This window comes from Bradyrhizobium sp. S69 (assembly GCF_009766005.1).
Classification (GTDB): domain Bacteria; phylum Pseudomonadota; class Alphaproteobacteria; order Rhizobiales; family Xanthobacteraceae; genus Bradyrhizobium.
Map to the genome: position 1 here is coordinate 1 of NZ_LMUK01000041.1, position 56,686 is coordinate 56,686.

At 63.6% G+C, this 56,686-nt stretch carries 54 protein-coding genes (1 of these 54 cut by a window edge); 27 read left to right on the forward strand and 27 right to left on the reverse strand.

The annotated features are described in order from the left end of the window. Nucleotides 1–104 precede the first annotated feature (104 nt). Nucleotides 105–650, reverse strand: a complete 546-nt coding sequence (locus GSQ88_RS17395) for an adenine phosphoribosyltransferase (RefSeq protein WP_159008978.1) — start codon at nt 648–650, stop codon at nt 105–107. 33 nt (nt 651–683) lie between these two features. Next, a complete protein-coding gene (locus GSQ88_RS17400; protein ID WP_159008979.1) occupies nt 684–2,849 on the reverse strand; it encodes an anthranilate synthase component I in 2,166 nt (721 codons plus the stop codon). A 383-nt stretch (nt 2,850–3,232) separates the two neighbouring features. On the opposite strand from GSQ88_RS17400, the gene GSQ88_RS17405 reads away from it, so the two are divergent. Further along, nucleotides 3,233–4,246 (forward strand): VOC family protein, encoded by a 1,014-nt coding sequence (locus GSQ88_RS17405; RefSeq protein WP_159008980.1) that lies wholly within the window; start codon nt 3,233–3,235, stop codon nt 4,244–4,246. Nucleotides 4,247–4,463: 217 nt separating this feature from the next. Here GSQ88_RS17405 and GSQ88_RS17410 read toward each other — a convergent pair whose 3' ends face one another. From GSQ88_RS17410 to petA, 3 genes are all read right to left on the reverse strand, one after another. Then, complete coding sequence (locus GSQ88_RS17410) at nt 4,464–5,138, reverse strand: dienelactone hydrolase family protein (RefSeq protein ID WP_159008981.1); 675 nt, start codon at nt 5,136–5,138, stop codon at nt 4,464–4,466. 334 nt (nt 5,139–5,472) lie between these two features. Then, nucleotides 5,473–7,539 carry a cytochrome c1 gene (locus GSQ88_RS17415; RefSeq protein ID WP_159008982.1) on the reverse strand — a complete coding sequence of 689 codons (2,067 nt, stop codon included), beginning with the start codon at nt 7,537–7,539 and terminating at the stop codon, nt 5,473–5,475. Between the two features lie 69 nt (nt 7,540–7,608). After that, entirely contained in the window at nt 7,609–8,136 is a 528-nt protein-coding gene (gene petA, locus GSQ88_RS17420; protein ID WP_159008983.1) for a ubiquinol-cytochrome c reductase iron-sulfur subunit, read from the reverse strand. Nucleotides 8,137–8,425: 289 nt separating this feature from the next. Between petA and GSQ88_RS17425 the strand changes: the two genes are divergently transcribed. The 6 genes from GSQ88_RS17425 (at nt 8,426) to GSQ88_RS17450 (ending at nt 12,933) form a co-directional block, all read left to right on the forward strand. Then, nucleotides 8,426–8,896, forward strand: coding sequence for a tRNA (cytidine(34)-2'-O)-methyltransferase (locus GSQ88_RS17425; RefSeq protein ID WP_159008984.1), 471 nt, complete (start codon nt 8,426–8,428; stop codon nt 8,894–8,896). Next, nucleotides 8,893–9,525: a 7-carboxy-7-deazaguanine synthase gene (queE, locus tag GSQ88_RS17430; protein ID WP_159008985.1), complete on the forward strand. Its 633-nt coding sequence runs from the start codon at nt 8,893–8,895 to the stop codon at nt 9,523–9,525. The genes GSQ88_RS17425 and queE overlap by 4 nt, the downstream gene beginning before the upstream one ends. Nucleotides 9,526–9,655: 130 nt before the next feature. After that, nucleotides 9,656–10,021 carry a 6-pyruvoyl trahydropterin synthase family protein gene (locus tag GSQ88_RS17435; RefSeq protein ID WP_159008986.1) on the forward strand — a complete coding sequence of 122 codons (366 nt, stop codon included), beginning with the start codon at nt 9,656–9,658 and terminating at the stop codon, nt 10,019–10,021. A 120-nt stretch (nt 10,022–10,141) separates the two neighbouring features. Further along, on the forward strand, nt 10,142–11,029 hold the full coding sequence (gene hemF / locus GSQ88_RS17440) for an oxygen-dependent coproporphyrinogen oxidase (RefSeq protein WP_159008987.1): 888 nt from the start codon (nt 10,142–10,144) through the stop codon (nt 11,027–11,029). After that, on the forward strand, nt 11,020–11,769 hold the full coding sequence (locus GSQ88_RS17445; RefSeq protein WP_159008988.1) for an HAD family hydrolase: 750 nt from the start codon (nt 11,020–11,022) through the stop codon (nt 11,767–11,769). The genes hemF and GSQ88_RS17445 overlap by 10 nt, the downstream gene beginning before the upstream one ends. 111 nt (nt 11,770–11,880) lie before the next feature. Then, entirely contained in the window at nt 11,881–12,933 is a 1,053-nt protein-coding gene (locus tag GSQ88_RS17450) for a hypothetical protein (RefSeq protein WP_159008989.1), read from the forward strand. Between the two features lie 14 nt (nt 12,934–12,947). Here GSQ88_RS17450 and GSQ88_RS17455 read toward each other — a convergent pair whose 3' ends face one another. The 5 genes from GSQ88_RS17455 to GSQ88_RS17475 are packed head-to-tail and all read right to left on the reverse strand — an operon-like array spanning nt 12,948 to nt 16,486. Next, nucleotides 12,948–13,715 (reverse strand): sulfite exporter TauE/SafE family protein, encoded by a 768-nt coding sequence (locus tag GSQ88_RS17455; protein ID WP_159008990.1) that lies wholly within the window; start codon nt 13,713–13,715, stop codon nt 12,948–12,950. Then, nucleotides 13,712–14,968, reverse strand: a complete 1,257-nt coding sequence (locus GSQ88_RS17460; RefSeq protein WP_159008991.1) for a CCA tRNA nucleotidyltransferase — start codon at nt 14,966–14,968, stop codon at nt 13,712–13,714. Before GSQ88_RS17460 ends, GSQ88_RS17455 begins: the two co-directional genes overlap by 4 nt. Then, nucleotides 14,965–15,228, reverse strand: coding sequence for a DUF6111 family protein (locus GSQ88_RS17465; RefSeq protein ID WP_159008992.1), 264 nt, complete (start codon nt 15,226–15,228; stop codon nt 14,965–14,967). The genes GSQ88_RS17460 and GSQ88_RS17465 overlap by 4 nt, the downstream gene beginning before the upstream one ends. Beyond that, entirely contained in the window at nt 15,225–15,884 is a 660-nt protein-coding gene (locus tag GSQ88_RS17470; protein WP_174248042.1) for a CoA pyrophosphatase, read from the reverse strand. The genes GSQ88_RS17465 and GSQ88_RS17470 overlap by 4 nt, the downstream gene beginning before the upstream one ends. An 8-nt stretch (nt 15,885–15,892) precedes the next feature. After that, nucleotides 15,893–16,486 (reverse strand): DUF1285 domain-containing protein, encoded by a 594-nt coding sequence (locus GSQ88_RS17475; RefSeq protein WP_246784885.1) that lies wholly within the window; start codon nt 16,484–16,486, stop codon nt 15,893–15,895. Between the two features lie 325 nt (nt 16,487–16,811). On the opposite strand from GSQ88_RS17475, the gene GSQ88_RS17480 reads away from it, so the two are divergent. From GSQ88_RS17480 to GSQ88_RS17505, 6 genes are all read left to right on the forward strand, one after another. After that, nucleotides 16,812–17,816, forward strand: a complete 1,005-nt coding sequence (locus tag GSQ88_RS17480) for an AAA family ATPase (RefSeq protein WP_159008995.1) — start codon at nt 16,812–16,814, stop codon at nt 17,814–17,816. Then, nucleotides 17,816–18,760, forward strand: coding sequence for a DUF58 domain-containing protein (locus GSQ88_RS17485; protein WP_159008996.1), 945 nt, complete (start codon nt 17,816–17,818; stop codon nt 18,758–18,760). The genes GSQ88_RS17480 and GSQ88_RS17485 overlap by 1 nt, the downstream gene beginning before the upstream one ends. Beyond that, nucleotides 18,760–21,570 carry a DUF4159 domain-containing protein gene (locus GSQ88_RS17490; protein WP_159009472.1) on the forward strand — a complete coding sequence of 937 codons (2,811 nt, stop codon included), beginning with the start codon at nt 18,760–18,762 and terminating at the stop codon, nt 21,568–21,570. Before GSQ88_RS17485 ends, GSQ88_RS17490 begins: the two co-directional genes overlap by 1 nt. A gap of 169 nt (nt 21,571–21,739) precedes the next feature. Next, nucleotides 21,740–23,803 (forward strand): hypothetical protein, encoded by a 2,064-nt coding sequence (locus tag GSQ88_RS17495; protein ID WP_159009473.1) that lies wholly within the window; start codon nt 21,740–21,742, stop codon nt 23,801–23,803. Nucleotides 23,804–23,973: 170 nt separating this feature from the next. Further along, nucleotides 23,974–24,417: a DUF2946 family protein gene (locus tag GSQ88_RS17500; protein WP_159008997.1), complete on the forward strand. Its 444-nt coding sequence runs from the start codon at nt 23,974–23,976 to the stop codon at nt 24,415–24,417. Nucleotides 24,418–24,530: 113 nt separating this feature from the next. Next, complete coding sequence (locus GSQ88_RS17505; RefSeq protein WP_246784849.1) at nt 24,531–26,873, forward strand: TonB-dependent receptor; 2,343 nt, start codon at nt 24,531–24,533, stop codon at nt 26,871–26,873. Nucleotides 26,874–26,934: 61 nt separating this feature from the next. Here GSQ88_RS17505 and GSQ88_RS17510 read toward each other — a convergent pair whose 3' ends face one another. From GSQ88_RS17510 to GSQ88_RS17520, 3 genes are read right to left on the reverse strand one after another with little or no spacing between them, the layout of a single operon-like run. Beyond that, nucleotides 26,935–27,447 (reverse strand): GNAT family N-acetyltransferase, encoded by a 513-nt coding sequence (locus tag GSQ88_RS17510; RefSeq protein ID WP_159008998.1) that lies wholly within the window; start codon nt 27,445–27,447, stop codon nt 26,935–26,937. A gap of 18 nt (nt 27,448–27,465) precedes the next feature. Then, entirely contained in the window at nt 27,466–28,662 is a 1,197-nt protein-coding gene (locus tag GSQ88_RS17515; RefSeq protein ID WP_159008999.1) for a hypothetical protein, read from the reverse strand. A gap of 40 nt (nt 28,663–28,702) precedes the next feature. Then, on the reverse strand, nt 28,703–29,188 hold the full coding sequence (locus GSQ88_RS17520; protein ID WP_159009000.1) for an NUDIX domain-containing protein: 486 nt from the start codon (nt 29,186–29,188) through the stop codon (nt 28,703–28,705). Nucleotides 29,189–29,355: 167 nt separating this feature from the next. On the opposite strand from GSQ88_RS17520, the gene GSQ88_RS17525 reads away from it, so the two are divergent. Together GSQ88_RS17525 and GSQ88_RS17530 are read left to right on the forward strand one after the other, a co-directional pair. Continuing rightward, nucleotides 29,356–30,243, forward strand: coding sequence for a metallophosphoesterase family protein (locus GSQ88_RS17525; RefSeq protein WP_159009001.1), 888 nt, complete (start codon nt 29,356–29,358; stop codon nt 30,241–30,243). A gap of 184 nt (nt 30,244–30,427) precedes the next feature. After that, nucleotides 30,428–31,261, forward strand: coding sequence for a sulfite exporter TauE/SafE family protein (locus tag GSQ88_RS17530; protein ID WP_502706740.1), 834 nt, complete (start codon nt 30,428–30,430; stop codon nt 31,259–31,261). Nucleotides 31,262–31,294: 33 nt separating this feature from the next. Here the strand turns inward: GSQ88_RS17530 and GSQ88_RS17535 are convergent, their stop codons facing one another. From GSQ88_RS17535 to GSQ88_RS17545, 3 genes are all read right to left on the reverse strand, one after another. Beyond that, nucleotides 31,295–31,855, reverse strand: coding sequence for a hypothetical protein (locus GSQ88_RS17535; protein ID WP_159009003.1), 561 nt, complete (start codon nt 31,853–31,855; stop codon nt 31,295–31,297). Nucleotides 31,856–32,112: 257 nt separating this feature from the next. Further along, nucleotides 32,113–32,322, reverse strand: coding sequence for a DUF4170 domain-containing protein (locus GSQ88_RS17540; RefSeq protein ID WP_159009004.1), 210 nt, complete (start codon nt 32,320–32,322; stop codon nt 32,113–32,115). Between the two features lie 21 nt (nt 32,323–32,343). Continuing rightward, entirely contained in the window at nt 32,344–33,981 is a 1,638-nt protein-coding gene (locus GSQ88_RS17545) for an isocitrate lyase (protein WP_159009005.1), read from the reverse strand. 233 nt (nt 33,982–34,214) lie between these two features. Between GSQ88_RS17545 and GSQ88_RS17550 the strand changes: the two genes are divergently transcribed. From GSQ88_RS17550 to GSQ88_RS17565, 4 genes are all read left to right on the forward strand, one after another. Continuing rightward, nucleotides 34,215–35,660, forward strand: a complete 1,446-nt coding sequence (locus GSQ88_RS17550; RefSeq protein ID WP_159009006.1) for a helix-turn-helix domain-containing protein — start codon at nt 34,215–34,217, stop codon at nt 35,658–35,660. Nucleotides 35,661–36,559: 899 nt separating this feature from the next. Continuing rightward, entirely contained in the window at nt 36,560–37,213 is a 654-nt protein-coding gene (locus tag GSQ88_RS17555; RefSeq protein WP_159009007.1) for a TetR/AcrR family transcriptional regulator, read from the forward strand. Beyond that, nucleotides 37,210–39,900, forward strand: coding sequence for a molybdopterin-dependent oxidoreductase (locus tag GSQ88_RS17560; RefSeq protein ID WP_159009008.1), 2,691 nt, complete (start codon nt 37,210–37,212; stop codon nt 39,898–39,900). The genes GSQ88_RS17555 and GSQ88_RS17560 overlap by 4 nt, the downstream gene beginning before the upstream one ends. After that, a complete protein-coding gene (locus GSQ88_RS17565) occupies nt 39,897–40,820 on the forward strand; it encodes an FAD binding domain-containing protein (protein ID WP_159009009.1) in 924 nt (307 codons plus the stop codon). The genes GSQ88_RS17560 and GSQ88_RS17565 overlap by 4 nt, the downstream gene beginning before the upstream one ends. A 9-nt stretch (nt 40,821–40,829) precedes the next feature. On the opposite strand, the gene GSQ88_RS17570 is transcribed toward GSQ88_RS17565, so the two are convergent. Together GSQ88_RS17570 and GSQ88_RS17575 are read right to left on the reverse strand one after the other, a co-directional pair. Beyond that, entirely contained in the window at nt 40,830–41,111 is a 282-nt protein-coding gene (locus tag GSQ88_RS17570; RefSeq protein ID WP_159009010.1) for a hypothetical protein, read from the reverse strand. Nucleotides 41,112–41,183: 72 nt separating this feature from the next. Beyond that, a complete protein-coding gene (locus GSQ88_RS17575) occupies nt 41,184–41,387 on the reverse strand; it encodes a hypothetical protein (RefSeq protein ID WP_159009011.1) in 204 nt (67 codons plus the stop codon). 50 nt (nt 41,388–41,437) lie between these two features. On the opposite strand from GSQ88_RS17575, the gene GSQ88_RS17580 reads away from it, so the two are divergent. The 8 genes from GSQ88_RS17580 (at nt 41,438) to GSQ88_RS17615 (ending at nt 48,481) form a co-directional block, all read left to right on the forward strand. After that, the gene (locus GSQ88_RS17580) at nt 41,438–41,788 is read left to right on the forward strand and encodes a hypothetical protein (RefSeq protein WP_159009012.1); all 351 of its coding nucleotides are present in this window, start codon (nt 41,438–41,440) and stop codon (nt 41,786–41,788) included. A gap of 36 nt (nt 41,789–41,824) precedes the next feature. After that, nucleotides 41,825–42,595, forward strand: a complete 771-nt coding sequence (locus tag GSQ88_RS17585; RefSeq protein WP_159009013.1) for a glucose 1-dehydrogenase — start codon at nt 41,825–41,827, stop codon at nt 42,593–42,595. A 218-nt stretch (nt 42,596–42,813) separates the two neighbouring features. Further along, a complete protein-coding gene (locus tag GSQ88_RS17590; RefSeq protein ID WP_159009014.1) occupies nt 42,814–43,692 on the forward strand; it encodes a S1C family serine protease in 879 nt (292 codons plus the stop codon). Next, nucleotides 43,689–44,051 (forward strand): response regulator transcription factor, encoded by a 363-nt coding sequence (locus tag GSQ88_RS17595; protein WP_159009015.1) that lies wholly within the window; start codon nt 43,689–43,691, stop codon nt 44,049–44,051. The genes GSQ88_RS17590 and GSQ88_RS17595 overlap by 4 nt, the downstream gene beginning before the upstream one ends. A 167-nt stretch (nt 44,052–44,218) precedes the next feature. After that, on the forward strand, nt 44,219–45,523 hold the full coding sequence (locus tag GSQ88_RS17600; RefSeq protein ID WP_159009016.1) for a lytic murein transglycosylase: 1,305 nt from the start codon (nt 44,219–44,221) through the stop codon (nt 45,521–45,523). A gap of 166 nt (nt 45,524–45,689) precedes the next feature. Continuing rightward, nucleotides 45,690–46,190: a DUF1993 domain-containing protein gene (locus GSQ88_RS17605; protein WP_159009017.1), complete on the forward strand. Its 501-nt coding sequence runs from the start codon at nt 45,690–45,692 to the stop codon at nt 46,188–46,190. Between the two features lie 233 nt (nt 46,191–46,423). Beyond that, nucleotides 46,424–47,527 (forward strand): alkene reductase, encoded by a 1,104-nt coding sequence (locus GSQ88_RS17610; protein ID WP_159009018.1) that lies wholly within the window; start codon nt 46,424–46,426, stop codon nt 47,525–47,527. A 138-nt stretch (nt 47,528–47,665) separates the two neighbouring features. Next, the gene (locus GSQ88_RS17615; protein ID WP_159009019.1) at nt 47,666–48,481 is read left to right on the forward strand and encodes a tetratricopeptide repeat protein; all 816 of its coding nucleotides are present in this window, start codon (nt 47,666–47,668) and stop codon (nt 48,479–48,481) included. On the opposite strand, the gene GSQ88_RS17620 is transcribed toward GSQ88_RS17615, so the two are convergent. The 9 genes from GSQ88_RS17620 to glpD all read right to left on the reverse strand — a co-directional run. Then, nucleotides 48,467–49,183 carry a hypothetical protein gene (locus GSQ88_RS17620; RefSeq protein WP_159009020.1) on the reverse strand — a complete coding sequence of 239 codons (717 nt, stop codon included), beginning with the start codon at nt 49,181–49,183 and terminating at the stop codon, nt 48,467–48,469. The genes GSQ88_RS17615 and GSQ88_RS17620 overlap by 15 nt on opposite strands. A gap of 80 nt (nt 49,184–49,263) precedes the next feature. Beyond that, on the reverse strand, nt 49,264–49,410 hold the full coding sequence (locus GSQ88_RS17625; RefSeq protein WP_159009021.1) for a hypothetical protein: 147 nt from the start codon (nt 49,408–49,410) through the stop codon (nt 49,264–49,266). 16 nt (nt 49,411–49,426) lie between these two features. Continuing rightward, nucleotides 49,427–51,166 (reverse strand): ABC transporter substrate-binding protein, encoded by a 1,740-nt coding sequence (locus tag GSQ88_RS17630; RefSeq protein ID WP_246784850.1) that lies wholly within the window; start codon nt 51,164–51,166, stop codon nt 49,427–49,429. 124 nt (nt 51,167–51,290) lie between these two features. Beyond that, the gene (locus GSQ88_RS17635) at nt 51,291–51,620 is read right to left on the reverse strand and encodes a DUF2160 domain-containing protein (RefSeq protein WP_159009023.1); all 330 of its coding nucleotides are present in this window, start codon (nt 51,618–51,620) and stop codon (nt 51,291–51,293) included. Between the two features lie 180 nt (nt 51,621–51,800). Then, a complete protein-coding gene (locus GSQ88_RS17640; RefSeq protein WP_159009024.1) occupies nt 51,801–52,607 on the reverse strand; it encodes a carbohydrate ABC transporter permease in 807 nt (268 codons plus the stop codon). Further along, nucleotides 52,607–53,509, reverse strand: coding sequence for a carbohydrate ABC transporter permease (locus GSQ88_RS17645; RefSeq protein WP_159009025.1), 903 nt, complete (start codon nt 53,507–53,509; stop codon nt 52,607–52,609). Before GSQ88_RS17645 ends, GSQ88_RS17640 begins: the two co-directional genes overlap by 1 nt. Next, entirely contained in the window at nt 53,509–54,591 is a 1,083-nt protein-coding gene (locus GSQ88_RS17650) for an ABC transporter ATP-binding protein (protein WP_159009026.1), read from the reverse strand. The genes GSQ88_RS17645 and GSQ88_RS17650 overlap by 1 nt, the downstream gene beginning before the upstream one ends. Before the next feature lie 12 nt (nt 54,592–54,603). Then, on the reverse strand, nt 54,604–55,743 hold the full coding sequence (locus GSQ88_RS17655; protein ID WP_159009027.1) for an ABC transporter ATP-binding protein: 1,140 nt from the start codon (nt 55,741–55,743) through the stop codon (nt 54,604–54,606). After that, a protein-coding gene (glpD, locus tag GSQ88_RS17660; RefSeq protein WP_174248043.1) for a glycerol-3-phosphate dehydrogenase crosses the window boundary here: on the reverse strand, nt 55,740–56,686 show its 3' portion. Its footprint extends 610 nt past the window's final position; 947 of the gene's 1,557 nt are visible here — the last part of the coding sequence; its start codon lies beyond the right edge, outside the window; the stop codon is at nt 55,740–55,742. Before glpD ends, GSQ88_RS17655 begins: the two co-directional genes overlap by 4 nt.

Below are 56,686 nucleotides of genomic sequence, written 5' to 3' on the forward strand. Positions count from 1 at the left end.
GACATATGGATGCAAGCGATCCGATCAGACCCTGAAAAAAACTCTTGTGGCACGGGGGCCGTCCACATATGGGTCCCGGCGCAAGGCCGGGACGACAAACTCCCTCAATGCCCGTCGAAGGACATCAGCGTTCGCACCGGCACATCCATCGCGCGCAGTTTCGCGGCGCCGCCGAGTTCCGGCAGATCGATGATGAAGCAGGCGGCGACCACATTGGCGCCGATCTGGCGCAGCAGCTTCACCGCGCCCTCGGCGGTGCCGCCGGTGGCGATGAGATCGTCGACCAGAATGACGCGCTCGCCGGGCAGGATGGCGTCGGCGTGCATCTCCATCTCGTCGAGACCGTATTCCAGCGAATAGGCGATCCGCACCGTGGTGTGCGGCAGCTTGCCCTTCTTGCGGATCGGCACGAAACCGGCGGATACCTGATGCGCTACCGCACCGCCGATGATGAAGCCGCGCGCCTCGATGCCGGCGACCTTGTCGATCTTGTTGCCGGCCCAGGGCTGCACCAGTTCGTCGACCGCGCGGCGAAACGACCGCGCATCGCCGAGCAGCGTGGTGATGTCGCGAAACAGAATTCCCGGCTTCGGGTAGTCCGGAATCGTGCGGACGGCGGCTTTCAAATCATGTTCGAGTTCAGGGTTCATCGATATCTCTCTCAGGATTTTATTTCGTCATTTTCAATTCAAGGGTACGCCCAGCCGGAAAGCATTTTCCACGATGCGCAGGCCGACTTCACCGCCGAGCGACATCAACGACTCCGGATGGAATTGCACGCCGCCGACGGCCAAGGTCTTGTGCTCGATCGCCATCGCGACCCCATCCTCGGTGCTCGCCGTGACTGCCAGCACGTCGGGCATGCTGTCGCGCTCGACATAGAGCGAGTGATAGCGCCCGATCACGATTTCATGGGGCAGGTTCTGCATCAGCCGGCCGCCTTGCACCTGAACCCGCGACGGCCGCCCATGCGCGGGCTGGCCGAGCTGGCCCAACTGGCCGCCGAAATATTCGCCGATCGCCTGCACGCCGAGACAGACGCCGAAGATCGGCAGCTTTCTGGCCAGCGCCGCATCGATGGTTTTGGCGATCGCAAAATCCTCCGGCCTGCCCGGTCCCGGCGACAGCACCAAAAGATCGTAGTCCTTGCTGCTCAACATCTGCTGGGCGTGAACATGCCGGACCACGGTGACGGCGGCGCCGACCTGCCGGAAATAATCCGCCAGCATATGGACAAAACTGTCGTCATGATCGATCAGCAGCACGCGCTTGCCGGAACCGGTCGCATCCGGCGCGAACGCCGACAGCGGCTTCGGCGGATCGCCACGCAGCGCCTGGAACAACGCCGCCGCCTTGACCTGGCATTCGCGGTCCTCGGCGGCAGGATCGGAATCGAACAGACAGGTGGCGCCGACCCGCACTTCGGCGAGGCCGTCCTTCATGCGGATGGTGCGGATCGTGAGCCCGGTGTTGATGCTGCCGTCGAAATTGACCGCGCCGATGGCGCCTGCATACCAGCGCCGCGGCGAGCGTTCATGGTCCTCGACGAACTGCATCGCCCATAATTTCGGGGCGCCGGTCACCGTCACCGCCCAGGCGTGGGTGAGGAACGCATCAAGCGAGTCGAACCCCGGCCGCAGCATGCCCTCGACGTGATCGACGGTGTGAAACAGTTTCGAATAGGTCTCGATCTGCCGCCGCGCCAGCACCTTGATGCTGCCGGGCACGCAGATGCGCGCCTTGTCGTTGCGATCGACATCGGTGCACATGTTGAGTTCGAATTCGTCCTTTTCGGAATTCAGCAATTGCCGGATCTGCTCGGCGTCGCCGATCGCATCGCGACCGCGCGCGATGGTGCCCGAGATCGGGCAGGTCTCGACCCGCCGGCCGTCGCAGCGCACGAACATTTCGGGCGATGCCGACACCAGGAATTCGCCGTCACCGAGATTCATCAGCGCGCCATAGGGCGACGGATTGATCCGGCACAGCCGCTGGAACACTTCCGCCGGCGAGCGCTCGCAGGGCTCGGCGAACAATTGCCCCGGCACCGCCTCGAACAGATCGCCACGCGCGAACGCCGCGCGCGCGGTCTCGACCGTAGCCTGGTATTCGCCGGGGGCGTGATCGGCAAATCCCTGACGCGGTGTTTGGGTGTAAAGGCTTTCCGCCGAGATTCGCGGCAGGTCCGCGCTGGTCTTGCCATTCCAGGCGAAGTCATATGACAGCACCACGCCACGCCCGATGGCGCGGTCATAGGCCAAGAGGCGATCCGGCACATACAGCACGATGTCGCGCTGGTCGCTCTCGCGCGCGCGCTTCTGCACCAGATCCTCGATCTGGAACACCAGGTCGTAGGCGAAGGCGCCGAACAGGCCGAGCATCGGATCGTCGTTGGAACCGAGCACCGCCACCAGTTCGCGCACCAGCGACATCACGCTGGCGCGCCGGGTGCGCTGGTCCTCATCGATCGGCGCTGCGCCGCGCACGATATGGCCGGCCAGCCGCGTGGCGGTTTTTTCCGAGATCACGACGCAGGGCTCGCGCAGCACCTCGCCGAGAAACGCAATCAGCACCTCGCCGCGCGCATTCAGCGCTTGCAGCGAGAACTCGGAGCCCGTGGTTTCCAGCACCATGGGTGGATCGGAAAAGCCGAGGTCAAAACTCTCGTAGCGGCCGGGTACCGTGGTGCCGGACGACAGCACCACGCCGCGGCGGCGGTCGAGCAGGTCGATCAGATCGTCCAGCCGGTTGGCGCCGCCGGTGAACTGCTCCACCGACCGCGACACCACGAGCCCACCCCGGGTGCGGTATTCGCAGGTTGCGGGAAGCGAGAAGGCTGTCCTGTTCATGTGATCCTCTTACGAAACTTGCCGAGGGAACGCCACACAGGACAAACGAAAGACCGTCGCGCTGCGATGACGGCCTCAAACGATTGGAGAAAATGAAATCGCACGGCCACCTTTTAAAAGGTGCGCCACCACAGACGGGTTGGACGGACGGTGCTCATGGAGGGGTAGACACCACCGGCCACGACCAATGTCAAGGCGCGGGGGCAGAGCCCGTTGGCGTCCCCTCCCCCTTGCCGGGGGGTTAGGGAGGGGGTAGCCGCAAGGTGAGCACGCCCGGCTACCGCCTCGCATCTTTCGGTGTTGGACGACCCAAAATATGCGTAGGATTTGAGCAAGCCCGGCCAAACCAACGATCGGGCTTCGAAGCCAAACGGAGGCGCGCGATGCCGGCTCAGGGACCATTGCAGGGGTTGGGATATGTCGGGTTCGGCTCGGCCGATCTCGATGGCTGGCGGCAGTTCGGGACCGGCCTGGTCGGGTTGCAGGCGGTGGAGCGCAGCACCTCGCTGCTGGCGTTCCGGATGGACGACCGCAAACAACGCATCGTGATCGACCGCGCGATGCCGGACGGCACGCGCTTTTTTGGCTGGGAGGTTGCCGATGCCGTGGCGCTGGACCGGCTTGGCGCCCGGCTGGAGGCAGCCCAAGTCGCTGTGATTGCCGAGCCGCAAACGCTGGCCGATAACAGGCGCGTTCGCAGCCTGATTTCGTTTCACGATCCCGCCGGCAATCGGCTCGAAGCGTTCTACGGCGCGGAGATCGCCGATACGCCGTTCAGCCCGGGGCGTTCGATGTCCGGCTTCCGCACCGGTCCGCTCGGCGTCGGCCACGCGGTGCTGACGGTCGAGAACATCGACGCGGTGATGCCGTTTTATGTCGATGTGCTGGGCTTCGGGCTCAGCGATTATATCGAGAAGCCATTTCGTGCCTATTTCTTTCACATCAACGCGCGGCATCACAGCCTCGCTTTGATCGAGACCGGCAAAAACGGCATGCATCATCTGATGGTCGAGATGTTTTCGCTCGACGATGTCGGGCAGTGCTACGACATCGCCCTGGGCGAACCCGAGCGGGTCAACGTCACGCTCGGCCGTCACACCAACGACTTCATGACGTCGTTTTACGCCAAAACGCCGTCGTCGTTCATGGTCGAATGCGGCTGGGGCGGCCGCGATATCGAGCCCAAGACATGGCAACCGTTCGAGATGAAGGCCGGCCCAAGCCTGTGGGGCCACGAGCGCGTCTGGCTGCCGCCCGCCGACCGCGAAGTCGCGCGCGACATGCGAATGCACGCGGCGGCAAGCGGCCTGCGCGCGCCGGTGCAGGTCATTGACGGCAATTACAAACTCGTGTCGGGGACGTGTCCGTGGTGGGACGGGGTCAGCGGCAAGGGGTGAGCGGCTCAGCTAATACGAGCGTCGTCCCGGCCTTCAAAGCTGTGAAACTATTTCGACGTCATCCTGAGGTGCGAGCACTTGCGAGCCTCGAAGGATGGCCGCAAGCACGGAGCTGAACAGCATCCTTCGAGACGCGGCGAAGACGCCGCTCCTCAGGATGACGTCGGTGATTGCCTCACAACCTACTTCGCCGGGACGACGCACGGGTTTTATAACCTCACCCCAAATGCTTCCGGAAAAACTCCGTCGCCCGGCCCCAGGCCAGTTCGGCGGACTGCCGGTCGTGCACCGACAGGCGCTGCTCGTTGCCAAAACCGTGGTCGGCATCATAGCGGAAAAGCTCCAGCGACTTGCCGGCGGCCTTCATTCCCTGCTCGAAACCATCGACCAGTTGCGGCGTGCACCAATCGTCCCTGTTAGCGAAATGGCCCTGCAGCGGAATTTTGACGTCCGCGGGTTTCGCCGCCGCTTCCGGCGGAATGCCGTAGAACACCACGCCGGCGGTGAGTTCCGGAATTTTGGTGGCGCCGATGATGGTGACCGCGCCGCCGAGGCAGAAGCCGGTCAACCCGACCTTGGCGCCGTTGCGCGCAAGATATTGCGCGGCGCCGCGCACGGTCTGCGTGGTGGCATCCATGAAATCCAGCGAGTTCATCTCTTTGCCGGCCGCATCGGTGTCGTGATACGGCACCACCGTGCCCTTGTAGAGATCGGGCGCCAGCGCATCGAAGCCGGCCAGCGCGAAGCGGTCGCACATGCCCTTGATCTGATCCTGCAAGCCCCACCATTCCTGGATCACGACCACGCCCGGCGCGTTGCCGCGCGCCGTGTTGGCGAGATAGCCGTTGGCATCCTTGCCGTCGGGACGCTTGAAAGTGATGCTGGTGCCCATGGGTTCCTCCGCTGATTGCTTGGGACTGCTTGGCGGCCATTTTGGTCGCTGCCGGGGCGAGACGCAATCGGACTTATGCGATGCGATGGCATCGCGCCACACACACTGCCGTCATCCTGAGGTGCGCGCGCTTTCTTGCGCGCCTCGAAGGATGGCCGCAAGCACAGCGCTGAACACCATCCTTCGAGGCTCGCCGAAGACGGCGCGCACCTCAGGATGACGTCGAAATAGCTTCACAGAGCTCTCAGGATGTGGCGACACTTGCTCACACTCGAGCAACAAAAAAGCCCCCGTGCGGGGGCTTTTTCGAATTTCTCTCACAATATCCGAAAGATCAGTGGGCGTTGGCCCAGACTTTCTTCTTTGTAAAATACATCAAACCGGCAAACAGGATCAGGAACACGAACACCTGCAAGCCGATCCGCTTGCGCTGCTCCAAATGCGGCTCCGCCGCCCACATCAGGAACGTGGTGACGTCGTGGGCATATTGCGGGACGGTCGCCGGCGCGCCATCGTCAAACGTCACCTGGCCGTCGCTCAGCGGCTTCGGCATCTTGATGGAATGGCCGGGGAAATATTTGTTGTAGTAGGAGCCGGCCGGAATGCTGACATCCGCCGGGACCTTGTCGTCGAACCCCTGCAGGATCGCGCTCACATAGTTCGGGCCCTGCTCCTGGAACTGGGTGAAGAAGTCGAAGATGAACTGCGGGAAGCCGCGCTCATACGACCGCGCCTTGGTGATCAGCGACAGGTCCGGGGGCAAGCCGCCGCCATTGGCCGCGCGCGCTGCCTGCTCGTTCGGGAACGGTGCCGGGAAGTAATCGGCGGGCCGGCCCGGCCGCTCGAACATGTCGCCCTGGTCGTTCGGGCCGTCCTTGATCTTGTATTCGGACGCGAGCGATGCGGCCTGCGCCTCGGAATAACCGGGACCGCCGGCATCGGCGAGATTGCGGAACGCGATATAGTTCAGCGAGTGACAGGCGGAACAGACTTCCTTGTAGACCTTCAGGCCACGCTGCAGCGAACCGCGATCGAATTTGCCGAGCGGACCGGCGAACGACCAGCTCTGCGACGGCGGCACCAGATCCTCCGCCGCCCTGGCGTTGCCGGCGCTTCCGGCAAACAGCGCACCGGCGAGCGCGAACATGATCGCCACGGAAGCAACGGCCGACTTGCCTTTGCTCTTGGCCAGCACGTCCTCGGCGATCGAATTCGGAATCGGCCGCGGCGTCTCGATCCGGCTCAACAGCGGCAGCAGGATCAGGAAGTAGGCGAAGTAGCAGAAGGTCAGGATGCGGCCGGCGATCACATAGATGCCTTCCGGCGGCTGCGCGCCGAGATAACCGAGCAACACGCAGACCACGACGAACATCCAGAAGAACTGCTTGGCCAGCGGGCGATATTTCGACGAGCGGGTCCTGGCGCTATCGAGCCAGGGCAGGAACGCCAGCACGACGATCGCCGAGAACATCGCGATGACGCCGGCAAGCTTGTTCGGGATCGAGCGCAGGATCGCGTAGAACGGCAGGTAATACCATTCCGGCACGATATGCATCGGTGTCACACCGGGATTGGCGGGAATGTAGTTGTCGGCGTCGCCGAGATAGTTCGGCATGTAGAAGATGAACCAGGCGAAGAAGAGCAGGAAGCAGGAGACGCCGAACGCATCCTTGATGGTCGCGTAGGGCGTGAACGGCACCGTGTCTTTTTCGGTCTTGACCTCGACCCCGGCCGGGTTGTTCTGACCCGCGACATGCAGCGCCCAGACGTGCAGCACGACCACGCCGGCGATCACGAACGGCAGCAGATAATGCAGCGAGAAGAAGCGATTCAGCGTCGGATTGCCGACCGAATAGCCGCCCCATAGCAGGGTCACGATGCTGTCGCCTACATAGGGAATGGCGGAGAACAAATTGGTGATGACGGTGGCGCCCCAGAAGCTCATCTGGCCCCAGGGCAGCACGTAACCCATGAAGCCGGTCGCCATCATCAAGAGGTAGATGATGACACCGAGGATCCAGAGGATTTCGCGCGGCTCCTTGTACGACCCGTAATACAGGCCGCGGAACATGTGGATGTAGACGGCAAAGAAGAACATCGAGGCGCCGGCGGCGTGGATATTGCGCAGCATCCAGCCGTAGTTCACGTCGCGGACGAGGCTTTCGACCGACTTGAAGGCGAGATCCGCATTCGGCGTGTAGTGCATCGCCAGGATGATGCCGGTCAGGATCTGCACGCCGAGCATGAAGGAAAGGATGGCGCCGAAGGTCCACCAATAGTTCAGGTTGCGCGGCGTCGGATAGGCCACGAACGAGGAGTGGACGAGGCCAAAGATCGGGAGACGCCGTTCAATCCATTTCACGACGGGATTGGTCGGCTGGTAGTCGGATGGTCCGCTCATGGTGCGATCCCTAGGGAATTTTTAAAGACGACGCGACGGGTTATGAAACCTGGAAGTCAGATCCAAGCCTCAGCCAATCTGGATTTTGCTGTCGGAAACGAATTGATAGGGCGGGACCGGCAGGTTCAGGGGCGCTGGCCCCTGGCGAATGCGACCGGAGGAGTCGTATTGCGAACCGTGGCAGGGGCAGAAGAAGCCGTCGTAATTGCCGTCATGGGCGATCGGGATGCAGCCGAGATGGGTGCAGATGCCGATCACGACCAGCCAGTTATCATGGCCGTCCTTGACCCGGGATTGATCAGTTTGCGGATCGCGAAGCTCAGTGACGGACACCGCGCGGGCCTCGTCGATCTGCTTCTTGGTACGGTTCATGATGTAGATCGGCTTGCCGCGCCAGAACACCTTGATGTCCTGACCGGTGGCGATCGGCGTCAGGTCGACTTCGATCGGTGCGCCGGCCGCAATCGTCGAAGCGTCCGGATTCATCTGGGAAACCAGCGGCCAGACCGTGGCCAATCCGCCGACCGCGGCGACGGCTCCCGTTGCAACAAAGAGGAAATCACGGCGTGTCGAGCCCGCCGAAGACGCTGTCGTCACGATCCCAAACCCTTTCTCAACTGCAGCCGGTAGAACCGCCCCAGGCAACGCCCATTGACCGGGAGGAGGCTGCCGGCGCCCGCGACCCCCGCGGCGGCATCAATCACCGCTTTGTCCCGCCAATTATGGCAGAACAAGGCAGTCCAGAATCGTTCTATTGGCACCCTTGCCGTAAGAGCGCAAGCCCGCTATCGGCTGACATGCGTGCAATGCACTAAATCCGCGCCGAGCTGTGATTTTTCAGTCATTTCATGGGGACCGCCAGCCCGCCCCGAAGGCCCATCGCAGAATGCAGATCGCACTTTACCAGCCCGATATTCCCCAGAACACGGGGACGATTCTGCGGCTGTGCGCGTGCCTGGATGTCACGGCCCATATTATCGAGCCGGCGGGATTTCCGGTGTCCGACCGGCACTTCCGCCGCGCCGGCATGGATTATCTCGATCAGGTGACGATCACGCGGCATGATTCCTGGGCCAAATTCGAAGAATGGCGGCTCGACGAGGCGCATCGGCTGGTGCTGTTCACGACCAAGGCGGCTGGCTGCTATCTTGATTATCGCTTTGAGACCGCCGACATCCTGCTGTTCGGACGGGAATCGGCCGGTGTTCCGGACGCGGTCGCAGCCGCAGCCGATGCCAAACTGGTGATCCCGATCAAGCCCGGCCTGCGCTCGCTCAATGTGGCGATGGCCGCCGCCATGGCATTGGGCGAGGCGTTGCGGCAAACCAAGGCGACCATTCAGGAGACGATACGGTGAGTTACGCGGTGAAGGAGATATTTTTGACCCTACAGGGCGAAGGCGCCCATGCCGGCCGGGCCGCGGTGTTCTGCCGGTTCACGGGCTGCAATCTCTGGAGCGGCCGCGAACAGGATCGCGCCACCGCGACCTGCCGGTTTTGCGACACTGATTTCGTCGGGACCGACGGAACCCTGGGCGGTCGCTACGCCTCGGCCGGCGAACTCGCCGATACCATCGCCGCGCAATGGAGCGGCGACCCTGCCCATCGTTACGTGATATTGACCGGCGGCGAACCGCTGCTGCAGGTCGACACGCCGCTGATCGAGGCCCTGCACGGGCATGGCTTTTCGATCGGGATCGAGACCAACGGCACGCTGGTTCCGCCGGACGGCATGGACTGGATTTGCGTCAGCCCCAAGGGCGGCGCCGAACTGGCGCTCCGGCAGGGTCACGAGCTCAAGCTGGTTTATCCGCAAGCCGATGCGCTGCCTGAGACCTTTGTCGATCTCGCCTTCGAGCGCTTCTCGCTACAGCCGATGGACGGGCCCGATGTGATCGAGAACACCGCGCGCGCGGTGGATTATTGCCTGCGCCATCCGCAATGGCGGCTTAGCGTGCAAACGCACAAGACGCTAGGTATCAGGTAGGGCTTGGCTTGAGAGCGTTTTCGAGCGAAGTGGAAACCGGTTCGCGTGAAGAAAACGCGTCAAAATAAAAGACTAGAGCCCCGTTCCGATTCTATCGGAACGAGGCTCTAGACGGGACTTGGATTTGCCGATGTGGGAGTTAACAAAATCGTTCCGGTTCGAGGCCGCGCATGCGCTGCCGGGAACGACGTTTGGCGCGGCCAGCGAGGAAATCCACGGCCACTCGTTCCGCGCCGAGGTGACCGTGCGCGGCACGCCGGATCCGGCGACCGGGATGGTGGTCGATCTCGGCCTGCTCGAACGCAGCATGGCCGACGTGCAAAAGGCGCTCGACCACAAACTGCTCAACAAGATCGAGGCGCTGGGCGCACCGACGCTGGAAAACCTCGCGCGCTTCATCTGGGAACGGGTCGAGCATGCCGGCCGCCTCACCCGGGTCAGTGTTCACCGCGACAGCTGCAACGAAAGCTGCGCTTACTTTGGGCCGCAGGGGTAATTTTTGCCGTCATCGCGAGGAGCGCTAGCGACGAAGCAATCCAGTCTTGCCTTGTTGTTCTGGATTGCTTCGCTACGCTCGCAATGACGGATCTGGCTTCGTTCGCTCTAGGAATTCTGCATGGACGCCTCTGTCATTGAAGATCAAAAGTCCCGCGCGCGAGGCTGGTTCGAAGCGCTGCGCGACGACATCTGCATGGCCTTCGAAAAACTCGAGGACGACGCGCCGGCCTCACTCTATCCCGGCGATGCCGGGCGCTTCGTGCGCAGCCCCTGGGACCGCGTCGACCATAGCAGCCGGCCTGGCGGCGGCGGCGTGATGTCGATGATGTACGGGCGCCTGTTCGAAAAGGTCGGCGTGCATTGCTCGACCGTGCATGGTGAGTTCGCGCCCGAATTCCGCGCCCAGATTCAAGGCGCCGGCGAAGACCCGCGATTCTGGGCGTCCGGCGTTTCGGTCATCGCCCATATGCGCAATCCGCACGTCCCTGCCGTGCACATGAACACGCGCTTCGTGGTGACGACGAAGGCTTGGTTCGGCGGCGGATCGGATCTGACGCCGGTGCTCGAGCGGCGGCGGAGCCAGGAAGATGTCGACACGATTGCGTTTCATCGGGCGATGGAGACTGCCTGTAGCGGCCATCACGGCGTCGCCGATTACGGCCGCTACAAGAAATGGTGCGACGACTATTTCTATCTGCCGCATCGCAAGGAAGCCCGCGGCATCGGCGGCATCTTCTACGATCACCACGATTCCGGCGATTGGGATGCCGACTTCGCCTTTACCCAGGACATCGGCCGTGCGTTTCTCAAGATATACCCCGATCTGGTGCGCCGGAATTTCAAGACGCCCTGGACGCCGGCAGACCGCGAGGAGCAATTGGTGCGCCGCGGCCGCTATGTCGAATTCAACCTGCTGTACGATCGTGGCACGACCTTCGGCCTGAAGACCGGCGGCAATGTCGATTCGATCCTGTCGTCGATGCCGCCGGAAGTGAAATGGCCGTGAAGACGATGATGCCTTTGCCCCGCGCGATGCTGATCGACATGGACGACACCATCCTGTCGGCCTATGGACGCCCCGACATCGCCTGGAACAAGATCGCGGAAGAATTCGCCGCGGAGTTGGTACCGCTCCCACCGCAACAGGTCGCCGCGGCGATCCTGACATTCGCGCGTCAATTCTGGGCCACGGCGGATGCCGCGTGGCGACTGAAACTCACCGAGGCCCGGCAACTGACGGTCAAGGGAGGGTTCGCCGCGCTGGGCGCAGTCCATCAAACCATCTTGTCGGACGATCTGGCGGTACGGCTGGCCGACCGTTTCACGAGGTTTCGCGAGGAGGAAGCGTTCGTGTTCCCGGGCGCGCATGATGCCATCGATGCGCTGCGGGCCCGCGGCGTCAAGCTCGCGCTGGTGACCAATGGTGGCGCGGATACCCAGCGCGCCAAGGTCGAGCGCTTTGCGCTGGCGCATCGCTTCGATCACATCCAGATCGAAGGCGAGCACGGCTTCGGCAAGCCGGAAGCGCGCGCCTATCTGCACGCGATGCAGGCGCTCGGGGTCACCGCGGCCGAGACCTGGATGGTCGGCGACAATCTGGAATGGGAAGTCGAGGCGCCGCAGCGGCTCGGCATCTACGCGATCTGGATCGACGTGCACGGCGACGGCCTGCCTGTCGGCTCCACCGTCAAGCCGGATCGCATCATCCGCTCGCTGAGCGAGTTAGTGCCTGCCGAGCACGGATAAGGCGTTCAGCGCAACGCCGACGAAATCATCACCACGCCGCCGAAGGTGAACGGGCCATAGACCACAATTAAGGATTGCGTTAGGCTCGCGCCCGTCCAGCTGGGGGCGACGATGCAACCCGACGACCTACAAAACCCGGTGCCGGTTCCGGCGGCCCCTGCACAGGGCACAGGCTTCTGGAAGCGCATCCAGGCCTGGGACAGCCGGCTCTCGATCGCCAAAGGCTTGACCGCCGTCACCTTGCTGACGAGTTTTTTGGGCGGCTATTTCCAATATCTCAATTCATATGAAGACAAAGTCAGTACGCAGGCCAAGGCCGACATGGCCGACGCCACCGGCGCCTTCGTCGATATTTCGAATTCGTTTGCCGAAGCGCATATGCTGCAACAGCTGATCTATTTCGACTATGCCGACGCGCTTGCCGACCTGTCCGACAGCGGCAGCAACGCCATGATTACCGCGGCCGCCCAGGAGGTCTTTCCGAACTACCTCAAGACGCGGATAGCATTGCGCCTGAACAGCAACGTTTTTGCCCGCAAGGCCGAAATCTACATGGACTGGCCCAGCAACCGCGGCCGCGATCCGGCAACGGCAGACGCTCTCTATCAGGACCCGCTGACCGAAACGCTGCTCAGAGACTATAATTTCGACTGTAGCGCGCCGGTGAATTCCCCGCATTACGGAACCGCCAATGCCGACGCGCAAGGCAGCGCTCCGCCGAACATCTGCACCACCGGGACAGCAGACGATCTGAAAAAGTCCACGGTCAACCTTTGCGCCGTTGATCGGGCAACCGGCAAGATCAATCCCGCCAAACCCGCTATCATGATCGACTGGCACAGCGCCAAGCATCATGTGGTGACCATGCATTATTGCTTCGAGATGGTGCATAGCGAAATCGAGACCGCGCGCATTTGGGCCTCGAAAAACGAGGTCAGCGATAAACGAAAAGCCGAGTTCCTGGCCAGGCAGGACAGATATAGCACCCACCTCTATGAGCAGGTGGTCCGGCAGAATGCCTTCATGAGTCTGGCGATGTCTGAACTTGAGAGAATCCGGGTCAAGTACCGGCCGTCAGGCTTTTTCTGCCACGTGCCGCTGGTTCGCGACGCCATCGGCCTGTTCAGCGGTCGCTGCACGCCGATACGAACGTCCCAGGGATGAAAGCCCCGATCGCGTCAGAGCAACTGCCGTAGCGCCGAGGATATCATCACCACGCCACCGATCATCACCGCGACGTCGAGGATCGCGGTGTGGATATGCACCGGCATGCGCTCGACGAACGCCTTCGCCAGAAACGCGCCCGGCAGCGCCACGACCCCGATCAGCACCGCGAAGGCCAGCACCTGGGGGCTGACCACGCCGGCCATTCCAAACACCGAAATCTTGATGACGCTGGTCACCAAGGAGACCACCGCGTCGGTAGCGATCACGGCGGCGCCTTCCAGGCCCACCGCCATCAACAGCGACAGCAGGATGACGCCGGATCCCGCGGTGCCGCCAACCAGCACGCCGTAACCGACCGCACCGGCGGCGAGCCCGCTGTTGCCGATCCTGACATCGTGGCGCTTGAGCAGACGGCGCAGCGGCACGCTCAATATCAGCATGGCGCCGATCACCACCGCCGCACCCGCGCCGCTCAGGCGCGTGTAGCCGTAAGCGCCGAGTGCTGTGGTCAGCGCCGAGGCGCCAACCACAATCAGCGCGCGACGGCGGTCGGCATAACGGAAATAGGCGGCGAAACGGCTGAAATTGGTGAAGATCGAGGAGATCGCGATGATCGGCACCACCGGCTCGGCGCCAACCAGCGGCACCAGGACCAGCGGCATCAGCGCGCCGGTGCCGTAGCCGGCCAGACCGCCGATCACGGAGGCAAACAGCGCCATGCCTGCGACCAGCAACAGTTGGACGATGGAAATATCGGCGAAGCCGGAAAGGATATTCAAAGCCGATGATCGCGCTTGAAACGGGTGATGGTCTGGTCCGCGATGGCCTCCAGCGCGGGCGCATCGAGCGGAAAATCCGCCGCGAGCCATGCGTCTTCGGCCAGACCGAGCACATGCCCGAGCGCTGGACCAGCGTCAATGCCGCGACCGACAAAATCGGCGGCCTTCAGCGGGAATTTCGGCGCACTCCAGCGGTCCGGCAAGGTGGCAAGGTCGCGCCAGGATGCCGAACTCGCCCGCCCGCCATCCCGGGCCCAGGCCAGCATCAGCCGGTCGCGGTAACGCTCCGCGCCAAGCCGGTATAGCCGCCGCCGTGCCCGCGCCTCGTCCATCCCGGCCATCCGCCACCAGCGATGGCCCATGGAATCCAGCGCCTTGGTCTCGTTGTTAGTCAGCCGCAGCCGCGCCGCCAGCCGCCGCGCATCCTCCGACAGCGCGACCGCCAGCGCGCCGAGCCTGCGAATGGCGTTCGGCGGAAGTCCAAGCGCATGCTCGGCTGCGATCATCGCGGCAAACGCGCCGGTATAGGCGACACCGCCGAAAATCGGCAGCAGCAAGCCGCCATCCGCCATCGCCACGACGGCCGTCGTAGCGCCTTGCGCCACCATCAGCTTCAGCATTTCCATGCGCATGCGTTCGGCGGAAAGGCCTGCAAGGCCAGCACTTCCGCCGATGCAGGCGAGATATCCCGCGCGATCCGGCTCGCCCGTGCCATAGGCGGCGTGAATTCGGAAGAAGCGGAGGATCCGCAAATAATCCTCGGCGATCCGAAGCTTGGGATCGCCGATGAAGCGCACGCGCTTGGCCGCGATATCCGAAAGGCCCCCGACATAGTCATGCACCACGCCGTCGGTGCCGACCGACAGGCCATTGATGGTGAAATCGCGCCGTTCGGCGTCGCGCGCCCAGTCGGTGCCGAACACAACCCTGGCCTTGCGTCCAAAGGTCTCGACGTCCTGCCGCAAGGTGGTGACCTCGAACGGCTGGGCCTCGACGACCAATGTCACCGTGCCATGCGCGATGCCGGTCGGCACGCTCTTGATGCCGGCGGCCTTGGCGCGGCGGATCACCTCGGCGGGTAACGCCGTGGTTGCGATGTCGAACTCATTGACCGGAATCCCGAGCAGCGCGTTGCGAACGGCGCCGCCGACCACGCGCGCCTCGGCGCCATCGCCATTCAGCAACGCCAGCACGCGGGCGACCGGACCGGAGCTGAGCCAGGGCGCGTCGACGCGCGCGCGCGCGTCCGTCATTTGGCAACTCCGGGAACGAACTTGCCGTTCTCGACATGCGCCGGAACATAGGTCGAGTTGGTCGATCCGATGGAGAAATGCGCGAGCAGGATGAAACTCGCGATCACAAGCAGCATGGCGCCGATCGCCAGCCTGGCAATCACATGCAGCGGCCACGATGCCTGCACCAGCAATCCGGAGCGTGATGCGATCAGAAACAGGGCATAGGCCGCGAACGGGATCAGGAAAATTCCGACTTCGGTGAAAGCCGGACGGATCATGAGCGGCAGATCCGCTCATAGAGCACGCGCAGCATTCCCGCGGTCGCACCCCAGATATAATGCTGCTCGAACGGCATCGCGTAATACGAACGCATGATGCCGCGGAATTCCTTGTTGTGCACCTGATGGTTCGCCGCATCCATCAGGAACGCCAACGGCACCTCGAACGCATCGTCGACCTCGTCTGCACTGATGCGCAGATCGAAGCCCGGCCTGATCCGCGCCACCGTCGGCAGGATGCGAAATCCGAAGCCGGTGCCGTAGAGATCGAGATAGCCGATCGGATCGATGAATTCGCGCGCCAGGCCGATTTCCTCCCAGGCTTCGCGCAGCGCCGCATCGAGCGGGGAAGCGTCCTCCGGATCGATCTTGCCGCCGGGAAACGAAATCTGGCCGGCGTGGTCGTGCAGATGCGCCGCCCGCTGCGTCAGCAGCACGGTCGGCTGCGGATGGTCCACCACCGCGATCAAGACCGCCGCGGGCCGGATCGGCTGTTCGCGCGCGATCATTTCCAGCATCCGATCGGTGCCCTGATCGCCGCTCGGCGGAACGATACTGGCATCGGTCAGGCCCGGCGGGATGTCGAAGCGCAGGCGCGCGTGGGCGCGCGCGAAGAACTCCGCCGAATCGATCAACGCCGGCTCGGTCTTCAGCATCGGTCCGTTCAAGTTGCGTCCCTCATTTGCTCCGCATCGGCCATCGCGAAAAACCCGCCGCCGGACGCTATCCCGAACATCGCACGACCATCGACCACTCGCTCCTCGCCGATGTCAACCAGATCATAATAGATCGCCCGCGTTACCTTGGCCCAAAGATCCGCTCGAACGTGAAGATAGGGCGTGAGGCCGCCGTCGGCAGCGGCCTTGAACCGCAAGCCGTGCGCGGCATCGCAATCGACCCAGTCGTCGACATTGGTGCGGAACCGCAGCAACCGGCCCTCACCCTCGCCCTCCCTCAGCATCTCGACAGCGAGGAACGGCGCATCGTCGACGCGGATGCCGACCTTCTCCACCGGTGTCACGAGAAAGTGCTTGCCGTCCTCGCGTTTGAGGATGGTCGAAAACAGCCGCACCAGCGCCGGTCGCCCGATCGGCGTTCCCAGGTAGAACCAGCTGCCGTCGCTGGCGATTCGCATGTCGAGATCGCCGCAGAACGGCGGATTCCACAGATGGACCGGCGGCAGTCCCTTTTGGCCCTTTTCGGCGGGGCTGGCTTTGGCCGCATCGGTGGCCGCAGCGGTGAGGCTTTCAAGACCCATCTTCTCACGGCTCTTGTTTTCAAGACCCTGATTTTCAAGACCCTGATTTTCAAGATCTTGGCTTTCACGGCCCTGGTCGGTGTTCTGCCCTTGCTTCGCCATTGTTTGCCTTAAAGTTCGAACGTTCAATCTGGCACGATTGGTGCAAGTTCTCCCGATGTGCGCGGAACTAACGTTCTCGCCACATCGTGATGCCGTTCATACCCCGAAAAGCCGATAATGTGGGGATAGTTTAATTCAACGAATACATGGCCTTCACACAGGTTTAGCATGAGGTTCATGGCATGACGACGCTGGGTAGCGGCGTCTTTAAGGAGCTGACGGAATGGCTGGCGCAGACAGTGTCGAAAAACTCGAGGACGTGATCGTCCGTTCGGCCGAGCAGGTCGCCGGCCAAATCCGTAGCGCAAAGGAAGCGATCTCCACCGTTATTTTCGGCCAGGACCGCGTGATCGAAAACACGCTGGTGACGATCCTGTCCGGCGGTCATGCGCTCTTGATCGGCGTGCCGGGCCTGGCCAAGACCAAGCTGGTGGAAACCTTAGGGATCACGCTGGGCCTGGACGCCAAGCGCATCCAGTTCACGCCGGACCTGATGCCGTCGGATATTCTCGGCGCCGAGGTGCTGGACGAAAGCAGCAGCGGCAAGCGCTCGTTCCGCTTCATTTCCGGGCCGGTATTCGCGCAGCTTCTGATGGCCGACGAAATCAACCGCGCCAGCCCGCGCACCCAATCGGCGCTGCTGCAGGCGATGCAGGAGCAGCACATCACGGTGGCCGGTGCGCGGCATGATCTGCCGAAGCCGTTCCATGTGCTGGCGACGCAAAATCCGCTGGAGCAGGAAGGCACTTATCCGCTGCCCGAAGCGCAGCTCGATCGCTTCCTGATGGAGATCGACGTCGATTATCCGGATCGCGACGCCGAGCGGCGCATCCTGTTCGAGACCACCGGCGCGGAAGAGACGCTGGCGAAGGCCGCGATGAACGCCGAGATCCTGATCACCGCGCAACGGCTTGTGCGTCGGCTGCCGGTCGGCGACAGCGTCGTCGAAGCGATCCTGACGCTGGTGCGCTCCGCACGTCCAGGCCCCGACGGCGGCGAGACCGGCAAGCTGATCGCGTGGGGACCGGGTCCCCGCGCCAGCCAGTCGCTGATGCTCGCGGTTCGCGCCCGCGCGCTGCTCGACGGCCGTCTTGCGCCCTCGATCGACGACGTGCTCGATCTGGCTGAGCCGGTTCTCAAGCACCGCATGGCGCTGACGTTCTCCGCGCGCGCTGAAGGACGCACCATTCCCGATGTGATCCGGCAATTGAAGGCTCGGATCGGTTGATGGCGGAAGCGAACAAGCACGCAACTGGAGAGATCACAGCAATCCGACGTGCCGACGGCGAAAGCCGAACGCTCGCCGCATCGCTGCCGCGTCTCGTGCTTGAAGCCCGCCGCATCGCCGCCAATGTGATCCACGGTCTGCACGGACGCCGGCGCGCCGGCGCCGGCGAAAGTTTCTGGCAATACCGCCGTTTCAATTCCGGCGAGCCGTCGCAGAACGTCGACTGGCGCCGCTCGGCGCGCGACGATCATCTCTACGTCCGCGAACATGAATGGGAGTCCGCCCATACCGTGTGGCTGTGGCCGGACCGTTCGCCCTCGATGGCCTTTGCGTCCAAACAAGCTCGCGACAGCAAGTTGGAGCGCGGCTTGATCGTGACATTCGCGCTCGCCGAGTTGTTGGTCGCGGGCGGCGAGCGCGTCGGCGTTCCCGGCCTGATGAACCCCACCGCCAGCCGCAGCGTGATCGACAAGATGGCGCAGGCGATGCTGCATGACGATTCCAGCCGGTTGAGCCTGCCGCCGTCGTTCGTGCCGTCGGCACTGGCCGAAATCGTGGTGCTGTCGGATTTCTGGTCACCCATATCGGAGATCAAGACGACGCTCGCCGGCCTGTCGGCCTCCGGCGCCCACGGCACGCTGGTGCAGATCGTCGATCCGGCCGAAGAGAGTTTTCCGTATTCCGGCCGCGTCGAATTCGTCGAGCCGGAAGGTGGCGGCATCATCACCGCCGGCCGCGCCGAGCGCTGGGCAAGCGATTACGTGGCGCGCGTGGCGCTGCACCGCGACCAGATTCGCGCCGAGACCAACCGGTTGGACTGGCTGTTCTCCACCCACACCACCGATCGCTCGGCCGCCGAGCTGTTGTTGTTCCTGCATAGCGGCATGATGGTGAGCAAGGCCAGCGCAGGCAATGCGACGGTCAAAGCGGGACGAAGCGCATGATGGCCGGACTGCCTCTTTCCTTCGCGGAGCCATTGTTGCTGCTGGGCCTGTTGAGCCTGCCGGTGCTGTGGTGGCTGTTGCGGGTGATGCCGCCGCGGCCGCGGCGTATCGAGTTTCCGCCGACGCGGCTGTTGTTCGACATCGCGCCGAAGGAGGAAACCCCGTCGCGCACACCGTGGTGGCTGACCGCATTGCGGCTGGCGGCGGCGGCGCTGATTATCTTCGCGGCAGCGGGACCGACCTGGAATCCGCAAGGCCAGGCAGCCGGCGGCCACGCGCCGCTGGCGATCCTGCTCGACGACGGCTGGACTGCGGCGGCGAGCTGGGACATCCGGGTCAAGGCCGCCGACGAATTGATCGCACGCGCCGACAGCGACCGCCGCGCCGTCGCGCTGATTCCGTTGTCCGAGCCGGCGCGTGACGTCACGCTGATGCCGGCCGGCACCGCGCGCGTGGCCTTGCGCCAGCTCACGCCAAAACCCTACGCGATCGAACGGATCGATACCCTGCCTGCGATCGGACGTTTTCTCAAAGCGACCGGCGACTGCGAACTGGCGTGGCTGTCGGACGGCGTCGATACCGGACGCGGGCCGGAATTCGTCGAGGCCCTGGGCAAGACCATCGGAGATCACGCGCTGACGGTGTTCAAGGACGGCACGCCCTCGCCGCTGGCGCTGGTCGCCGCTGAAAATGCCGCGGCAAAGATGACCGTCAAGGTGCTGCGTACCGACAGCGGCATTGCCGGGGGCATCGTCCGCGCGCTCGACCTCAAGGGTTCGCCGATCGCGGAAGCCCATTTCGGCTTCGCCCCGCAGGATCGCGAGACCGAAGCCGCGTTCGATCTGCCGGTCGAGTTGCGCAACGACATCGCACGGCTGGAAATATCCGGCGAACGCTCCGCCGGCGCGGTGCAACTGCTCGACAAGAGATGGCGGCGGCGCGCGATCGGCATCGTCAGCGGATCGACCACCGATACCGCGCAGCCGTTGCTGGCATCGACATTCTACCTGACCCGCGCGCTGGCGCCGTTCGCCGACGTGCGGCTGGGCGATCGCGGCGCGCCGCAGCAGGCGATCACGCAATTTCTCGACCAGAAGCTTCCGATGATCGTGCTGGCCGACGTCGGCTCGCTGTCGCCTGAAATCCGCGAACGCCTCAACGCCTGGATCGAACAGGGCGGCGTGCTGGTGCGTTTCGCCGGCCCACGGCTGGCGCAGGCCGAGGACGACGATCTGGTGCCGGTCAAACTGCGCAGCGGCGGACGTACGCTGGGTGGCAGCCTGACCTGGGAGAAGCCGCAGCATCTCGCCTCGTTTGCCTCCGCCGGGCCGTTCGCGGGCCTCGCGGTGCCAAAAGACATCACCGTCAACCGTCAGGTATTGGCTGAACCGGACGCGGCCCTGGTGGCGAGAACCTGGGCCTCACTGGAAGATGGCACGCCGCTGGTGACGGGCGACCACCGTGGCAAGGGCGTCGTCAGCCTGTTCCATGTCGCCGCCGATATGCGCTGGTCCGATTTGCCGATGTCCGGCACCTTCGTCGAGATGCTGCGGCGGATCGTCGATATGTCCGGTTATACCGCCAATCCGGGCGCCGGTCCGGCCGGCGAAGCGACCACCGAAACGGTGGCGCCACTGCGTACGCTCGACGGCTTTGGCGCGTTCGGGCCGCCGCCCTCGACCGCAAAACCAATCCAAGCTGATTTCCGCGACCGTGCGGCGTCGGACCATCCGCCGGGGTTCTACGGCCCCGCCGACGGTCCGCTCGCGGTCAATACGCTGGCGGCGGCGGATCGCATCGCGCCGCTGGATATTTCCGCACTGAAGGCGCAGCACGCCAGCTACACCAATTCCGAGCCGCGCGATTTGCGAGGCATCCTGCTGTCGTCGGCGCTGGCGCTGTTCCTGGTCGATGCCATCATCGTCGCGTTCCTCGGCGCCGGCATCGCTGCATTGCTGCGGCGGCGTCCGGCATCGGCCGCTCTGGCCTTCACCGTGATCCTGACCGCGATGATGTTCGCACCGGCGACATCCCATGCCGATGAGAAAGACGACTTTGCGATCAAGGCGGTCTCGCAGACCCGGCTCGCTTATGTCGTCACCGGCAACGCCGACGTGGATTCGATCGTCAAGGCGGGGCTGTCCGGACTGACTTTGTTTCTGGCGCAACGCACCGCGCTCGAGGCCGGTGATCCCGTCGGCATCGATCCCGCGCATGACGAACTGGCGTTCTTCCCGCTGATCTACTGGCCGGTGGTGCCGGGCGCGGCGAAGCCGCCGCAGGACGCCATCAACAAGATCGACGCCTACATGAAACAGGGCGGCACAGTGTTGTTCGATACCCGCGACGCCATCGACGCGCCTCCGGGCGAAGGCGGCGCGGCGCAGACGCCGGGCATGCAGACGCTGCGCGAACTGCTGTCCTCGCTCGACGTGCCCGAACTCGAGCCGGTGCCGCGCGATCACGTGCTGACCAAGACGTTTTATCTGTTGCGGGATTTTCCCGGCCGCTTCACCAGCGGGCAGACTTGGGTCGAAGCGTTGCCGCGCGAGGAAGACGACGAGGCCGCCTCCCACCCGGCGCGTGGCGGCGACGGCGTCTCGCCGATCATCATCACCTCGAACGATCTGGCCGGCGCCTGGGCGATCCGTCCCGATGGCCAGGCCATGCTGCCGCTGTCGCCCGGTGAGCCGCGGCAGCGCGAATTCGCGTTCCGGGCCGGCGTCAACATCGTGATGTACACATTGACCGGCAACTACAAGGCCGACCAGGTGCATGCGCCGGCGCTGATCGAACGGCTGGGACAATGAGTATCGCCGTCATAATGAGGGCCTGTGAAGCTATCTCGGCCGTCATCCTGAGGAGCGGCGTCTTCGCCGCGTCTCGAAGGATGGACGCGAGTCCCCGTGTTGCGTCCATCCTTCGAGACGCGCGCAAGGGCGCGCTCCTCAGGATGACGCCAACTTGCCAGGCAACCAAATGAATTACGGCATCGCATTTACCCCGCTGGTTCCCTCGCTGGTGCTGTGGCTGGCGCTCGGCGCCATCACGGTGATCGCGGTATTGCTGTTGCTCGGGAGGTCGCGGGGTGCGGCGGTGCGCGTGGCGGCGCTGGCGCTGATCGTGCTGGCGCTGGCCAACCCATCGTTTACCCGCGAGGACCGCGAGCCGCTGTCGTCGGTGGCCGTGGTCGTGGTCGACAAGAGCCCCAGCCAGAATTTCGGCCAGCGCACCAAGGAAACCGCCGAGGCGCGGGAAGCCCTGGTCGATGAGCTGAAGAAGATCAAGGGATTGGAAGTACGCGTCGTCGAAGCAGGCCAGGCCGATGGCGAAACCGACGGCACCAGACTGTTCGGCGCATTGTCCTCGGCGCTGTCGGACGTGCCGGTCGACCGCGTCGCCGGCGCTTTCCTGATTACCGACGGCCGGGTGCATGATATTCCCGCCAATGCCGCCGCACTGGGATTCCAGGCGCCGGTGCACGCGCTGATTACCGGACAAAAGAACGAGCGCGACCGCCGCATCGCGATCTCGGCCGCGCCGCGTTTCGGCATCGTCGGACAGACCCAGACCATCACCTATCGGCTCGACGACCAGGGCGTCACCGGCGACCGCGCCAAGGTCACGGTGCGCCGCGACGGCGACGTCATCAACGAGCGCACCGTGCTGAGCGGCCAGACCGTCAATGTCGATATCGACATCAAGCATGCCGGGCCGAACATCGTCGAGATCGAGGCCTCTCCGCTCGAGAACGAGCTGACCCCGGTCAACAACCGCGCGGTGGTCGCGATCGACGGCGTGCGCGACAAATTGCGCGTGCTGCTGGTCTCGGGCGAGCCGCATGCCGGCGAGCGCACCTGGCGCAACCTCTTGAAATCCGACCCCAGCGTCGATCTCGTGCACTTTACGATTTTGCGTCCGCCGGAGAAGCAGGACGGTACGCCGATCAACGAGTTGTCGCTGATCGCGTTTCCGACCCGCGAACTGTTTCAGCAGAAGATCAACGAATTCCAGTTGATCATCTTCGACCGCTATGCCCGCCAGGGCGTGCTGCCGACCGCCTATTTCGACAACATCGCGCGCTACGTCCGCGCCGGCGGCGCGATGCTGGTCTCGGCCGGTCCGGATTACGCCTCGACCACCAGCATCTGGCGCACCTCGCTCGACTCGGTGCTGCCGGCCGAGCCGGTCGGCGTCACCGAGAAACCGTTTTATGCGCATTTGAGCGACGCCGGCAAACGCCATCCGGTGACGCGCGGGCTCGAGGGCTCCGCCTCCGAGCCGCCGCATTGGAGCCGTTTCTTCCGCACCGTCGACACCCGCAACGTCACCACCCCTCCGGTGATGACCGGCGCCGACGGCAAGCCGCTGCTGCTGCTGTCACGCTACGGCGAAGGCCGCGTCGCGCTGTTGTTGTCGGACCAGATCTGGCTCTGGGCCCGCGGCTATGAAGGCGGCGGACCGCATCTCGACCTGCTGCGGCGGATGTCGCATTGGCTGATGAAGCAGCCCGACCTCGACGAAGAGGCGCTGCGGCTGCAAATCCACGGCAAGGATCTCGCCGTGCAGCGCCAGACCATGGCGGACAATGTCACGCCGGTGACGGTGACCTCGCCATCGGGCGCCACGCGCGAACTGACCTTGGCGGCCGGCGATCCCGGCATCTGGAGCGCGACCATTCCGGCCAATGAACTTGGCCTGTGGCAGGCCACCGACGGCACGCTGAAAGCCCTGATCAATGTCGGCCCGACCAATCCGAAGGAGTTTTCGGAAGTGACGTCCACCACCGACATGCTCAAGCCGCTGGCGCAATCAACCGGCGGTGATGCGAGGCGCGTGGTGGACGGCACCAGCATCGACCTGCCGCGCATCGTCCCGGTGCGCTCATCAAGCGTGTTTCGCGGCGACGGCTGGATGGGCGTGCGGATGCGCGACGCCAGCGTCGTCAAGGGCGTCGGCGTGCTGCCGGTGTTCGCCGGGCTGATCGGCCTGTTGTTGCTGCTCGGGGCATTCGCCGCGACCTGGTTGCGCGAAGGGCGCTGATGGCTACGCGGCGCCCGCTCCAGGCGTTGCCAAATTACACTGACCTGACGAAATCTTCCGACACAAACCGGACTGCGGTTGACATCCGCCTGGCATCCCTGATGTTATAATATAACATCGACGGTGGCTTGATCTTTGCCTATCGTTGCGATGTGGGGTGCGTTTTTCGAATGAAATGGTTCCGGTCCAATATCAAATATGGCTCGCGCCTCGCGCTGTTGGCGCTGGCGATCCAGTTTGGTTTGTCGTTCGGGCACTTCCACGGGTTTGCCGCGCAGGCGTCGCCCGCGATCCAATCCAGCCTGATTCAATCAAGCCAGATTCAATCAAGCCCTGGGCCGTTCGAGGCTTCTCGCGCCAGCAGCCTTGCCGCAACGGAAATCGCAAGTCAGCCCGCGCAACGGCAGAAACCTGGCTCTGACCGCGATTCCGATAGCGATGGCTGTGCGATCTGCGCCGTCATGGCGATGGCGAATGCGGTGTTGTTTGCGACACCGCCGCTGCTGCAGCTGCCGCAGGCCGTCGAACTGTTGTACCGGGCCACCGACGCCGAGTTCGTCCATCTGAACTCGGTCCGCGTTGCGTTCCAGCCGCGCGCGCCCCCGATCTCCTGACCTCGATTGATTGATCGGCCCGAAGGATCGTCGCGTCACGCGCGATCGCATCCCGCGGGATTAATCGAAATCAGACCGTCGGCCATCGACGGCAAGGATCGGAAGTAACGTCTGTGTCAAAGAGAACCCTGTTAGCCACCTCAGGCGTAGCCTCGTTGCTGCTCTGCGGTCTTGCGCCTCAGGCGCGCGCCCAAACGCCGGCGCCCGCGCCGGTAACCTCGCCTGCGCCATCGCAAGCCGCCGCACCGTCACAAGCCCCGGCCGCGGCGACAGCGCCCTCCTCCGCCGACAATGGGGCTGTCGCGCTTCCGAACATCGAGGTCGACGCGCCGAAGACCGTGAAGCCGCGGCGTCCCGTGACCCGGGTGGCCACGGAGAAGCGTCGCGTGCCGCCTCCCGCCACGCCGCCACAGAGCCCGGAGAAGCTGCTCGCCGGCAAGAACGACAAATTCGACGAAGCCCGCCGCGCCATCGTGGCGCCGACCGGCGCCGGTTCCTATGAAATGAGCCAGCAGGCTCTCGAAGCGCTGCCGCAAGGCACCAACACCTCGCTCGACCGGGCGCTGTTGCAGGCCCCGGGCGTATCGCAGGACTCGGCCGCGAGCGGCGACCTGCACGTCCGCAACGAGCACGCCAATCTGCAATACCGCATCAACGGCATCATGTTGCCGGATGGCGTCGGCGCCTTCGGACAGATCATCGACACCGGCATCGTCGGCAGCCTGGCGCTGATCACCGGCGCGTTGCCGGCACAGTATGGCTTGCATACGGCCGCAGTACTCGACATCCAGACCAAGGCGGACGCCTTCAGTAACACCGGCAGCGTCAGCATCTATGGCGGCAGCCACGGCACGATCACGACGTCAGCCGAATATGGCGGCACGGTCGGACAGACCCAGTATTACGTCTCGGGGCGTTACTTCGGCAACAGCGTCGGCATCGAAAACCCGACGTCGGCCTATAACGCGATTCACGACAACACCTCGCAGGAAAAGGGCTTCCTTTATCTCTCGACGGTGATCGATCCGGCCAGCCGCCTCACCTTGATGAGCGGCGTCTCGAACGGCAGCTATGAAATTCCCAACAATCCCGGGCAGACGCCGGCTTTCACCGCCTCCGGCGTGTCCAACTTCGATTCCTCGCAGCTCAACGAACGGCAGACCGAGTTCAACCAGTTCAACGTGCTGGCCTATCAGCATGCCGGCGACGGATACGACTATCAGCTCTCTTATTTCAACCGTTACAGCCAGTTGCACTTCACGCCAGATCCGCTCGGCGATCTCGTCTTCAACGGTGTGGCCTCGGACGTCTACCGCCAAAGTTTTGTCAATGGCATCCAGGAAGATACCTCCTATCGGCTCGGCTTCGCGCACACGCTGAAGTTCGGCTTTTCGGTCAGCGAGGAGCAGTCCGTGGTGAATAACGCATCGCTGGTGCTACCGACTGACAGCACGGGCGCTCAAACGCCTGACACGACACCAAATTCAGTGTTCGATACGAGCAGCAAGACCGGCTACCAGTTCAGCACCTATTTATTGGATGAGTGGAAGGTCACCAATCAGCTGACCCTGAACTACGGGCTGCGATACGACCAGATCTGGCAATATGTCGATGCCAACCAGCTCAGCCCGCGCGTCAACCTGACCTGGAAGCCCTATGACGGCACCACGTTCCATGCCGGCTATTCCCGCAACTTCACGCCGCCGGATCAGGTGCTGGCGGCACCGACCAATCTCGCGCTGGTGCAGGGCTCAACGGCGCAGCCCGGCGTGTCGCAGAACGATCCGGTGCAGCCGGAACGCTCCAACGTCTACGACATCGGCGTCGATCAGAAGATCTATGCCATCCCCGGCCTCACCGTCGGGGTCGATGCCTACTACAAGACCGCGACCGATCTGCTCGACGACGGCCAGTTCGGCGCCGCCTATGTGCTGTCCGCGTTCAACTATGCCTATGCCCAGAATACCGGTGTCGAGTTCAAGACCACCTACACCAACGGCAACCTACGTCTTTATGGAAACGTGGCCTGGGCGCGACAGCGTGCGAGCGACGTGGTGTCGAACCAGTATCTGTTCAGCCCCGCCGATCTCGCCTATATCGCCAACAACTACGTCTACACTGACCACGCCCAGTTGCTGACGGCTTCGGCCGGGGCATCCTATCTGTGGAATGGAACACGATTCAGCATGGATGCGATCTACGGCAGCGGCCTGCGTGCCGACAGCGCCGATGGCATTCCGAACGGCAGCACCGTGCCGTCCTACACCCAGGTCAATGTCGGCGTGTCGCACGACTTCAATCTGGTGTCGCCGACCAAGCCGACCACGCTGCGCTTCGATGTCGTCAACCTGTTCGATACGATCTACGAGATCAGGGACGGCTCCGGCATCGGCGTGTTCGCGCCGCAATTCGGGCCGCGTCGCGGTTTCTATTTCGGCGTTTCACAGAAACTGTGATCGGTTGCGGAGCCTATTGCGTCCCCGGATGAAATCCGGGGGCGGGTCGTCGGATGAATTGCTACCGCACATAACTCCAGTCCGGGCGGATCGCACCGGACACATCGGTGAACGCGCCGTCCACCAACTCCGCGACCAAGAGGCGGCTGTAATCGACGGGTCCCGGCATGGTCGCCCGTCCCTTCGGGACCGCCTTGAAGCCGACGCGGCTGTAATAGGGCTCGTCCCCCACCAGCAGCACCAGGCGATGACCGGCGGCTTTGGCATCGCTCAGCGCACGGTCCAGCAGCGCCCGGCCGACCCCGCGGCTGCGAAACGGCGGCTCGACCGTCAGCGGCCCCAGCAGCAACGCCTGGGTATCGCCGACACAGATCGGCAACTGGCGTACCGAGCCCACCAGCAGCGTCCCTATCCGGGCGGTGAAGGACAGATCAAGCAAATGATCGACGTGCTCGCGGATACGGTAGGCACTGAGCACAAAACGGCCGGGGCCGAACGTCCGCGCGTGCAGCCGCTCGATCGCCTGCGCGTCATTGGCGATTTCGGGCAGAATCGTGAGAGAGAGATCGTTCATGGGAAACGCGAGATAGCATCAAGCAGCCTTGCGGTCCATCGTCCCGGTTTCGACAATCGCTCCCGCCGGCGCCATCACCGAGCCAAACAGCAGGCTCCACAGCGAGAGCATGGCGACCGGGACGGTATAATATGGCTCGAACAGCGGGTGGCTCAGGAAGAAGGCGAGATTTACCAGCAGATTTCCCGCGACCACCAGCGCCGTTCGCCGGAGGCCGGTCTCGCTGCGCAGGCGCAGGATGAAGGCTGTCCATCCGGTGGCCAGCACCAGCAGGACGAATTGCATGTCCATGACATATTGGCGGATGACGCCAAAGCTGAATTCAGGCGGCGTCACGTCGACGCCCGCGTAAGTCGTCGCCAAGGGGCTGCCGGCATTGATCGCGTTCGCCAGCAGCGTCGGCGCCATCCCCAACAGGCAGGCGGCTCCGAAAGCTGAGGCTTGCAGGAAGGTTTCGCGCTTGCGCTCCAGCAGAAACCAGCCAGCGAACAACAGGCCATATCCGGACGCGAGAAACAGATTGGGCAATCTGAAATTCACCGCCACGCCGATCAACAAACCGGTCAGCGCCGACAGAATGATCCGATGGCGCTCGGCGGCAAACAGTTTCGCGGTGAAGAATCCTGCGACCGCGCACAGCACCATGGTCGGCGCCATCGAATAGCTCGCCTTGGTGGGGTTGATCATCAAATAGATCGCAAGGAAGCCGAAGCACGCCGCGAGCAGGACGGCAGAGCCGCGGCGCGCCTGAAAGATTCCCAGCACTGCGAAGCCGAAGACGATGACGTTGGCGAGGACATACAGCGGGATCACCTGAAATCCGGCCGGAAACAGCGCCAGCACGAAGCCGGTCCCCGGCGGGTACTGCATCACCCGCCGCTGCGTCGCCGGCATCACGCTGTGGCAGGGCGCCATCGCCGGATCGCTCCAGGCGGCGTAGCCGATCGCCTTCAATTTGGACGCCAGATAATGGTCGTCGTCACGAACAATATTGGTATCGAGACCGCCCAGCCCGAATCTCTGGAACAAATGGGCCTGCCGCAGATAGCAGATATCGTCGTAGACGCCCCGGCTCTCGTTCCAGCGCGAAATCGTCCAGATATTGCTGAGTAGAATCACGAGGCAAACGAAGGCGCTGGCGACCTTCCAAGTTCGCATCGTCGGTGGCGCGGGCTCGATGTTCATCACGACCTGTGTGGGGAGGATTTGCGGCATCCAAGCGCAATCGGAAGCGTCCGGCAAGCGCGCCGAAACCCTAGCGCCAGGTTGCGATTCTCGGTTTTGCTTCGAGCACTTCCGCTATCCGCTGGCGTGTGCCCCGGGTGGTGTCGTCCGGCAGCGCTGCGGCGGCGAAGAACCCGCAGGCGATGATCTCACGGTTGGGCTCGGGCAAGCGATCCTGGCTGAAATGCCGAACCAGATAGATCGCGACATGGTCGCGCCGGGACACGTGGCTGTTGAGGAAAATGCCATGCAGCACCGGCTCGTCGCGCCATTCAATGCGCCCTTCTTCCATCAATTCGCGCCGCAGCGCCTCGAGGAAGGTCTCGCCGACCTCGACCCCGCCGCCCGGCAGGTGCCAGCCGGAGACGTAGCTGTGCTTGACCAGAAACACCCTGTCATCGCCATCCAGCACGACGGCGCGAACGCCCAGCGTCATGCCCCGGGCGAACCGCCAATACAGATGAAACAGCCCGCGCAGCGCCGGTTCACATCGCTGTCGCAGGCTCCGTCCGGTCATCGCCACTTCCGTTTCCGAGTTCGAATCATCCTGGCTGATCCTTCTATCCTGGTTGATCCTTGCGTCCCGGCGTCCAACTTGCCAATACACGGCAGGTTTTCAAAGGGATATCACCAGATGATCGTGCTGGGGGTCACGCGCACCGGCAGCGCAATCGGGCTTTTGTGATGGCGGCATTTGCGCTGGCCCATTTGTCCGACCCGCATTTGCCGCCGTTGCCCGCAGCCCGGCTTGCGGATCTCGTCGGCAAACGCGCGCTCGGCTATCTCAACTGGACCCGCAACCGCCACAAATACCAGCGGCGCGACGTGCTCGACGCGCTGGTGTCGGACATCCATGGACAAGCGCCGGATCATATCGCCGTCACCGGCGATTTCGTCAACCTCGCGCTCGAAGCGGAATTCGAACCCGCACGGACCTGGCTCGAAGCGGTCGGTTCGCCGGATCGCGTCTCGATCGTGCCCGGCAATCACGACGCCTATGTTCGCGCGACCCGGCGTCGCTTTTCGGAGACATTCGCAAGCTATCTCGATGGCGATGACGCTTCGGATCGCGGCACATTTCCAGTCCTGCGCCGGCGCGGTCCGCTGGCGCTGATCGGGGTATCGTCGGCGGTGCCGACCCCGCCGCTGATGGCAACCGGATGGCTCGGGCGCGACCAGCTCGAGGCGCTCGATAGGCTACTGGGCCGGATTGCCACCGAACGGCTGTTTCGCGTGCTTTTGATCCATCACCCGCTGCGCTCGGCTTCGCGCGCCAAGCGGCTGACCGATTCGGGCGAGCTTCGCGCGCTGTTGAAGCAGCACGGCGTGGAGCTGATCCTGCACGGCCATGACCACATTCATTCGACGATGTGGATCGATGGCCCGGGCGGCACCATCCCCGCGATCGGGGTTCCCTCAGCCTCGGCGCTGGCGCACGGCCGCTACCCGGCTGCGGCCTATAATTTGTTCTCGATTGAACGCGACGGCGACGCCTGGCGATGCCTCCAGACCGTCCGAGGCATCGACGGCGAATTGCGCATCCGGCAGTTGAGCCAAACCCGACTAATTTAGAGGTAATGTTTGCCGATGCGGAACCGGCGGGGCCTGAGTGAGTTAATTTCGCCGCATGCGGTCGGACGGGGATAAATCACCCCCCAGGTCCGATCGACGGTGCGATCGTTCTTTTTTCCCTGCCGCACTTGCCGCTGCCGTAACGTTCATCCTACGTCACGGGGATTGCAACCCTGAGGTCTCCTTGTCCATCGCTTCGCTTTACATCGCTTCCGGCTTCGGCGTCGGCCTCCTGGTCGGCATGACCGGCGTCGGCGGCGGCTCGCTGATGACGCCGCTATTGATCCTGCTGTTCGGTATTCACCCCTCCACCGCGGTCGGCACCGACCTGCTGTATGCCGCCGCCACCAAGACCGGCGGCAGCATCGTCCACAATATCGCGCGCAGCATCCACTGGCCGGCGGTGCTCCGGCTCGCCAGCGGCAGCATTCCGGCCAGCATCCTGACGCTGGTGGCGTTGTCGCAACTCGACCTCAACAGTGGCGCCGCCCGCAGCCTCGTCAATGTCGTACTGGCGTTCGCGCTGATCCTGACCGCGACCTCGCTGATCTTCCGCAAGACCATCCTCGAATTCTTTCGCGAGCGCCTGGAGCGGCTCGACGACCGCACCATCGCCTGGGCCACGGTGGTGGTGGGCGTAGCGCTGGGCGTGCTGGTCTCGATCTCATCGGTCGGGGCCGGCGCGGTGGGCGTCACCGCGCTGCTGCTGCTTTACCCACGGCTGCCGATGGCGCGTATCGTCGGCTCCGATATCGCCCATGCGGTGCCGCTGACCTTGGTCGCGGGGATCGGGCATTGGGCGATGGGCTCGATCGACTGGCAGTTGATGGGCGTGCTGCTCACGGGATCGCTGCCCGGCATCGTCATCGGCAGCTATTTCGCGACCCGGGTGCCGGAAACCGCGCTGCGGCTGTTGCTCGCGGTGACGCTCGTCGTTGTCGCCACCAAGCTCGGCTCCGACGAATGGCAGAAGGCGATGCCGCTGCTCGCGGCGTCGACCCAGAACAGCCACCCTTGATCTAGACGCTCGCGATCAGAGATCGTGTGACGATCAGAGATCGCGCAGGCTTGCCAGCAGCGCGAGACCGAACAGCGCCAGCGCACCGAGCAGGAATCCCAGCACGAAGCTCCAGAACCTGCCGCGGCGCGGCTTCTCGACCGCTTTGGGCTGCTCGATCATCGGCGTCGCCACCAGCGCATGCTCGCGCTCGATCAGGCGGCGCGCGACATAATCGGTGACGGCATCGACCATCGCCGCGACGTCGTGCGATTCCGCGAGCACGATGCGGCCGAACCTTGTGTCCTGCACCAGCCGATAGATCCGCTTGTCGCGCCCCATCAGGATGTGCGCGACGACGTCGATCCACAGCCGCGGCGTGTCGCCCTGGCTGATGCCGCGATCGAACAGATCGACCTTCTCCGGAATTTGCCCGAACAGCGGATCGAGCGCCTCGTTGAGAATTTCGAGCCGCGCCACTTCGGCATCACGCAGATCGACCACGACGCCGGTGCGATCGGCCGCCTCGATCCGTGCCTTTCGCAGCGCGTCGCGCAGCCGCATCGGGGGCTGGTCGCCGACGGCAGAACTCCCGGTGGTTTGCGCGTCTGACATCGCTCGGTGGCCTTTGTCCTGATCGACGGTACTTACCGTTAACCTATCAGTAACCACCCTCGTCCGCAAAGATCGTTTAATTGCAATAGCTTGCGTCTTTAGTCCATCCACAGGCCAATTCGCCAGGGGAGCCTGACAAGCGCAATGCGGCCCCACCCGGATTGCCCGGATGAGGCCGCGATCGCCCTTGGACGCTTCTTCTTAGCTCGTTGTCCTCATCTGTCCGGTCGGCCATTGGCCGACGGGATGACGCCCGATCAGGCGTGTGCGCGGCTCGGCTCTTCCACGATCGAGAAGCGCACGCCGGCCTTGTGCCGGTTCTCTTCCGAGACCGTACGCCAAGCGTCTTCGGCTTCCTTGCGGGTGCCGAACGGACCCTGAACCTGGGCTGACCCTTCCACGAGCTTGTGGAAGTTCATCGAACCGAATTCGCCGCCAATCACCCAGAAATTGCTGCTTTTGGTCATGATCGTCTCCTGCTGTTGCCGTTAGCCGAACTGGTTCATCGTGTTGTGGGCGCCGCCCGCCTTGAGAGCTGCTTCACCGGCGAAATATTCCTTGTGATCGTCGCCGATATCGGAGCCCGCCATGTTCTGATGCCTGGCGCAGGCGATACCTTGACGGATTTCCTCACGCTGAACGTTCTTCACGTAGCCCAGCATGCCCTGTTCGCCGAAATACGCTTTCGCGAGGTTATCGGTCGACAGCGCTGCCGTGTGATAGGTCGGCAACGTGATCAGATGGTGAAAGATGCCGGCGCGCTTGGCTGAATCGGCCTGGAACGTACGGATCAGTTCGTCGGCTTCAATCGCCAGCGGCGTGGCGTCGTAGTCGGCCTTCATCAATTCGGCGCGGTTGTACTTGCTGACATCCTTGCCGGCTTCTTTCATCGCATCGTAGACCTGCCAACGGAAGTTGAGCGTCCAGTTGAACGACGGCGAATTGTTGTAGGCGAGCTTCGCGTTCGGGATCACCTCGCGAACACGATCGACCATCTTGGCGATCTGCTCGATATTCGGCTTCTCGGTCTCGATCCACAACAGGTCGGCGCCGTTCTGCAGCGAGGTGATGCAGTCGAGCACGCAGCGGTCCTGACCAGTGCCTTCACGGAACTGATAGAGGTTGCTGGGCAGCCGCTTCGGACGCATCATCTTGCCGTTGCGGTTGATGATGACGTCGCCATTGCGGGCGTTGTCGGCGGTGATTTCCTCGCAGTCGAGGAAGCTGTTGTACTGATCGCCGAGGTCGCCCGGCTTTTGGCTCACGGCAATCTGCTGCGTCAGGCCGGCGCCCAGCGAGTCGGTGCGGGTCACGACGACGCCGTCTTCGACGCCGAGTTCAAGGAAGGCGTGGCGGCAGGCGCGGATCTTCGCCAGGAACACCTCGTGCGGCACCGTCACCTTGCCGTCCTGGTGGCCGCACTGCTTTTCGTCGGAGACCTGATTTTCGATCTGCAGCGCACATGCACCTGCTTCGATCATCTTCTTGGCCAGCAAATAGGTCGCTTCCGCGTTGCCGAAGCCGGCATCGATGTCGGCGATCACGGGCACGACGTGGGTTTGGAAGCCGTCGATCTTTTCGATCAGCGCCTTTTCCTTTGCCTTGTCGCCGGCCTTGCGGGCGGCGTCGAGGTTGCGGAAAATGTCGTTGAGCTCACGGGAGTCCGCCTGACGCAAAAATGTATAGAGTTCGTCGATCAGCGCCGGCACCGAGGTCTTCTCGTGCATCGACTGGTCGGGCAGCGGCCCGAACTCGGAGCGAAGCGCCGCGATCATCCAGCCCGAGAGGTACAGATAGCAGCGATCGGTGGTACCGAAATGCTTCTTCACCGAAATCAGCTTCTGCTGGGCGATGAAGCCATGCCAGCAGCCGAGCGACTGGGTGTATTTGGTAGTGTCCGCATCATAGGCGGCCATGTCGGTGCGCATCAGCGCCGCGGTGTAGCGGGCGACGTCGAGGCCGGTCTTGAAGCGGTTCTGCAGCCGCATACGCGCGACGGCTTCGGCGGTTACGCCGTTCCAGGTCGGCTGGGCCTTGAGGAGGGCTTCAGCAGCGCCGATCTCGCTCAGATAGGAGGCCGGTCCCTGGAGTGCCTGGTCGCTGATCCCACGTGGCTGGTAGTTCATATGCGTGATCCCTCTAATCGACATTCTTGACAGTGCGTTGCAAAACGTACCGAGAGCTAAACGCGAAACTGTTGAATTCGTATAGATAGCTTGTCATTCAATCGTGATGTTATGTAACATAACGACTTGTCATAGATGTAATATTGTAATAATTGTCACAAATCGACGGAAATCCAACTTCCTCGCCCCGCTTGCGGGGGGGCGAAGTGGGCTGAATTCGCAGGAACACGCTCATGGCCACCGACTCCGGAAAAAAGCTGTTCGTCGGGCCCCGCTTCCGGCGCATCCGCCAGCAATTGGGGCTGTCGCAAACCCAGATCGCCGAGGGGCTTGGGATCTCGCCGAGCTACATCAACCTGATCGAGCGCAACCAGCGCCCGGTGACGGCGCAGATCCTGCTGCGGCTGGCCGAGACCTATGACCTCGATCTGCGCGACCTCGCTACCGCCGACGAGGACCGGTTTTTCGCCGAGCTCAACGAAATCTTTTCCGATCCGCTGTTTCGCCAGATCGACCTGCCCAAGCAGGAGCTGCGCGACCTCGCCGAACTCTGCCCGGGCGTGACCCATTCGCTGCAACGGCTCTATGCCGCCTACACCGAGGCCCGCCGCGGCGAGACCATGGTCGCGGCGCAAATGGCCGACCGCGACGAAGGCACGCGATTTGAGGCCAATCCGATCGAGCGCGTCCGCGACCTGATCGAGGCCAACCGCAATTATTTCCCCGAACTCGAGGCCGCCGCGGAAAGCCTGCGCGATGAGCTGAACGTGCCGGCCGAAGGCCTGTTCGCGGCGCTGGCGGCGCGCCTGCGTGAAAAACATTCGATCGTCACCCGCATCATGCCGGTCGACGTGATGCGCGAGACCTTGCGGCGGTTCGACCGGCATCGCCGGCAATTGCTGATCTCGGAACTGATCGACGGTCCCGGCCGCGGCTTCCAGCTTGCGTTCCAGATCGGGCTTGCCGAATGCGCCGCGCATTTCGAAACCATCGTCGGCCGCGCCGGCCCGCTCGACGACAACCCGCGACGGCTCTATCGCATCACGCTGGCGAATTATTTCGCCGCCGCGGTGATGATGCCGTATCAGGCATTTCATGCCGCGGCCGAGGCGCTGAGTTACGATCTGCATGTGCTGGCGCAACGCTTCAACGCCGGCTTCGAACAGGTCTGTCATCGCCTCACCACCTTGCAGCGGCCCAACGCGCGCGGCATTCCCTTTTTTCTGCTGCGGGTCGACAATGCCGGCAACGTGTCGAAACGGTTTTCCTCCGGCACGTTTCCGTTCTCGAAATTCGGTGGCACCTGCCCGTTGTGGAATGTGCACTCGACCTTCGACACGCCGGACCGCCTGCTCAAGCAGATCATCGAGCTGCCCGACGGCGCGAGATATTTTTCGATCGCGCAGATGCTGCGCCGGCCCGTGGCGCCGCACCCGCAGCCGCAGCCGCGCTTTGCCATCGGCCTCGGCTGCGAAATCCGCCACGCCGCAAAACTGGTCTACGCCACCGGCATGGACCTGGACAAAACCGAAGGCACTCCGATTGGCGTCAACTGCCGGCTCTGCGAACGCGAAAACTGCAGCCAGCGCGCCGAACCGCCGATCACACGCACGCTGATCCTGGATGAGAACACAAGACGGGTGAGCTCGTTTGCGTTCAGCAATGCGAGGGAGTTGTAAGGGGCCAAGCATGACGAGTGTGGCCGTACGCGCAGCTCCACAAAGAGCCGTCATACTCCGCGAAGGCGGAGTATCCAGTACGCCGCGAGTTCTCGATTCCATCACTGGCGTCTCGGAATACTGGATCGTCCGCCTTCGCGGACGATGACGATTGAGAGCATGGTGCGCTCCAACGCCGTCATTGCGAGCGCCAGCGAAGCAATCCAGGGGCCGCACAGAAAGAGCTGGATTGCTTCCGCCTTCGCCAAACGGCTACGGCGGACAGGTCGTCGCAAGAGCTCCTCGCAATGACGTTGATGGTTCGAGACACAGCCTCATGTTCTCGCGAGACACTGCGCCCGAGTTTTGCAAATTTGTTTGCCCTCAAAAAGAGAGAGGGCGCAGGGAAGACCGGGTGCGCGCTGCACCCGCGGTCTCATGTGCAAAGGCAATAAAAAAAACGCACATGAGCATACAGGTTCAGCGGAAACACTCCGGCCTTCCCTGCGCAATGGTTTTACAGCTTATATCGTGCTCTCCCCGGCGAGACCTGGCTTGCTTGTCACCGTCACCCCCAAGAAGCGTGAGCTTCCCAGGAATTTGACACCAGCCATTGGGGCGTCAGGACCACACGACTTTGCCGTACGCTTCAGCCACGCTCGTCAGTCGCAGCTTTCGCGTCCACCGCTCCCCGCCCCAACGTCAGTGACGATGGCCAACGCCCCCTCTCTCGGGACGGGATGCGAAGATTAAGCATCTGATTTGGATCGAGAGTCAAGAACAATTTCCGAAAATCCGAAATGACGCGAAGGCCTGAAAGGGGTTGGACACAGGATAGCGGCGAAGCCGTTGCACGAGGCCGCCGTCGCACTCACGCTTTCGTCACTTTACATTTCTATCAAAACTGTAAAATTCGTCAAATGAAGCCTCAGGACCGCATCCTCGATGCCGCGACGCTGGTATTTTTGCGCCACGGCTTCCGCCGCTCGTCGATCGAGCAGGCCGCGGAGACGGCCGGGCTGACGCGGCAGGCGCTCTATCACCATTTCAAATCCAAGGAAGCGCTGTTCCGGGCCGTGATCGAACGAGCCTACAAGGCAGCACTGGCCGCCGGAACCGCCGCGGCCGAGGCTGCGGAGGCGGCCGACGGCAGGCTTGTCGATATCATCCTCGCCGAGGTCGGCGGCCGGCTCACGCATCTCATTACCGCCTTCGAGGGCTCGCCCCATGTCGAGGAGTTGCTTTCCGAGCATCTGCTCCAGGCACGCGACCTCTACCAGCAATATGCCGCACTCTATTTGGCGCGGGTTGCGGCGACGATCGAAAGGGTCTGCCGCAAGCAGCACCTGGCGATGCGCGAAGGCATGACGCCGCGCGAACTTGCGCGCTGCGTCGAGATGGCGATCAACGGCGCCAAGTCGATGAACCCGGCGATGCAGCCCTTGAAGGGCTTTCTCGCCGACCTCGACACCATGGTGCGAACGCTGGTGGCCGGCGCCGTTGCGCCGGCGCCACGCCCTTCAAAACCGAAAGCCACGAAGAAGTCCATCCGCAAACCTGGAGATCGCAAATGAGCAGCATGACGATCAACGGCCGCATTGCTCCCCTCCCCGACCATCCCGAAGCGCTTCTCATCGACGTCATCAGGGATGACCTCGATCTCACCGGGACCAAGCTGGTTTGCGGCGCCGGCGTCTGCGGTGCCTGCACCGTGCTGGTGGATGGCGCCCCTGTCGTGAGCTGCCTGATGCCGGCACGTGCCGCGGCCGGCAAGTCGGTGACGACGATCGAAGGCGTCGGCACAACCGACCTGCATCCGGTGCAGAAAGCCTTCATGGCGCACGACGCCCTGCAATGCGGATTCTGCACGCCGGGTTTTGTCGTCGAGGCTGTGGCCTTCCACGATCGCTGGCGCGCGACGAAAGGAACGGCCGTGCCGTCGCGCGAGGAGATCGGCGCGGCGCTGTCAGGACATCTGTGCCGCTGCGGCGCCTATGACGGAATTTTTCGCGCGGTCGCCGCGGCCTGCTCCGGCCAGTTCGACGGCGACCATTTCGCCTCGCCGCGCGTCGAGGCGCGGGCCAAGGTCACGGGGTCGGCGAAATACACCGTCGACATCCGCCACGACGGACAGCTCGAAGGCGTCATCCTGCGCTCGCAGCTCGCGCATGCGCGGACCGTCGAGCTGGACCTTGCGCCGGCGCGGGCGGTGCCCGGCGTCGCGGCCGTGATCTCCCTGCTCGGCGATGACCGTATGGTGCGCTTTGTCGGCCAGCCGATCGCCGCCGTCGCCGCCAAAGACCGCAGAATAGCGCTGGCGGCGATTGCCGCGATTCGGATCTCGAGCGAACGCCTGCCGTCGGTGATCGGGCTCGATGCGGCGCGCAGGCCCGATGCGCCGGTCGTGTTCGAGAAAGCCAATCGGAAGAAGGCCGGCAACGTTTCCGAAGGCCCCGGGGGACCGGCGTCGTGGAACGGCAATATCAGGGGTCCGTCTTCGCCGTTCTCGCAGAAGGCCAAGAAGGCGCGCGGCTGGATTGCCGATGCGCGCGCTGCGCAAAACCCGCTGCTGGTCGAGGAAACGTTCCGCACCGCCACGCAACAGCATGCCTGTCTCGAACCGCACGCGACCGTCGCCCGCTTCGATGGCGATCGGCTGACGGTGCATGTCTCGACGCAGGCGGTGTTCCACGTGATGGAGCTTTTGGCAAAACGCTACAAGCTCGCCCACGACAAGATCCGCGTCATCGCCGAGCATGTCGGCGGCGGTTTCGGCTCCAAAGGCGCACTTGGCATCGAGACGACGGCGGCGATCGATCTCGCGCGCGAGGCCAAGGCACCGGTCCGCATCGCCTATGACCGGCATGAGGAGCTTTCCGTCACCGGCTATCGGCCGGCGGCGGAGCTCAAGATCGCGCTGCTGCCGTCGGCGCAAGGCGACCTCAAAGCGCTTTCGCTTACCGCCCACGCCGACACCGGCGCCGCCACCAATTCGACGCTCGCAGCCCTTGCCCGCTTGATCTATCCGGCGGAAGCCAAAGACCTGGTCGATTTCGACGTCATCAGCAATCTGCCGCCCGGCGCACCGTTCCGCGGCCCCGGCGGCCCGCCGATGGCGTTCGCGCTGGAACAGGCGATCGACGAGGCGGCGCTGCGCATGAAGATCGATCCGATCGCGTTGCGTAAACGCTGGGACCCCGACCGCAATCGCCAGCGACTGTATGATTGGGCGTCGTCGCTCGACGTCTGGCGCAACGCTGCGCGGACGGCGCCGCAAACCGGGCGCTATCGTCGCGGCGTCGGCGTCGCAAGCGGATACTGGCTCTATCTCTGGCAGCCCGGGGTGAAGATCGAGCTTGCCGTCAAGGGTGGGCGCATCATCGCGAGCACGGCGACGCAGGACATCGGGCAAGGCAGCCGCACCGTGATCGCCAATACGGTGGCGCGCGAATTCGGGCTCGAGCCCGACGACATCGAGGTACGGATCGGCGATTCCGGTTTGCCCGAAGGACCAGGTGCCGGCGGCAGCCGCTCCACCGCGTCCGTGGTGCCGCCGATCCTGCTAGCCGTGCAGAAGCTCAAGACCGCGATCGAGCAACAAGCGCAGCGCGCGCCGGTCGTGGGATCGAACGCACCATGGAGGGAGCTGATCGCGGCGGCGCCCGATCTTGTCGTAGCCGCCGAACGGCCGGAGGACGGCAAGCCCACGGAGCCGGGCTTGCGGTCGCCGCTGCGGGACGTCGGCTTCATGGGCATCGTGTTCGGCTGGATGATGCGGCAATTCGCCAACATCGCGGTCGGCGCCGGTGTGCCCAGTTCGGTGCAGGTGATCGAGGTCGAAGTCGACACCTGGCTCGGGCATGTACGCGTGCTCAGCGTTCATACCGGCATTGCGGTCGGCAAGATCGCAGCGCCCGCATTGGCCCGCAGCCAGGCCACCGGCTCCGTGATCCAGGGCCTCGGCTACGCGCTTTACGAAGCGCGCGAGACCGATCCACGCACCGGCGACGTGCTGAGCGCGGGAATGGAGGACTACCGCATCCCCGGCATCGCCGACACGCCGGAGTTCGAGGTCCACTTCGACGAAGGCGGCTTCGATCATGTGCTCGGCGGCAGCGTCGGGATCGGCGAGGTCGCCACCGTGCCGACCTCGCCCGCCCTCGCCAATGCGATCCGCAACGCCACCGGTATCAGGTTCACCGAGATTCCGATCAGGCCGGACCGCCTGATCGCCGCGCTCAAAGCAAGGATCGCCGCATGACATCCGCCATCAGCATCCCGGCTCCGCCAGCCGAATTCCGCGCCGCCGGCACCGACCTTTCCGAACGGCGGCGCAGCGGTCTCTCGCAGGGGCCGTTGATCGATATCGCGGCAACACCGAATGCTGCCGGAATCGAATGGGACGCCAACGGCACAGCCCGGATCGGCGCGCTGACGACCATCGAGACGATGGCGATCGATCTCCGCCTCGCCGCCGCCTATCCAGGCGTCGCGGCGTCGGCGCAGGAACTTGCCACGCCACAAATCCGTCATCTCGCCACGCTCGGCGGCAACATCGCGCAGCGCTCGCGCTGCTGGTATTTCCGCAATCCGCACATCGACTGCCTGAAGAAAGGCGGATCGGATTGTCCGTCGCGCGATGGCAATCATCTGTACGGCGTGGCCTTCGACCTCGGCCCCTGCGTCGCCCCGCATCCCTCGACCATGGCTGCGGCCTTGCTGGCCTATGACGCCGAGATCACCACCAACCAGCGAAGCGGGCTGATGATTGACGAAGTGCTGGGTGACGGCTCCGATGGTGCCGCCGACCACGCCCTCGCACCGGGCGAGATGATCGAACGGATCGCATTGCCGCCGCCGCTCCGCGGCGAGCGCGCGCTCTACAAGCGCGCCATCAGCCGCAGCTACGCCGAATGGCCGCTGGCTGAAGTCTGCGCCCGCGCGGTGATCACCGACGGCGCGTTCCGGTTCGTCCGCATCACCGCCGGCGGCGTCGCCCCGGTGCCGTTGCGGCTGTCGGCATCCGAAACCATCCTGCAAGACGCCCCCGCCAGCGCCGCGATCATCGCCGAGGCCGCGAGGCAAGCCAGCAAGGGCGCCAATCCGTTGCCGATGACGGCCTACAAGCTCGATCTGCTGAGTGGGCTGGTGCGCGACCTGCTGGAGCGGCTCGCGGCGTAGGCCGCAGTCCTAGCTCATCAGCGTCACACCGACGAAATCACCTTCACGCCAGATCAGGCGGCAGCGGCGGACGCTGCGGAAATTGTCAAAGGACACGTCGAAGTCGAGCGGGACCATGTTGAGGCCGTTGAGCCGGATGCCGGCGCCATGGTTGGTGATGTCGCGCACGCAGCAGCCATGGACGCCGCGCTGTCCGGTAAAGAACAGCAGCGCTTGCCGGTTGATGATGGTGCGCCCGATCGCGCGTCGTTCAACCGGGCCCTGGCTCAGGATTTCGTAAAGCGTCAGCATCTAGTCACTCTTGCACTCTTGATTTCGAAGATGGCGGATGACGCGGCCGCCAGGTTCCGCGATGGCCTGCGTTCAGGTCGGCTCGTCGAATTCGACGTAACGCTTGTAGATCCAGTGCCGGCCATTATGCCGACGCAACACGACGCCGTGCAGCAGTTTTCCGGTGATCGACCGGCGCGGGATAATAACGCGCCAGAGATGCCAGGTCCCGGTCCAGGCCGGGCTTTTCCAGTGTTTTACATTGTTGGAGTTGGCGCTGTTGTGCGACGTGCTCATGTTGGCGAGGCCCACGCTAAAAACCGACCAGCGCGAGGCCGACGAACGCGATGACAGACAACGGAACGCCGACGCCGATCGCGGCCATCGCGTACAAAAAAATCCTCAAGACCAGTTTTGGCATGGCGGACCTCGACAAAGCGGAACAAGCAGGCGCCATCGCCGAGCCAAATTCTATCGAAACTGGGCCAGGACAAGTTCGCTGCCTCGACGGCACGCTTATCCGTTTTGGCAACCGTCGCAACGACACTCACGCGTTAAGCTTGACATTGCCGCGCGGGCGCCGCGTTCGCCAACCGCTTCGCTTGAGCCGCAGCGGCGCGCGGTGGTATAAGAGGATGTGTTCTATCCGCAGAAAATCGAAAAATTTTGCGGCAACGCCAACCGACCGAAAACGCTAACCGACCGAATGAGAGTCGAAGCAAAGGGAATGAAACATGACGGGAATACTTGACGGAAAAGTCGCGCTGGTGACCGGCGGCGCCTCGGGAATCGGGCGCGCGACCGCAGTCGCAATGGCCCGCGAGGGCGCCCGCATGGCGGTCGCCGACCGCGGCGAGGACAGTGCTGCCGCGACCGTCGCGCTGATCAACGCGGCCGGCGGCCAGGCGATTGCGATCGGCGGCGACGTCACCCGCGAAGCCGATGTCGCCGCGATGGTGGCGCGCACGGTCGCAGCCTTCGGGCGGCTCGATTGCGCCTTCAACAATGCGGGCATCGCGCCCGGCGCCGTCGGCCCGGGCGGTCAGCGCGTCCATGAACTGAGCCAGGACTCATTCGACAGGATGCTCGCGGTGAATCTCACCGGCGTGTTTTTGTGCCTGAAACACGAGATCGCGCAGATGCTGGCGCAAGGAGGTGGCGGCGCCATCGTCAACACCGCCTCGATCGCCGGCCTGATCGGCCTGCGCACCTCGTCGCATTATGTGGCGGCCAAGCATGGCGTGGTCGGCCTGACCAAATCCGCCGCGATGGAATATGCGCCGGATGGCATCCGGGTGAACTGCGTCAATCCCGGCTATATCACCACGCCGATGACCAAGGAGGCCGTGGAAACCCGTGGGCCCGAGATCCTGGCGAAAGTTCCGATGGGCCGCATGGGCACACCTGAAGAGATCGCCGAAGCCGTGGTGTGGATGTGCTCCGACAAGGCCTCATTCATGACGGGCGCCGCGCAAGTGGTCGATGGCGGGTATTACGCGGCGTGAGGCGCGCGGGGTGAGATTGGATTAGATTAACCGCGCGCGCTTCTCTTCACCTCTCCCAAAGGGAGAGGTGAAGGGAGATCGCGGCCGATTCGATCAATAATGATCCTGCTCCAGAGGTGCGCAGATCATGCAAGCCGAGCCACGCACCTAGCCAGCCGGGCAGTAGCGGCGTTTGCCGGGGTCCCGCACATTGCGGGAATGCAACCGGGAGACCATCTATGACCGACATGACCGAAACAGCCCTGAGCGCGCTTTCTCACTCGATCTCCGCCGTCGTCGAACGGACCGCCGGCCACATCGTCTCGGTGGTGTCACACCATTCGCTGGCTTCGGGTTTCGTGTGGCGGCCCGGCCTGATCGTCACCGCGGAAGAAGCGCTCGCCGAAGAGGGCGAGGTGTTCGTGCAGCCGCAGGGCGGCGAACGCATCCGCGCCACGCGCGTCGGCCGCGACCATTCCACCGATATTGCGCTGTTGCGGATCGAGCGCGCCGATTTGCCGGCACTCTCGCTTGCCGGCGTTTATCCCGTGGCGGGCAGCCTTTCGGTCGTGGTCGGCGCCGCCGAGGGCAGCGCCACGGCAACGCTCGGCGTGGTGTCGCGCGCGGCCGGTCCGTGGCGCAGCATGCGCGGCGGCGATATCGATGCACGGCTGGAGCTCGACGTCGCGTTGCGGCGCGGCGGCCAGGGCGCGGCCGCGCTCGATGCCCACGGCAACGCGTTCGGCATGGCGGTGCGTGGTCCGCGCCGCACCATCGTAATCCCCGCCAAAACCATCGAGCGCGTCGCCGCCACGCTGGAAAAGCACGGGCGGATGCCGCGCGGCTATTTCGGCCTCGGCCTTCAGGCGGTTCGCACCTCCGACCACAAGCCGGCCGCGATGGTGATGAGCGTCGATGCCGACGGGCCGGCGGCGAAAGCCGGCATACTGCAGGGCGATGTGATCACCGCGATCAACGGCACAGCTGTCGAAGGCGTGCGAAGCCTGCTGCGCGCGCTCGGTCCCGAAAGCGTCGGAACATCTGTCGAGCTTCTGGTCACGCGCGGCGGCACGACTTCGACCATCGCGGTGTCGATCGGCGAAAGACCCCAGGGATGATTGAAGATGCCGGCGATCTCGTCATTTCGGTGGAGGTGAACGATGCCGTCATCGCCGAGCGCCTCGCGCGCCTGCTCGGCAACATCAGCGGGATCCGGCTCGCGCGGGGCAGCGAACCGGCCGACCTCGCAATCGTCCGCCAACCGGCGCCGGAATCCGATCTCGGCCTGACCCCGCGCGAAAAGGACGTGCTGGTGCTGTTGGCCGAGGGCGCCTCGAACAAGGCGATCGCCAGGCAATTGGGAATTTCGGTGCACACCGCGAAATTCCACGTCGGCTCGCTGTTGGAAAAGTTCGATGCCACCGGGCGCACCGACGTCGTCGCCCACGCCGCCCGCCTCGGCGTGATCCATTTGTAACCGGCAGCAGCTCTTTTGTTTTGACGCGTTTTCTTCGCGCGACCCGTTGGCTGGAAAACGCTCCCGCTTGCTGAAAATGCCGCCATGAGCCATCGTCCGGCTTTGGCACGGGCGCAAACCATCGTATGGAAGGTTTTGCGCGCGCTTTAAGTTTGGGACTGATCTTGATGCCGATCCATTGCCGTCGAAACCAAATCGCAGCATCGCTGATCGCGGCATTTGCCGCTATAGCGTCCACCGCCTCCGCCCAGCAGCCGTTCCCGCCTCCACTGAAACCGGTCACCGCCGTACCGCGTCCCGCCGCTCCCGCGAGAAGCGCGGCGGCCTGCCATAACGGCCTCTCGTTCGATCGCTTCCTCGCCGAGCTGAAGCAAAAGGCCGTTGCCGCCGGCGTATCGCAACACGCGATCGCGGAGGCTTCGCCAGGGCTGGTGTACGATCAGGGCATCGTCAATCGCGACCGCGGCCAGCGCGTGTTCGGGCAGGTGTTCACCGCGTTCGCCGGCCGCATGGCCGCACCCTACCGGATGCAGCAGGGCCAGGAGCGGATCAGGACCTATCAGGCGGCGTTCGCGCGCGCCGAAAAGGAATATGGCGTGCCGCCAGCGGTGATCGCCGCGTTCTGGGGACTGGAAAGCGATTTCGGCGCCAACATGGGCGATCTGCCGACGCTGCGCTCGCTGGTGTCGCTGGCCTATGATTGCCGCCGCTCCGAGATGTTCGAGAACGAGACCATCGCCGCGCTGAAGATCATCGATCGCGGTGATCTCGAGCCCGACGAGATGGTGGGGTCGTGGGCCGGCGAACTCGGCCAGACGCAATTTCTGCCGACGCATTATTTCACCTACGCCGTCGATTACGACGGCGACGGCCGTCGTAATTTATTGCGCAGCCCGGCCGACGTGATCGGCTCGACCGCGAACTACATCGCCAACGGGTTGAAATGGCGGCGCGGCGAGCCGTGGCTGCAGGAAGTCCGCGCGCCCGCGAATTTACCTTGGGACCAGGCGGATCTCACGATCCAGCTGCCGCGTTCGAAATGGACGTCGTTCGGCGTGACCTATGCGGACGGCAAGCCGCTGCCGAACGACGAGATGCCGGCGTCCTTGCTGCTGCCGATGGGTCGCAACGGCCCGGCGTTTTTGGCCTATGCCAATTTCGCGGCCTACACCGAATGGAACAACTCGCTGATCTATTCGACCACCGCGGGCTATCTCGCCAGCCGCATCGCGGGGGCAGCGCCGCTTCGCAGGCCGGCTGTGGCAGTGGCGCAATTGCCGTTCAACGAATTGCGCGAGTTGCAGCAACTTCTGGTGCGCGCGGGTTTTAACGTCGGCAAGGTCGACGGCGTGATGGGCCAGCAAAGCCGCAGCGCGGTGAAGGCGATGCAGATCAAGTTTGGCCTGCCGGCGGATTCCTGGCCGACCGCCGAGTTGCTGGCCCGGATGCGCGGCGGCACCGCGGCGAGGTAGGGGGTGGGGATCTCCAAGCACTGAGCTTGTGGCCACCCCCCACCCCAACCCTCCCCCGCAAAGGGGGAGGGAGAAAAAGGCCAGCGTTGCAATTCGCCGCAGCAGACCCATTTCGTGTAGTGCAGTCCCTGCAGAACAACATTCCACCCAACGAAATGAGCACCGCATGTCTTTCTACGACGCTACCGTCCCGGCCTATCTGCAAATTCTCGGCAGCCTCTCCCGCGTGCTCGACAAGGCCGAGGCGCATTGCAAGGCAAAGAATATCGCTCCCGAGGTGCTGCTCTCCGCGCGGCTTTATCCGGACATGCTGCCGTTCACCAACCAGGTCCAGTTCGTGTCCGACTACGCCACAAAAGGCTGCGCGCGGCTGACACAGAGCGAGGTGCCGTCGACGCCGGACACCGAGAAGACGTTCGAGGAATTGCGGCAGCGGCTGGCCCGGACCATCGACTATGTGAAGGCATTCAAGCCGGCGCAATTCGAGGGCGCGGAAACCAGGGACGTCACCTTTGGCATAGGTGGCGGCAAGACCGCCACGCTGAACGGCCAGGCGTTCCTGAGCAATTTTTCGCTGCCGAATTTCTACTTCCACGCCGCCACTGCCCACGGCATCCTGCGCCACAACGGTGTCGAAATCGGCAAGCGCGATTTCATGGGCGTGTGAGGCCTCCGCGTCATTGCGAGGAGCGTCCCTCGCAATGACGAACCTGGAAGTGGCTTATGCTGCATCCTCGCCGATTCCGGAAAGACTATCCTATGTCGGCGCGCATACACGCTATGACGGTACCGGCTGCTCAACGCGCACTATCGTGATAGGCTGCCGATGATCGAGGGCCATTGCCATGCCGCACCGCAATGCCCACCTTTCCAGCATCTGCAACTTCCCGGAAAAAACAAATGAGCACGCCGACTAAATTGTTCGACACCTATAAGCTTGGCCCCCTCACCCTGCCCAACCGGTTCGTGATGGCGCCGCTGACCCGCAACCGCGCGGTCGCGGGGCTGGTGCCGAGCCCGCTCGCGACCGAGTATTACGGGCAGCGCGCCAGCGCGGGCCTCTTGATCTCCGAAGCCAGCCAGGTGTCGCAACAGGGCCAGGGCTATCAGGACACCCCCGGCATCTACTCCAAGGAACAGGTCGCGGGCTGGCGCAAGGTCACCGACCGCGTGCACGAGCGCGGCGGGCGCATCTTCCTGCAAGCCTGGCACGTCGGCCGCATCTCGCACATCGCGCTGCAGGAGAACGGCGCAGCCCCGGTGGCACCCTCGGCGATCCGCGCCAAGGGCAAGACCTATGTCAACAACGGCTTCGCCGACGTCTCCGAGCCGCGCGCGCTGGCGCTGGAGGAAATCCCTGGGATCATCGAGAGCTTCAAGCGCGGTGCGGCGAATGCGATCGCGGCAGGTTTCGACGGCATCGAGATCCACGGCGCCAACGGCTATCTGCTGGACCAGTTCGCCAGGGACGGCAGCAACAAGCGCACCGATGCCTATGGCGGCTCGATCGAGAACCGCGCCAGACTGATGCTGGAAATCTCCAAAGCGGTGGCGGCCGAAATCGGCGCCGAGCGCACCGGCATCCGGATCTCGCCGGTGACCCCGGCCAATGACGCTTCGGACTCCAACCCGCAGGCGCTGTTCGATTACATCGTCGATCACCTCAACGCGCTGAAGCTGGTCTATATCCACGTCATCGAGGGCGCCACCGGCGGCCCGCGCGACATCGCGCCGTTCGATTACGCCTCGCTGCGCAAGCGCTTCAAGGGCGCCTACATCGCCAACAACGGCTACGACTTCGAACTCGCGACAAAAGTGCTCGCGGCCGACGCGGCCGATTTGATCGCCTTTGGCAAGCCGTTCATCTCCAATCCCGACCTGGTCGAGCGCCTCAAGACCGGCGCGCCGCTCAACCCCTACGACAAGAACACCTTCTACGGCGGCGGCGCCAAGGGCTACACCGACTACCCCGCCCTCAGCGAAGCGCTGGACGCGGCGCAGTAGGATCGACGTCCGCGTTCGTCATTGCGAGGAGCACTTGCGACGAAGCAATCCAGGCTTCCTTTGAGGCTTCTGGATTGCTTCACTTCGCTCGCAATGACGCGGTAAGGTGGGTCGTCAATCTGGAACGGCGATCCGCCCATGCCCGCACCCACCGCCGAGGACACCGTTCGCCGCGCCACCGCCGCGTTCAATGCGGGGAAGCCGGACGAAGCGCGAAAGCTCTGCGAACAGGGCCTGGTCCGCTGGCGCGGCGACCCGATGCTCAGCCATCTGCTGGCCGCCGTGCTGTTTTCCCAAAGCGAGATTCAATCGGCGCGCGGGCATATCGAAACCAGCCTGACAAACCGCCCGGGCAATGCCGCGGCCTATCTGCTTGCAGCCAGGATCGCGCGCGCGGCCGATGATTTCGACGGCGCACTGGCGCATCTCGACCGCGCGATCGCGATTGCGCCGCAGCGCGAGGCATTTCTCGAGAAGGCGCGGACGCTGGACCAGGCCGGCCTCAAGCCACAGGCGCGCGAGGCCTGGCGCGCGATTGCAAAGGTCATTCCGGAACATCAGGAAGCCGCGAGCCGGCTCGGACGGCTGGCCTGGGAAGATGGCGATCACACCAGTGCGGTCGCGCTGCTCGAACGCGCGGTCGCACTTGATGCGCCCGCCTCGGTCTGGTTCGATCTCGGTCTCGCGCGCCAGGATCTCCGCGACCCCAATGGAGCGGCCGCGGCCTATCGCAAAGCCTGCGATATAAAACCCGATCATGCCGAGGCCGCACTCAATCTCGGCGTGGTGCTGCAGGAGCTCGGCGACCTCGACGGCGCGATGGCCGCCTATGCGCGGGCCTATCGGCTGCGCCCATCGACCTTCGGCACCATCGCGATGGCGCTGACCTCGGCGCCGCATGGCCGGCTGTGGCTGGATCAAGAGGCGCTGCGGCGTTCTCTACTCGGCGGCTGACCGCCCTCGCCGCGCGCGAAATCGCTTGCGATAGACGCCGGGTGTCGCCAGCACTTCGCCGACCGTCTTCGAATAGGCGTCCTTGTGCGCCCCATCGAAGCTTTCGAACACCAGTTGCGGCGCTTGGCGTGGCACCGCAAAGCACTGCGCCACCGGTGTGCCCTTAGGGAGCACGCCGGAAAAATCCGCATTCGTCCAGATCGCCGGAAAATTGATGCCGCCGTCGTGAAAGCGATCGGCGTCCACCAGCCCCGAGATCAGCCGAAACGGCAGATCGTCGCGATTGACCGGATGGGTCGCGAACAGCGACCAGCCGGGCTCACACTCGACGGTCCAGAAACTGTTGAATTTGATCGCGGCCTGATCGTCGCGCGCGAACGGCGCATCGGGAAACTGCGCCGCGACGTGAAAGCTTAAGGGCGCGCGCGGATGGCCTGAGGTCGCGGGCTCCGGAATATCCCACGCCCACGAAAACGCGCCGCGTTCGACATGGATATCGCACGGCAACAGGATCATCACGCCGTACGCCATGGCGTCGATGAAGGGCGGGCATTGCTTCACGGTGCGGATCTCGCGGCCGTGAATCTCCGAATGCGCCTTGGCCGGCATCGCGCGCAGCCAATCCGGCAAACTCGCGCGCGCCGCTACCGGCCGCGGCAGATGATCCGACAGCGCCGGATCGCAGCGAAATGTCATACGCATGGTAGGGCTCCTGGATATCGCGCCGGACATCGTGCGGTGATGGCGGCAGGCGGTCAATGGCGGGATAGGCATCCATCCCGTCATTGCGAGGAGCGCAGCGACGAAGCAATCCAGTCTTGCTTTGCGGTCATGGATTGCTTCGCTTCGCTCGCAATGACGAAAGAAAAAAGGCCGGGATTGCTCCCGGCCTTCGTTAAGTCGTGGATGGCCGGGTCAAGTCCGGCCATGACGATACTTTTGGTCTCAATTCGCCGAGGCGCGCTTCGGCGGGGTGGCCGGCCACGACTTGATCAGGGTGTCGTAGTCGACGGTTTCGCCCTTCGGCTTTTCGTTGGCGAGCTTGCGCTGCGGGGCGACGTTGCCGTCCTTGGCCGACTTGGCGTACCAATATTCGGCCGTCTCCTTCTTGTTCATCTTCGGTCCGCAGGCACCCTGGACGCCGGATTTCTCCAGACGTTCCATCACCGAGTCCTGCGCTGCTGCCAGCGAATCCATCGCCTGCTGCGGCGTCTTCGCACCGGACGACGCATCGCCGATGTTCTGCCACCACAATTGTGCAAGCTTCGGATAGTCAGGCACGTTGTTGCCGGTCGGGGTCCACTGCACGCGCGCGGGCGAGCGGTAGAACTCGATCAGGCCGCCGAGCTTCGGGGCACGTTCGGTGAAGCTCTTGTCCCAGATGTCGGATTCACGGATGAAGGTGAGGCCGACATGGCTCTTCTTCAAGCTCACGGTCTTGGAGATGATGAACTGCTGATAGAGCCAGGCTGCCTTGCGGCGATCCACCGGGGTCGACTTCAACAGCGTCACCGAACCCACGTCCTGGTAGCCGAGCTTCATGCCCTCTTTCCAGTACGCGCCATGCGGCGACGGTGCCATCCGCCATTTCGGCGTGCCGTCAGCATTCATCACCGGCAGGCCGGGCTTCACCATGTCGGCGGTGAAGGCGGTGTACCAGAAGATCTGCTGGGCGATATTGCCTTGCGCCGGAACCGGACCGGATTCGGAGAAGGTCATGCCTTGCGCCTGCGGCGGGGCATATTTCTTCATCCAGTCGAGATATTTGACGATCGAGTAGACCGCCGCCGGGCCGTTGACGTCGCCGCCACGCTCGATCGACGAACCCACCGGGCGGCAGCCTTCCATGCGGATGCCCCATTCATCGACCGGCAAGCCGTTCGGGATGCCCTTGTCGCCGCTGCCGGCCATCGACAGCCACGCGTCGGTGAAGCGCCATCCGAGCGAGGGATCCTTCTTGCCGTAGTCCATGTGGCCATAGACGCGGACGCCGTTGATTTCCTTGATGTCGTTGGTGAAGAACTCGGCGATGTCTTCGTAGGCCGACCAGTTCACGGGAACGCCGAGGTCGTAGCCATATTTGGCCTTGAACTTGGCCTTGTACTCCGGATTGGAGAACCAGTCGTAGCGGAACCAATAGAGATTCGCGAACTGCTGGGTGGGCAACTGGAACAGATGCCCGTTCGGCGCTGTCGTGAACGACTTGCCGATGAAGTCGTCGACGTCGAGCCCGGGATTGGTGACGTCCTTGCCTTCGCCGGCCATCCACTCCGTCAGGTCGACGGCCTGGCCGTAGCGGAAATGGGTGCCGATGAAATCGGAATCGTTGATCCAGGCGTCGTACACGTTCTTGCCGGATTGCATCTGGGTCTGGATCTTTTCGACGACGTCACCTTCCTGGATGATGTCGTGCTTGACCTTGATGCCGGTGATTTCCTCGAACGCCTTGGCCAGCGTCTTCGATTCATATTCGTGCACGGTCAGGGTTTCGGAGACCGCGTTGATCTCCATGCCCTTGAAGGGTGCAGCGGCCTTGATGAACCACTCCATTTCCTTCAGCTGTTGTTCCTTGGTCAACGTCGAAGGTTGAAACTCGCCGCCGTCGATCCACTTCTTGGCGGCGGCTTCATCCGCGAAGGCAGGCGCGGTAAATGACGCCGCCGTCAGCGCGACGGCGCTTGTCATCATCCAAAGTTGGGTCCTGCCCAAACTGCTCTTTCGTCTTTCGGTATATCGCATGTTGTTTCCTCCGTTACAGCGATAAGCGTTTCAGGCCCGGGTTGCCCCCGGATCTGCTCTTTTTCGTTCGTCAGACCGTCCGAAAGATCGCGACGGCCGAGGCGAGCGAAATCACGGTAGCGAGCCACAGGCTCGACAATTCAATGCCGTTCTCACCATGCGGAATGGTGGCGATGGTGTCGGTGCCGACAAAGCCGATCCACAACAGATGGATCACGGCGGCCATGATCAGCGAAATAAACAGCCGGTCGCCGCGCGTGGTCGGAATGCGCAGGATGCCGACGCGTTCGGCTTCGGGATAGCGGGCGGCAAGCCAGGTCATCGTGCCCAGCGTGATCGCCAACAGCACGAAGAAAATCGCGGTAGGCAAGGTCCAGGCCATCCATGCGATGTTTTCCATGGGCTATGCCTCCAACTCAAGCGCGGACTGCCCCCTCTCCCATGGGGAGAGGGTTGGGGTGAGGGGGTACGCCCGCACGTTAGGTTGTAACCCCTCACCCGGCGCCAAGCGGCGCCGACCTCTCCCTATGGGAGAGGTGAAGCCAAACGCAGCGCTACGTTTCGAATGAGCGACCATTTGCTACACCCTGCCCAGCGCGAAACCGCGCGCGATGTAGTTGCGGACGAACCAGATCACCAGCGCACCGGGGATGATGGTCAGAACGCCGGCGGCGGCCAAAAGGCCCCAGTCCATGCCGGCCGCCGAAACCGTGCGGGTCATGACGGCGGCGATCGGCTTGGCGTTGACCGACGTCAGCGTGCGCGCCAGCAGCAATTCGACCCAGGAGAACATGAAGCAGAAGAACGCCGCGACGCCGATGCCGCTCGCGATCAACGGCACCAGGATCTTGAGGAAGAACCGCGGGAACGAATAGCCGTCGAGGAACGCCGTCTCGTCGATCTCGCGCGGCACGCCGGACACGAACCCTTCCAGGATCCACACCGCCAGCGGCACGTTGAAGATGCAATGCGCCAGTGCGACCGCCCAGGGCGTATCGAACAGGTTGATCGCCGAATAGAGGTTGAAGAACGGCAGCGCGTAGACCGCCGCCGGCGCCATCCGGTTCGACAGCAGCCAGAAGAACAGATGCTTGTCGCCGAGGAAGCGATAGCGCGAGAACGCGTACGCCGCCGGCAACGCCACCGAAATCGAGATGATGGTGTTGATGACGACATATTTCAGCGAGTTGATGTAGCCGGAATACCAGCTCTCGTCGGTGAAGATACGCACGTAGTTCGCGATGGTCGGCTGATGCGGCCACAGCGTCATGGTCGAGACGATCTCCTCGTTGGTCTTGAAGCTCATGTTGACCAGCCAGTAGATCGGCAGCAGCAGGAAAATCAGAAACAGCGAGATGATGAGGCGGCGTCCGGGAATCGAATGCATCACGCCACCCCTTTCTGTTCGCGGCGCTCGGCGCCGACATTGGTCATCACGGTGTAGAAGATCCAGCACACGATGATGATGATCAGATTGTAGACCAGCGAAAGTGCTGCGGCCTTGCCGAGATCGAATTGCCCGAGCGCGATCTTGACCAATTCGATCGAGACGAACGTTGTCGAATTGCCGGGGCCACCACCAGTCACCACGAACGGCTCGGTATAAATCATAAAGCTGTCCATGAACCGCAGCAGGACCGCGATCAGCAGCACGCGATTCATCTTCGGCAACTGGATCGCGGTGAACACCGCCCAGCGCGATGCGCCGTCGATCTGGGCTGCCTGGTAATAGGCGTCGGGTATCGATTTCAGCCCGGCGTAACACAACAGCGCGACCAGGCTGGTCCAGTGCCAGACGTCCATCACGATCACGGTGGCCCAGGCGTCGAATTCGTTCGACACATAGTTGTAGTCGATGCCCATATTGTTCAGGACATAGCCCAACAGGCCGATGTCGGGGCGGCCGAAGATCTGCCAGATGGTGCCGACCACGTTCCATGGAATCAAGAGCGGCAGCGCCAGGGTGACGAGGCAGGCGGCGACCCGCCAGCCGTCGCGCGGCATCGACAGCGCGACCACGATGCCGAGCGGAACTTCGATCGCCAGGATGATGGCCGAGAACGCCAAATTACGCCACAGCGAGGCGAAAAACCGGCTGCCCAGGTCGGTCGATGGATCGAGCAATTCCTTGAACCAGCCGACGCCGTTCCAGAAGAACTGGTTGTTGCCGAAGGTGTCCTGCATCGAATAGTTCACCACCGTCATCAACGGCAGGATCGCGGAGAACGCGACCACCAGAAACACCGGCAGCACCAGGAACCAGGCTTTTTGGTTGACTGTCTTGTCCATTAGGCGGCTCCCTCGACCAGGAGGCTGTCGGCGTAGACATGCACGCGCGACGCATCGAACACCAAGCCCGCAACGTCGCCGGATACGGAAAATCCCGGTGGCACCCGCGCGGCGAATTTGACGTCGCCAACCCGCAGCCGCGCAAAACGAACGCGGCCGAGATCGTCGATCCGCTCGATATTGGCCGATATCAGGCCGGGCGCCGGCGTCGCGACATCGACGAATTCGGGACGCACGCCGAGTTCGACCTTGGCGCCCGCCGGCAGCGCGTAACTGCGGTTCAGCGCAATGGAATGACCGCCGATCCGGGCCTCGCGGCCGCGGACCTCGGCGGGCACGATGTTCATGCCGGGCGAACCGATGAAATAGCCGACAAACGTATGGGCCGGCTTGTCGAACAGTTCCGCCGGCGTCCCGCTCTGCACCACGCGGCCGTCATGCATCACCACCACCGTATCGGCGAACGTCAGCGCCTCGGTCTGGTCGTGGGTGACATAGATCATCGTCAGATCGAGTTCGCGATGCAGCGCCTTGAGCTTCGAGCGCAACTGCCATTTCAGCTCGGGATCGATCACCGTCAGCGGTTCGTCGAACAAGACCGCCGCGACGTCGGAGCGGACCAGTCCGCGGCCGAGCGAGATTTTCTGTTTGGCGTCGGCCGTCAGCCGCATCGCCTTGCGCGACAGGAAAGGCTCAAGATCGAGCAGCCGCGCGATCTCCGCGACCCGCGCGTCGATCTCGTTCTTCGGCAGGCCGCGGTTCTTGAGCGGAAAGGCCAGGTTCTGCCCAACCGTCATGGTGTCGTAGATCACCGGAAACTGAAACACCTGCGCGATATTGCGCTTCTGGGTCGACAGCGGCGTGATGTCGACGCCGTCGAACAGGATCTTGCCGCGCGACGGGGTCACGATGCCGGAGATCAGATTGAGCAGCGTGGTCTTGCCGCAGCCCGACGGCCCGAGCAGCGCATAGGCTCCGCCCTGCCGCCAGGTCATCGTCACCGGCTTGAGCGCAAACGATGCCGGATCGGCATCGTTGCCGCTGTAGGATTGCGCGAGATCGACGAGGTCAATGCGGGCCATGGTGTCGATGCCTCACATCGCCGAAGGTTTTTTTGACGCGTTTTCTTCGCGCGAACCGCTACGCACTTCGCTTGAAAACGCTATGGGGGCTGCGACCAGACGATCGGCCGCGTCGAACACAAACACATTATTCGGGTCGAGCGCCGCATCCAGCACGTGCCCGGGCGGATATTCGTGAATGCCCTGCAACACCGCGACCCAGTTGGAGGAGTCGCGGTTGAGATGCACGAAGCTTTCGGAGCCGGTGATCTCCGTCACCGTCACGGTGGCGGAAAAGGCGTGGTGGCCTTCGATGCCGTTGGCGACTTCAAGCTGGTGGGCGCGGAAGCCGACGCGATAGGCGCCATCGGCAAGCCCGGCATAAAGCCCGCTGGCCGGCGCCGATATGCCGCCGGCATATTGCACCGAGCCGCTATGCTTCTGGATCCCGACAATGTTGAGCGGCGGATCGGAAAACACCTGGGCGACCCGCATCGTTTCCGGATGGCGATAGACTTTCGGCGTGCTGCCGACCTGCAATACCTGGCCTTCCCACATGCAGACCGTATCGCCGCCGAGCAGCAGCGCCTCCGACGGCTCGGTGGTCGCATAGACGAAGATCGCACCGGAGGCCTCGAAGATGCGCGGCAGTTCGGTGCGCAATTCCTCGCGCAGCTTGTAATCGAGATTGGCCAGCGGCTCGTCGAGCAGCACCAAATCGGCGCCCTTGACCAGCGCGCGCGCGATCGCGGTGCGCTGCTGCTGGCCGCCGGACAATTGCAGCGGCGTGCGCTTCAGAAAGGGCTCGAGCTTCAGCAGTCTTGCCGCTTCCTGAACCCGCTTTTCGATTTCCTCGCGTGACTTGCCCTGCACCCGCAGCGGCGAGGCGATGTTTTCATAGACCGTCAGCGAGGGGTAGTTGATGAATTGCTGGTAGACCATCGCCACCGAACGCTTCCGCACATCGATGCCGGTGACATCCTTGCCGTCGACCAGCACGCGGCCGGTGGCCGGTTTGTCGAGACCGGCAAGTAGCCGCATGATCGAGGTCTTGCCCGACAGTGTCGGGCCCAACAGCACGCTCAACGTGCCGCGTTCGAGCGTCAGCGAGACATCGCGAATGGTTGGAATGCCATCGACCGAGCGGGTGACATTTTGCAGGCTAACGGTCATGTCCGCCCTCCTGCTTCCGCCAAGGGATTGTCCAAAGGAGTTTCGAGCGCCGGCCGGCGCGCGGCCATCCAGTCGTCAATGGCAGCGATTTCATCTGAAGACAATCGCAATCCCAACTTGGATCGACGCCACACGACATCTTCCGCGGTACGAGCCCATTCGACCGACATCAGGTATCGCACTTCGCTTTCCGTCAAGGTGGCGCCGAAAGATTGTCCGAGATCGGCGATCGATTTCGCGGTGCCGAGCAGCTTGCCGGCGCGGGTGCCGTAGGCATGCGCCAGCCGGCCGGCATGGGCCGGCGTCAAAAACGGATACTCTCGCACCAATTCCGCGGTCAGTGCCGGGATCGCCGAGACATCCAACTCGCCGCCAGGCAGCGGCGATTTCGCGGTCCAGCCTTCGCGGGCCTTGGTGCCCTTCAAATAGGGCGCGAGCCGTTCCAATACCTCTTCGGCGAGACGGCGGTGGGTCGTGATCTTGCCGCCATAGATCGACAACAGCGGCACGCCGCCGGGCGTATCGAGCTCCAAGACATATTCGCGCGTCGCGGCCTTGGCTTCGCTGGCGCCGTCGTCATAGAGCGGGCGGACGCCGGAATAGGTCCACACCACATCGGTGGGCTTGACCGGCTTTGCCAGATATTCGCTGGCGGAGGCGCAGAGATATTCGATTTCCTCTGGCGTCGCTTTCACCTTGGCGGGGTCGCCATGGTAGTCGCGATCGGTGGTGCCGATCAGCGTGAAATCGTCCTGATAGGGAATGACGAAGATGATGCGGCCGTCCGCGTTCTGGAACATGTAGGCACGGTCGTGATCGTAGAGCTTTCGCACCACGATGTGCGAGCCCTGCACCAGCCGCACTTTGGCGCGGGCGTTGACGCCAGCGCCCGCCGCCAGCACGTCTTCGACCCATGGCCCGCCGGCATTGACCAGCACGCGCG

Bases quoted from the DNA above. Each gene is read 5' to 3' on its own strand.
- GSQ88_RS17520 (WP_159009000.1), bottom strand. From the start codon at position 29,188: ATGACCGGACGGAGCCTGCGACAGCGATGTGAACCGGCGCTGCGCGGG.
- GSQ88_RS17555 (WP_159009007.1), top strand. From the start codon at position 36,560: ATGAAGCCTCAGGACCGCATCCTCGATGCCGCGACGCTGGTATTTTTG.
- GSQ88_RS17535 (WP_159009003.1), bottom strand. From the start codon at position 31,855: ATGTCAGACGCGCAAACCACCGGGAGTTCTGCCGTCGGCGACCAGCCC.
- GSQ88_RS17575 (WP_159009011.1), bottom strand. From the start codon at position 41,387: ATGAGCACGTCGCACAACAGCGCCAACTCCAACAATGTAAAACACTGG.
- GSQ88_RS17405 (WP_159008980.1), top strand. From the start codon at position 3,233: ATGCCGGCTCAGGGACCATTGCAGGGGTTGGGATATGTCGGGTTCGGC.
- GSQ88_RS17510 (WP_159008998.1), bottom strand. From the start codon at position 27,447: ATGAACGATCTCTCTCTCACGATTCTGCCCGAAATCGCCAATGACGCG.
- GSQ88_RS17415 (WP_159008982.1), bottom strand. From the start codon at position 7,539: ATGAGCGGACCATCCGACTACCAGCCGACCAATCCCGTCGTGAAATGG.
- GSQ88_RS17515 (WP_159008999.1), bottom strand. From the start codon at position 28,662: ATGCCGCAAATCCTCCCCACACAGGTCGTGATGAACATCGAGCCCGCG.
- GSQ88_RS17615 (WP_159009019.1), top strand. From the start codon at position 47,666: ATGCCCGCACCCACCGCCGAGGACACCGTTCGCCGCGCCACCGCCGCG.
- GSQ88_RS17480 (WP_159008995.1), top strand. From the start codon at position 16,812: ATGGCTGGCGCAGACAGTGTCGAAAAACTCGAGGACGTGATCGTCCGT.
- GSQ88_RS17395 (WP_159008978.1), bottom strand. From the start codon at position 650: ATGAACCCTGAACTCGAACATGATTTGAAAGCCGCCGTCCGCACGATT.
- GSQ88_RS17445 (WP_159008988.1), top strand. From the start codon at position 11,020: ATGGCCGTGAAGACGATGATGCCTTTGCCCCGCGCGATGCTGATCGAC.
- GSQ88_RS17605 (WP_159009017.1), top strand. From the start codon at position 45,690: ATGTCTTTCTACGACGCTACCGTCCCGGCCTATCTGCAAATTCTCGGC.
- GSQ88_RS17560 (WP_159009008.1), top strand. From the start codon at position 37,210: ATGAGCAGCATGACGATCAACGGCCGCATTGCTCCCCTCCCCGACCAT.
- GSQ88_RS17550 (WP_159009006.1), top strand. From the start codon at position 34,215: ATGGCCACCGACTCCGGAAAAAAGCTGTTCGTCGGGCCCCGCTTCCGG.
- GSQ88_RS17585 (WP_159009013.1), top strand. From the start codon at position 41,825: ATGACGGGAATACTTGACGGAAAAGTCGCGCTGGTGACCGGCGGCGCC.
- GSQ88_RS17400 (WP_159008979.1), bottom strand. From the start codon at position 2,849: ATGAACAGGACAGCCTTCTCGCTTCCCGCAACCTGCGAATACCGCACC.
- GSQ88_RS17640 (WP_159009024.1), bottom strand. From the start codon at position 52,607: ATGCATTCGATTCCCGGACGCCGCCTCATCATCTCGCTGTTTCTGATT.
- GSQ88_RS17635 (WP_159009023.1), bottom strand. From the start codon at position 51,620: ATGGAAAACATCGCATGGATGGCCTGGACCTTGCCTACCGCGATTTTC.
- GSQ88_RS17525 (WP_159009001.1), top strand. From the start codon at position 29,356: ATGGCGGCATTTGCGCTGGCCCATTTGTCCGACCCGCATTTGCCGCCG.
- GSQ88_RS17650 (WP_159009026.1), bottom strand. From the start codon at position 54,591: ATGGCCCGCATTGACCTCGTCGATCTCGCGCAATCCTACAGCGGCAAC.
- GSQ88_RS17580 (WP_159009012.1), top strand. From the start codon at position 41,438: ATGACAGACAACGGAACGCCGACGCCGATCGCGGCCATCGCGTACAAA.
- GSQ88_RS17470 (WP_174248042.1), bottom strand. From the start codon at position 15,884: ATGCTGAAGACCGAGCCGGCGTTGATCGATTCGGCGGAGTTCTTCGCG.
- GSQ88_RS17565 (WP_159009009.1), top strand. From the start codon at position 39,897: ATGACATCCGCCATCAGCATCCCGGCTCCGCCAGCCGAATTCCGCGCC.
- GSQ88_RS17570 (WP_159009010.1), bottom strand. From the start codon at position 41,111: ATGCTGACGCTTTACGAAATCCTGAGCCAGGGCCCGGTTGAACGACGC.
- GSQ88_RS17465 (WP_159008992.1), bottom strand. From the start codon at position 15,228: ATGATCCGTCCGGCTTTCACCGAAGTCGGAATTTTCCTGATCCCGTTC.
- GSQ88_RS17625 (WP_159009021.1), bottom strand. From the start codon at position 49,410: ATGGCCGGACTTGACCCGGCCATCCACGACTTAACGAAGGCCGGGAGC.
- GSQ88_RS17450 (WP_159008989.1), top strand. From the start codon at position 11,881: ATGCAACCCGACGACCTACAAAACCCGGTGCCGGTTCCGGCGGCCCCT.
- GSQ88_RS17495 (WP_159009473.1), top strand. From the start codon at position 21,740: ATGAATTACGGCATCGCATTTACCCCGCTGGTTCCCTCGCTGGTGCTG.
- GSQ88_RS17540 (WP_159009004.1), bottom strand. From the start codon at position 32,322: ATGACCAAAAGCAGCAATTTCTGGGTGATTGGCGGCGAATTCGGTTCG.
- hemF (WP_159008987.1), top strand. From the start codon at position 10,142: ATGGACGCCTCTGTCATTGAAGATCAAAAGTCCCGCGCGCGAGGCTGG.
- GSQ88_RS17630 (WP_246784850.1), bottom strand. From the start codon at position 51,166: ATGACAAGCGCCGTCGCGCTGACGGCGGCGTCATTTACCGCGCCTGCC.
- GSQ88_RS17500 (WP_159008997.1), top strand. From the start codon at position 23,974: ATGAAATGGTTCCGGTCCAATATCAAATATGGCTCGCGCCTCGCGCTG.
- GSQ88_RS17590 (WP_159009014.1), top strand. From the start codon at position 42,814: ATGACCGACATGACCGAAACAGCCCTGAGCGCGCTTTCTCACTCGATC.
- GSQ88_RS17485 (WP_159008996.1), top strand. From the start codon at position 17,816: ATGGCGGAAGCGAACAAGCACGCAACTGGAGAGATCACAGCAATCCGA.
- GSQ88_RS17425 (WP_159008984.1), top strand. From the start codon at position 8,426: ATGCAGATCGCACTTTACCAGCCCGATATTCCCCAGAACACGGGGACG.
- GSQ88_RS17595 (WP_159009015.1), top strand. From the start codon at position 43,689: ATGATTGAAGATGCCGGCGATCTCGTCATTTCGGTGGAGGTGAACGAT.
- GSQ88_RS17545 (WP_159009005.1), bottom strand. From the start codon at position 33,981: ATGAACTACCAGCCACGTGGGATCAGCGACCAGGCACTCCAGGGACCG.
- GSQ88_RS17475 (WP_246784885.1), bottom strand. From the start codon at position 16,486: ATGGGTCTTGAAAGCCTCACCGCTGCGGCCACCGATGCGGCCAAAGCC.
- GSQ88_RS17435 (WP_159008986.1), top strand. From the start codon at position 9,656: ATGTGGGAGTTAACAAAATCGTTCCGGTTCGAGGCCGCGCATGCGCTG.
- GSQ88_RS17620 (WP_159009020.1), bottom strand. From the start codon at position 49,183: ATGCGTATGACATTTCGCTGCGATCCGGCGCTGTCGGATCATCTGCCG.
- GSQ88_RS17410 (WP_159008981.1), bottom strand. From the start codon at position 5,138: ATGGGCACCAGCATCACTTTCAAGCGTCCCGACGGCAAGGATGCCAAC.
- GSQ88_RS17460 (WP_159008991.1), bottom strand. From the start codon at position 14,968: ATGACGGACGCGCGCGCGCGCGTCGACGCGCCCTGGCTCAGCTCCGGT.
- GSQ88_RS17610 (WP_159009018.1), top strand. From the start codon at position 46,424: ATGAGCACGCCGACTAAATTGTTCGACACCTATAAGCTTGGCCCCCTC.
- GSQ88_RS17645 (WP_159009025.1), bottom strand. From the start codon at position 53,509: ATGGACAAGACAGTCAACCAAAAAGCCTGGTTCCTGGTGCTGCCGGTG.
- GSQ88_RS17655 (WP_159009027.1), bottom strand. From the start codon at position 55,743: ATGACCGTTAGCCTGCAAAATGTCACCCGCTCGGTCGATGGCATTCCA.
- GSQ88_RS17600 (WP_159009016.1), top strand. From the start codon at position 44,219: ATGCCGATCCATTGCCGTCGAAACCAAATCGCAGCATCGCTGATCGCG.
- GSQ88_RS17490 (WP_159009472.1), top strand. From the start codon at position 18,760: ATGGCCGGACTGCCTCTTTCCTTCGCGGAGCCATTGTTGCTGCTGGGC.